Genomic DNA, 56,473 nt, shown 5'->3' with positions numbered 1-56,473 from the left:
CAGTATTCGGCTCTGGGTACGCGCACATTGGTGGAGTTATTGAACTCTGAAGAAGAAGTTCAGCAAGCGCGCGTCGAGAAAAGTAACACTCAGTATGACCTTTATCGGTTACACGTTGACTGTCTTTATACCGTAGGGCAAATCCGTAACGCGTTTGACCTGGAGGGGCGCGCCATTCAGGGCGTCGAAGTGCTGCCATGATAGAAACCGATCAGCAAACATCTGCGCCACAAGGACAGAAACAACCTATTCAAGGTGATCCAACTGAGCCTCGAGAATACAAGCTGTGGCTGAGCGCCATTGTAACCGTGGCAAAATTCTACCGGCTTGAGTTTTCTGAGGAAAATGCCCGTATTGCTTCCGACAGGGGAGGGGATGAGCCGGTAGAAAATGTGGTGCGCAGTATGGCCCGTCAGGCTGGCCTGGTCGCAAAATTCTGTGATTTTGAACCGGATATGCTGAGTCCCTGGCGGTTGCCGATTGTGGTGCAACTTCGCGACGGTCAAATCGGTGTAATCGAAACCACGGATAATAAAGGTTTGTTATCAGTATCTTTCAGCGGCGATCGAGGTGCTGCATCGCAGGTTAAGGCGGAGATACTGGTCCGCCATGTGACTTCCGCGGTCATTTTACGCCCTGCGCATAATGTGGCGGATGCGCGGGTTGATGACTACGTAAAACCACAACAAAAGCACTGGTTCCGCTCCATCATCCTGCGAGATCTCAGGCCTTATGGCCATGTGATGATCGCCACTGTCGTTGCAAATATTCTCGCCCTCGCCGGCATCTTATTTTCAAAGCAGGTCTATGATCGGGTAATTCCCGCAGAGTCATTGCCGACGCTCTATGTACTGTTCAGTGGTGTCATGATTGCGGTGCTGTTTGATTTTTTCATGCGTATTAATCGCATTCGGGTGACCGATCTACTAGGCAAGCGCGCAGACATTCGCGTATCTGACCTCGTATATGGGCACGCGGTTCGCTTGCGTAACAGTGCACGTCCGAAGTCGACTGGCGCATTTATATCCCAGATCCGCGAGCTGGAACGTGTGCGGGAAATGGTAACTTCCAGCACCATTCTGGCCCTGGCAGATCTACCATTCTTTTTTCTCTTCCTGTTTGTTATGTGGTACATCGCCGGACCCTTGGCTCTGGTACCGCTGGGTGCGCTTGCTGCACTGATTATCCCGGGACTGCTTGCCCAGCAAAAACTGGCGCGATTAGCCGGGGAGTCCATCCGCGAGTCCTCGCTGCGCAATGCGATGCTGGTGGAAACAATACAAGGTATGGAAGATATCAAGACACTTCAGGCAGAACAGCGCTTCCAGCAGCAATGGAATCACTACAACGCCGTTACTGCGGAGTCCAATTTGCGTCTTCGTGGCCTGATCGGTCGGCTTGTAACCTGGACACACAACGTGCAGTCATCGGTATTCGCACTGATTGTATTGTTTGGCGCCCCGATGGTGATGGCTGGGGATATGACAACTGGTGCATTGGTGGCTGCCTCCATTCTTGGTTCCCGAATGATGGCGCCAATGTCGCAGATCACGCAGGTTCTGAGTCGCTGGCAGCAGGCTAAATATGCTCTAAAGGGGTTGGATCAGATAATGCAGCTGCCTGTTGATCACCCCGAGGGACGACGCCGGGTACATCTGTCCTCCATTGATGGTAACTACCAGCTCCGACAAACCGCGTTCAAGTACGCTGGATGCGATGGATCGCCCGCGCTGCAGGTGGAATCCCTGGACATCCGCGCAGGGGAAAAGATTGCAGTACTCGGCCGTAATGGTGCGGGCAAGTCAACGTTGCTGCAGGCCCTGTCTGGATTTATGGAGGCTAGTGAGGGAGAGATCACCCTGGACGGGGTGAGTATGGAGCATATCGATCCCGCGGATACACGCCGGGACATCGGCTTACTCACCCAGAATGCCAATCTCTTTCACGGTACCTTACGTGAAAACGTAACGTTGGGCGCGCCCGGTGCTACCGATCGGGAAATTATTGCCGCGTTGGATATGTCTGGTGCGATGGAATTTGTACGCAAGCTACCGAAAGGTATGGATCACCTGATATTGGAAGGCGGCCTGGGATTGTCCGGTGGTCAGCGACAATCACTGATGCTGGCTCGTCTATTTATCCGCAACCCCCAGATCATTCTGCTGGACGAGCCGACCGCATCCCTGGATGACCTCACAGAAAAACGATTTATCGGAAAGCTAAAGCGCTGGGCGACAGGGAGAACACTGATCGTAGCCACCCATCGCAGCAGTACTCTGCAGCTGGCGGACCGTATTCTGGTGGTTGAGAACGGAAAGCTGATTCTGGATGAACCCAAGAACATAGCGCTAGAGAAACTGGCGCAAGCCAGCTCCAGGGCCAACACGGGTACTAGCGAGAGTGCGGGCGAGAGTGCGGGCGAGAGTGTCGGTCAGGCAGCGGCGTCCGCGCGGGATGTCAGTAAAGATGAACGGGTGAACTAATGGCAGATTCACAGCAGCATCGGAATAATCTCTTGGCCCTTCAGGAATCGGCCATCTCTCGGAGAGCGCGTGCACCGAAAGTCGCGGCTAACGTGGCTATTCTGGAAGCAGATTTTCACAATGCTGGAGCCTACTACAGTGAGGACTCGGACGACAGTGAGCTGACCAAGTCGAGACGTGTTATCTGGATTTTCTTCATGCTGCTGGTGTGCTTTATCGCCTGGTCTTACTTCGCCAAGGTAGATGAGGTTTCAAAGGGGGCTGGAAAGGTTGTTCCCACTTCGCGCGCACAGATTATTCAATCTCTTGAAGGTGGTATTTTGGCGCGTCTCAATGTGTCAGAAGGGGATATTGTTGAGCGCGGGCAGATCATCGCCCAACTGGATCCCACTAAAATACGCTCCAATGTGGAAGAGAGCGAAGCGCGGTATCGGGCGGCGTTAGCCAGTGTCGCGCGTTTGAGTGCAGAAGTGAACGGCACCGCTCTTGAGTTTCCCACGACACTTGATAAATACGAAGAGCTGCTGGCAAAAGAACGCAAGCTGTACCAGACCCGTCGTAAGGGCCTGCAGGATTCTCTAAGCAGTCTTGAAGAAGCGAGGGAGCTGGTACAAAGAGAGCTATCAATTACCCGATCTCTTGTGAACTCCGGAGCGGCGAGTAATGTCGAAGTACTACGTCTCAGTCGTCAGAAGTCCGAGCTGGATCTGAAAATCAAGGATGTACGCTCCGAGTATATGGTGCGCGCACGTGAAGAGCTTGCCTCCGTGAGCTCGGAAGTAGAAGCGCTGCGCTCGGTCATTGAGGGGCGTGCGGATTCCCTGACAAGGCTTACTCTGAAATCACCGGTACGCGGTATTGTCAAGGATATTGAAATAACGACGATCGGTGGTGTGCTGCCGCCCAATGGCCGTTTGATGGAGATAGTCCCTCTGGATGATCGTCTGCTGATTGAAGCAAAAATTTCCCCGAGAGACATTGCATTTATTCACCCTGGACAAGAAGCCAAAGTAAAAATTACTGCGTATGAATATTCGGTCTATGGAGGGCTGGATGGCAAGGTCACAACAATTTCACCTGACACCATCCAGGATGAAACTCAACCTGGTGAGTACTTCTATCACGTGATGATTTTGACGGAATCTGATGCCCTCATCAATCGTGCAGGTAAACAGTTTCCCATTGTGCCAGGGATGGTAGCTACCGTGGATGTTCGCACTGGTTCGAAAACCGTATTTGACTATCTGGTAAAACCTTTTAATCAGGCCGGTGAGGCTTTGCGCGAACGTTAAGTAATATTTTGGTTGGCCATCGATCAGGTCCTTTGCGTTGTCCTTTGGGCTGGTGGAATATTTGACGCAGTCCTTATCGAGGCTTCTCTATAATTGTGATTTGTAAAACGGCCTTGCTTAGTAAAAAGGAATAATCGATGGCTAGAAAAATTTATGATGTAGAAATACCACTCGGGACCTACTCTGATCGTGAAGGTCGGCAAAAAACGCGCTGGCAAAATGTTGGCGCGGTAATGGAAGGAGATAAGGGGCCCTATCTTTTGCTAGATCGCTGGTTCAACCCTGCCGGGATGCCCAATCCAGACGATCGTACCAGCGTAATTCTCTCGCTCATAGAACCAAAGCGCTGAAGCTTCACTGTTTATAGGTGGCTCATTTCATGACGGCCAATTTTGATGCTCTCGCTGTCGCTCAATCTGGTGCATTGCGCTTGGCAGCACTTACCGGAAAGGATGGTCGACTCCGGTACCGTTACGACTCAGAGTCAGATAGAGATCGGACTGGTTATAACGTACTTCGCCATGCTGGAACGATCTGGGCAATGCTGGATGTTTACTGTACGACTCGGGATTCGGCGTTACTCACCTCGGCAGAACGAGCCACTGCGTTTCTGCTTGACGAGTATCTTCGATTTTACAAGGATGCGCGGGGAGCATGCATCTGTGAAGACAATAAGATAAAGCTCGGCGGAAATGCACTGTCTGCGCTTGCACTACTAGAAGTCCATAGGCTGACAGGTGACAATTTTTTGTTCGCTGTTGCAGAAAGGCTCTGTCATTTTATGCTTGATCAGAGGCGTGAGCATGGAGACTTCGTACACAAGCGATATTATAAATCGGGAAAAATTTCGGATTTCACTTCTGAGTACTACGTGGGAGAAGCATTACTGGCATTAATTTCCTGTTATGAATTGACGGGAAATGCTGAAATTTTGAATGAGGTGAAGTCGGTTGAAGCGGAATTGGCGAAACAGGATTATGGGGTAAAGGAGCATTCTCACTGGATGCTCTATTCATTGGAGAAGCTTCAGCGCCATGATGACTCCCCGCACATTTATCATCATGCCGCCAAAATTGCTCACGAGATCATTTTCGACCCCAAGTATATTCATTGGGGCCGAAGTACTCCTACCGCCTGTCGCTCTGAAGGTTTACTCGCCTTTCTGCGAATGGATCACGAAAGCAACCATGATGGCGAACTTGTTCGAGCAGCGAGAGAAAGAGTCGAGGCGAACCTAGTTGAGCAAATGAACTTCTTTCTGGAAGATGGCAGCTTCGTTCGGGGTGGTGGTGATCGCAGGGATAGGGAAGTTAGAATCGACTATATACAGCATAATATTTCGTCTTTCTTGCACTACGCGAGAATGGCGCCAGCAGAAAAGCTTGGTTGTAAGGTTGAGGTTGATTCTGCCAGTGGTGGCTACTCGAGTAATAAGTATGTGTTAACTATTTGTGGTGATACCAATCCAGGAGATAGCTATCAAGAGCGCCAAGCACTTAAGGGAAAAAGTAATATTCTTGCCGATCATGGGCACGCATATAGCTTCACAAATTTCAGAAGAATGCTCGCGGATTCAAATTATTGTGTCTTGAACCTGGAAGTTAGCATGACCCAGCAAAGAGAGTCATGTTTGTCTGGGATTAAGCCCTACTTAGATTGGACTGATCCCGATGAAACGATAACCGTGCTGAGCGATCTTTCGGTGGATGCGGTATGCCTATCGAATAACCATACGATGGATTTCGGCGAATATGGCCTCGTAGACACGCTGGAATACCTTGATCGAGCGGGAATCGGTCGCTTTGGCGCCGGAAGAAGCCCGGAAGAGGCATTGGCAGTACAACATATATACCCGGACGACGACTCGCAGTTGGAACACATCATATTCGTTGGTGGTTTCGAGTACAGGGCTAATCATGTTGAATGGGGCTATTACGCAACTGCCGAAAATCCGGGTGTCAATTGCTGGTCAAGCCAGAAAGCATTTGATCAGATAAGTTCACTTAGAGCGCAATATCCCAAGGCATTCATCGTGGCATTTCCTCATTGGGGGAGTAACTATGCCCATGTAAAAGACAAGCAGCGACGGATAGCCGAGAAAATTGTAGAGGCTGGCGCCAATTTGATTTTGGGGCATGGATCCCATGCATTGCAGGAGGTTTCCCGGTGTCGCGATGTTTGGGTTTGTTACAGTCTTGGAAACTTTGTTTTCAATTCTCCGGGGCGTTTCTCGCGAAGTGATGTGCTGCCCTATGGGCTAATTTCACAGCTTTGCGTGCCAAAGGAGCTGGGCGAAAGCGTGCAACTCAAGTTATACCCAATACAATCGAACAATCTCAAGACGAATTATTTGCCGGACTTTGTTGAGGAGAGCGAGTTTCGGTCAGTGATCGAGTACCTATTGGCCGCCTCCCGCGAACAGGAATTGGCTGATATATCTTTTTCGAAAGACCAATACGGATATTTTTGTGCGATCGATTTAACCTGAATTAATTGATCGCTATGAAGTGCATGTGAATTAAACGTATTTAATTGAAAATTGATGCTTTTTTTAAATTAGTTTGTATCGGATATCGAATAGTCGAAGCGTATTCCGGAAGGTGAATGCATATGACGGAGCTAGTAAGAAACGAATTTCCAGCGGGTGACTATCTTTCACAAGCACAACTGTTCCGTAAGTACTTCAAGAGCAAGGGTTGTTCTGTAAAGCGAATTGGCCGTCTTCTCGAGGTTGAGTATAACGGTAGGGTCTGCCACATGCTTGAGACAGAAACCACGAATACCTCTCTTCTCGCTTACAGGATGCTCAAAGACAAGCGTGTAGCAAGGTCGTTGTTTGAGCGAATTCGTGTAAATACCGCGGTTGGTGCGGCATTCAGTTCGCAAGACCGTTCTGCCGCGCTAGAAAAGGTAAAGGAGCTGGGACTTGCGGTAATAAAGCCGGCTGATGGAAATAAGGGGCGTGGTGTATCCGTCGGGGTAACCACTGAAAATTTTGATGATGCCTGGCGATCTGCCCTGGCGGCTACGCATTCACAGATCTTGGTGGAGCAGTGTTTTGAAAATGGTGTCGAGGCCAGATACTGCGTGATCGATGGAGAGTGTGTCGCGGTGCATTCTAGGATGCCTCCGTCTGTGACAGGTGATGGCGTAAGCTCTATACAGGAGCTTAATGACAGGCGCAACGAATTGCTGTTGAAGCTGAATCCCAGCAGGCGCAACACTGAAGCAATAATCGATGAACACCGAAAGAATCTACTAGCTGGTCTGGGTTTTAGTCTCGATAGTGTGCCGGCTTTTGGTGAGAAGGTTATATTGGACTGGAAGGCTGGTATTTCTACCGGTGGTGATGCTCAGAATATCACGAGTCAAGTACACCCTGAAATGATTCGGATCGCTGAATCGATCGCGCTTGCCATTCCGGGATTGGACATTTGCGGCGTAGATATTCTCGCAAGAGATCATGCGATTAAACCCTCAGACGAAAATTACATTGTATTGGAGGCTAACACGCGTCCAGGTCTTAGTGGTCATCAGTACCCTGACTTTGGAGAGCCGATTGACGTAAGCAAACTGGTTGTGGAGTCGGTGATGCGTCGCATGCGTATCGGATAGATCATGCGTATCGGATAAATATAGCCGCTTTGATTATCTAGGCAACATAAGTGATTTTTATCCGGATTGTTTTAAAATGCTGTGAAATTGGTTTGTGTTGGCGATTATTGGAGGTCTCTTCGATTGATTAGATGTTGGGCGGCGAAGTTTTTCATTACGGGACCGATCCTTACGCTACTTTCGTTAGCATCCTATGCCGATACTGCATCCGGCGCGGCGACTGAATGGTTAGAAAACTATGATGCGGCTAAGCACTATTATCCTGGAGAGCGCTGGCAGCAGCTGCGCGATCCAGGTTTGGCCGGGTGGAATGGTGCACACCTTGCAGAGATCCGGAATATACACAAACAAATAGGTACCGATGCCGCCTTGATTGTACATCGCGGTATCATTATCTACAGCTTCGGTGAAATAAGCAGTAAATATCAGTTGTATTCCATTAGAAAAAGTCTAATGAGTCTCTTGATTGGTACTGAAGTTGACGCCGGCCGACTGAGAATTACTCAAACTATTGAGGACCTGGGAATAGAAGATAAACCAGCGCTGACTGCTTCAGAGAGGTCGGCATCGGTTGAACATTTACTGACTTCGCGTTCCGGTGTGTATCACCCCGCCGCTTTTGAGACCCCTAGGATGCGTGAGAGGCGGCCTAAGCGTAGCTCTGCAAAGCCAGGCGAAAGATGGTATTACAATAATTGGGACTTTAATGCGCTGGTGACAGTATTCAATCGGAGTAGTCCGCAAGATTTTTTTGAGGCTTTTGAAGCTAGAGTTGCTGATTCTTTAGGTATGGAATACTTTTCGGTAAAAGATACTGAATACCGTTATGAACTCGAAAAGTCTCAGCACCCCGCGTATCTTTTCAAGATGTCAGCTCTCGATTTGGCTCGAATAGGGTTGCTTTATTTGAGAGGCGGTGATTGGCTTGAAGATACCGTTGTATCTAAGCGTTGGATCATAGACAGTACTCGCGTATCTCATGCTTGGAATAATAGCGATCCTCGCTTTGGATATGGTTATATGTGGCACGTGAAAGATTATGGTTACTATGCTGCGGGGAATGGTGGCCAACGAATTTACGTATTTCCGGATTACGATCTAGTGCTCGTTCATCTGGTGGACAGATCTTCAGGAAAAAGAGTGGATGGCAAACAGTTGCGCCGCATCAATGGTTTGCTTCTTCGGGCACATCCGGATAGGTCATGCACTGAAATTTCTGTGTGTAGAAAGGTCCAATAAAATTTCAGTAGGTCGGGTGCAAGTATTATGGCATTTCGACAGGCTCTTCTTTATTCACCAATAAGAGAGGTTTGATCTGTTCGAGCTTTGGTGGTTCGATAAGTCCCATCAAGAGGTGCACCCGATTTGTGTTGTCGGGGTCTAAATTGGTTGCCCTGTGCTCTACGTCCACCCTGACCAGCCATGCTGAGCCGTCAGCCGGCAAGTGTACGCGCTCTATGCTTCCATCTTTTCTGCGCCACTCAAAATAGGATTCTGGGTTGGTGTTGATTGGAATGTGTAATCTCCAGGCCTCTTTCTTCTCATCCACGTGAAATGGCATTTCTTTACCGTTACTTTTCAGTTGCATTATTCTCGCACGGTAAGGTTGTAGGTTCTTGCTTTTTAGCGATTGTAAAACTTCATTGAGATATCCATTGCAAATTTTGGTTTTTTCTTTTCCGCGCTTGTTGTTTTTGTCATTCGATGATATGCGCCTGACACCGTCATTTAGTGACCCGTCTCTGCTGGTTACTGCCCAGCCGATATATTCAATGTTGTTATCCCGATAAGGTGTCGATGGTTCATTGGAAATGTTATCGTTAAATTGTTGTTGTAATTTTTTTATATCAACATGTAAATCCTTTACTTTTGCAAACATTATTTCATTTGTTTCGCTTTCAATGTATGGGAGATTTTTACCTTCACTCTTCGATATTTTTTGTTCATTTTCTAGAAGGTACTTCCTGTAGGCCACAAATCCAGACAGGTAGTGCTCCACATCGTCAATGCGTACCCGAAAGGCGTGGTGGCGAATATAAAAGCTGCCGACAATTTTTTCCGGGTTTTTAAAGTACATGGCATACTCGGGCCAGAAGTAGCCGTTGAGTAGATACATGGCCCGCGTGTGTAGTGCTCGGTAGAATTTTGGTAGGTCCAGCTGATTCAGAAGATAGGAAAATGCCTTTTCTTGGCGCAGACGGCTGACCATCCGCTCTGCGGCCATCATCAACTCCAGCAGAGTAGGGAAGGTGGTGATACGTTCAATGATGAAATCCAGATGGCCCACCACATTCTGAATGCCAAACTGGTAATAGCGCGCCGAAGGTCTGTACAGAGTCAGCTCGTTGACACAGTAGCTCAGCCAGTGGTCGTGCGCTTGCCAATGGTTGTTGGTAATAAAGTACTCGAAGGCTTTCTCAACAATGTTTAGCCAACGCTCATCCTTTGTCAGTCCGTACAGCCGCATCAGGCCGAACGCGGCTTCGCCATCGTAATAGATGATCCGGAACTCCTCTTTCAGAGTGAGCTCCGGGTACTGCAGGACGTGTACAAATTTTCCACTCGCCTGATCCTGCATAAAGCGGATGCCGAGCGCCAGTTGCTCCATCAACCCATCGTATTTGTTGCTGCCGGTGAGCTCGCAATATTTCACCAGTGCCAACAGACAGACGGCGTTACCTCCGAGTTTTATTTCACCGTTGGCCTCCACCAGGAAAGCGGCTTCCTCGCCGGAGGGGAGTTGCACCTTTTTGATCAGCTTTTCTGTGAGGTGTGCGAGTGCCCGATCGATAGCGCGTTTGGTGGGTTCGTCACGGGTCACTTCCCAGCCTTCGGCCATGGCGTAGGTGGAGCTTGCGTGGCGCAGGGTGTTGTAGGTGCCAATGGCGCGGTCGAAACAGCAGTGCCAGCCGTACTCGAAACGCCCATTCTTCAGTACTTGAGAAGCCAGGTAGCGGCTGCTGGTGTCTACCAGGTGGAAGGCTGTCGGCTCATCCAGTGCCTCGATGACACGACGTCCTGCATTTCGCCCGGGTCCGTAGAGTAGCTGTGGATTCGTTTTTCTATCGAGGAAAATGCCTTTTGTGTGCAGTACCTCCACCGTGGCTTCTTCCGTAAAATTTAGTGGTGTATTGGGGCCGAATCGACGGTCGGTGTAACTGCGAAACTGACTCTCATTGACCACAACATGGGCAACAGTGCTGCCACCATAGAGCATGGCGTTGCCATTCAATTCCTGTTCGAGGAAGGCGACTTTCCGTTGGCTGTCGAGGGCGAGTCCGTAGCGGAAGTATCCGCGCTTGGTATTTTTGAATCGCTCGAGCAACGCTGCCCAGTTCATGGGCTCGCTGTCGGTGACCCAGTCGATCCGCAACCACTGGCCTTGTATTTTTGCGCCGGTCAGTAATTTTCGGGACTGATTAGCAAGTTTCAGCCACAGGGCGCGCAGGTCTTGTCCACTCGCGTGGCATACCTTTGCACGCTGTTTACCGTCGCTGACGGAAAAAAACAGAGTATAGGGCGGCGTCAGGTTTTGCAGTTCCCGTTCCACCATGGGACGCGCGCGCGAAAATAGATCAGACAGCGGGTTGGAGTTGGCCATGGCGCTAGAGCTTTCCTGTCGGTCATTATTGTGACGTGCAGGGAAGGCGGGGATGTGGCGTGAAAACGCTGGAAAACGAGGTATCGACGCACTTCCCTGGCAGGCGATTCCGTACCAAAGAGTATAGATCTGTGATGGGGTTATGGTGGGCTAGCAGCGGGGGAATCTGCGCCATGGGTGGCCCGTGAAGAGCCACCCGTGAACACTGACTTGGGTGTTAGGCCGGAGTGATACCCGGTCTATTTACAGTTCTGCCGCCAGGCGTGATCCCTGGTCAATCGCGCGTTTGGCGTCCAGCTCTGCCGCCTCGAAGGCGCCACCGATCAAGTGACTGGATTGACCGCGTGCCTGAAGCTGGTCGTGGAGAGCGCGCAGTGGCTCCTGACCGGCACAGATGATCACATTGTCCACTTCCAGCAGCTTCTGCTCGTCGCCCAGGCGGATGTGCAGGCCCTGGTCGTCGATCTTCTCGTAGGTCACTCCCGCCAGGTTCTGGACCTTGCGGTGCTTCAGGCTGGTGCGGTGAATCCAGCCGGTGGTTTTGCCGAGACCAGCGCCCACTTTGGAGGCTTTACGCTGTAGCAGGAATATCTGGCGCGGGCTGGTGACCGCCTGTTGCGGCTTGAGTCCCGCGCGGTGTTCCAGGGCAATATCAACCCCCCACTCATCGAAGAACTCCTGCTTGCTACTGGCGATCAATTCGCTGGCGTGGTCATCGCTGTGGGTGAGGTACTCGGCTACGTCGAAGCCAATGCCTCCAGCACCGATGATGGCCACGGTTTTACCAACGGGTTTCTTGTGTTTCAGCACATCCAGGTAGGTGAGTACCTTGGCGTGCTCGATACCCTCGATGGGCGGGGTGCGCGGAGAAATTCCGGTAGCAATGATTACCTCATCGAAATCCGCGAGGTTCTCTTCTGTCGCTGTGGTATTCAGGCGTACTTCCACGCCAGTGAGTTCCAGCTTGCGCTTGAAGTAGCGCAGGGTCTCTTCAAACTCTGCCTTGCCCGGAATTTGCTTGGCGATATTGAACTGGCCGCCCACCTTGTCGCCGGCTTCAAACAGGGTCACCTGATGGCCGCGTTCTGCGGCGACGGTAGAGGCGGCGAGGCCGGCGGGGCCAGCACCGACAACTGCAATTTTCTTGGTCGCTGATACCGGCAGGTAGTTCAGTTCCGTCTCATGACAGGCGCGCGGGTTCACCAGACAGGAAGTGAGTTTGAGCTCGAAGGTGTGGTCCAGGCACGCCTGGTTACAGCCGATACAGGTATTGATTTCATCTGCGCGGTTTTCTGCGGCCTTGTTGACGAACTCCGCATCTGCCAGAAACGGGCGCGCCATGGACACCATGTCGGCCTTGCCTGCCGCCAGTACGTCTTCGCCCACCTGGGGCATATTGATACGGTTACTGGTAATGACCGGCACGCTCAGGTGCTGTTTGACCTTGGCGGTGATATCCGCAAACGCCGCGCGTGGGACACTGGTGGCGATGGTGGGCACCCGTGCTTCGTGCCAGCCGATACCGGTATTGATGATGGTGGCGCCGGCCTTTTCGATCGCCTGGCCGAGGGCGACAACTTCGTCAAAGTCGCTACCGCCCTCTACCAGGTCCAGCATCGACAGGCGATAAATGATGATGAAGTCCTCGCCCACCGCTTCGCGGATGCGGCGCACGATTTCAATTGGCAGGCGGGTGCGGTTTTCAAAACTGCCGCCCCAGCGGTCTTCCCGGTGGTTGGTACGGGAGACAATGAACTGGTTGATGAAATAACCCTCGGAGCCCATGACCTCGACACCGTCGTAACCGGCCTCGCGGGCCAGGGTGGCGCAGCGCACATAGTCATCGATCTGTTGCTCGACTTCCGCGTCGCTCAGCTCTTTTGGAGTAAACGGGTTGATGGGCGCCTGAATGGCCGAGGGGGCGACCAGAGCTGGGTTATAGGCGTAGCGACCAGCGTGCAGTATCTGCATGCAGATCTTACCGCCCTCCTTGTGCACCGCATCCGTAATTGCACGGTGCTCCAGAGCTTCTTCTGCAGTAGTCATCTTCGACGACCCCTGAAAAACCCCGCCTTCCTCGTTCGGCGCAATACCACCGGTGACGATCAGGCCCACGCCACCTTTGGCACGCTCGCCGTAAAACGCGGCCAAACGGTCAAAACCGCCAGGATGCTCTTCCAGATTGGTGTGCATGGAGCCCATCAGAACGCGGTTCTTGAGGGTGGTAAAGCCCAGATCCAGTGGGGCCAGGAGGTTGGGGTAGGCGTGTGTCATGGTGGTCATTCTCTTTCTGTCCGACTCTTGTGTGCCGACGGGGCCTGATAATGCGTCTTGTATGCAATCTCATATGCAAAAAGTTGCATATCGTTGTCCAAGGATAGCAATTGCCCGAAGGAACCTGCAGTGACCAATTCGACCGATTCCTCTGGCTTTCAGTGCGCCGGAGCTGACGAGAAGGTGGCGATACCCTTACCCGGTAGCGGCCCCGTTACAAAGCCCGCTTCAACCAAACAAGTTGAGCACTTGCTCCCGCAACCACCGATTGGCCCCTTCCTCATCCTGGCTGCGGTGCCACAGCAGGTGCCAGTCCATCTGGGGAATCTGAAAGGGTAGTTCGAAACACTTCGCCGGGTACTGTCGTGCCAGACTTACCGGTACCGTCAGCGCCAGATCCGTCTTCAGCACCACCAGTGGCGCCACCCGGTAATGCTGCACCCGCAACTTCACCTTGCGCCGGCGTCCCAGCTTGTTAAGGGCCATATCCGCGATACCCGGGCCGCTGCGACGGCTGGAGACATGGATATGCTCCAGCTCCAGATACTGCTCCAGTGTCAGGCTGGTTTCCCCGGCCAGGGGGTGGTCCGGGCGCAACATACACTGGTAGCGGTCCGCCGAGAGGCGGTGCTGGTTCAGCTGGGTGGCGGAAACCATCGGCACATCCAGCGCAAAATCCAGGCTGTTGGCCGCCAGCTCCTTCACCAGCTGATCCCGCGGCACATAGTAAGACTCCACACTGATCCCCGGCGCCACCTGCTGTAAATGCTCCAGCAACCGCGGTAATACCAGTGTCTCCGCCATATCGTTCATGGAAACCCGCAGGGTCTTCTGCGCGCTGGCGGGTTCAAACCGGTGGTGCTCCGTCACACTGCTCCCCAGTAACGCCAACGCCTGCTGCACCTTGGGCATGATGCCTTCGGTCAGGGGCGTGGGGCTCATACCGTTGGGTGTGCGGATAAACAGCTGATCGTCCATAGCCCGGCGCAAGCGGGCCAGGGCATTGCTCACCGCGGGTTGGGTGATGTGCAGGCGCTCGGCAGCGCGGGTCAGGTTGCGGGTGTTGTAGATGGCATCGAGTACCGGGAAGAGATTCATGTCGATCTGTTGTAACTGCACGGTCACGTCGCTCCTGATCCGGGTCCCCCCGATTGGTATCACTGCTGTGAATGTTTGGATATTTACATAATAAACTTTGATGATCCACACGGAATCGCTAGCTTTATCTCCCAGCAAAGGGCGCGAGTGAATAACCCGCGACGTAATTCGAAACCTTTCCGGCATCGTTTACTGTGCCGTCAACGGGAGAGAGGCCGTGCCAGAAATATTCGTTGTGCGCCACGGGCAGGCGTCATTTGGCAGTGACAACTACGACCAGCTGTCAGAGCTCGGCTGGCAGCAGGCACGCTGGTTAGGGGAGCACTGGGCGCAGGAGGCGGCGCAGTTCGACCATATCGTCAGCGGCGATCTGCAGCGCCATCGGGAAACCGCCCAGGGTATTCGCGAAGGCCTGGGACTGGATCGCCACCGTGTGGAAGAGCTGCCGCAGCTGAATGAATTTGACTTCAAGCGGGTGATGACCGCCTACGGTGAAAAAAATCCGCAGGCAGCCCCGCAAACCGGCGCCACACGAGCGGATTATTACCGGTTTCTGAAAATGGCCATGCACGCCTGGTCCGCGGGCGAAATTGCTGGCGCGGAAAGTTGGCAGCAGTTCGAGCAGCGCATTGAAGAAGTGTTGGGCGTACTGGCCGCCGGTGCCAAGGGTGGAAAAACCCTGGTGGTGAGTTCCGGTGGCGCCATTGCCATGATGGTGCGGCAGATACTGGGGGCGCCGTCCCACAGCGTGACGCAGCTGAACATGCAGATAAAAAACACCGCAGTCAGTCATTTCTTTGCCGGCCGCAGCGGTGTCAGTCTGCACAGCTTCAATCACGTTCCGCACCTGGATAATACCAAGCGCCGCGAATTCATTACCTACAGTTAACGCAAGATAATAAAACGGGAAAGCAACATGAATTTTGAATATTCCCCGAAGGTACAGGACCTGCTCTCACGCCTGAAACAGTTTATGGCGGAAGAGGTCATTCCTGTCGAGCAGACCTACTACGAGCAGCTCGAACAGGATCGCTGGGGCGAGCCGCCGATCATGGAAACCCTCAAGCGCAAGGCCAAGGATGCCGGCCTGTGGAATCTGTTTTTGCCGGACACCAAATGGGGCGCCGGCCTCTCCAATCTCGAATACGCACCGCTGGCCGAAGAGATGGGGCGAGTCGGCTTTTCTTCCGAGGTCTTCAATTGTAGCGCGCCGGATACCGGCAATATGGAAGTGTTGACCCAGTACGGGTCACCGGAGCAACAAGAGCGCTGGTTGAAGCCTCTGCTGGAAGGCGAGATCCGCTCTGCCTTCGCCATGACCGAGCCCAAAGTGGCCTCCAGCGATGCCACCAATATTGAAACCGAAATCGTGCGCGATGGTGATGACTACGTTATCAACGGCCACAAGTTTTATATCAGTGGTGCCCTAAACAAGCGCTGCGAAATCCTGATCGTGATGGGCAAGACGGCACCGGACAGTGAAGACCGCTACCGCCAGCAATCTCAGATTCTGGTACCGATGAACACGCCGGGAGTAAAGGTCGTCCGCCCAATGACCGTATTTGGTTATGACGACGCGCCGGAAGGCCACGCGGAAATTATTTTCGACAATGTCCGGGTACCGAAAGACAACCTGATTCTCGGCGAGGGTCGCGGATTTGAAATTGCCCAGGGCCGCCTCGGCCCGGGTCGCATCCACCACTGTATGCGCCTGATTGGCCAAGCCCAGCGCGCGCTGGAAATGATGTCGGCGCGGGCGGAAAATCGGGTGGTCTTTGGCCGCCCGATGATCAAACAGGGCTCCGTGCGCGAGGACATCGCCAGGTCCGCCTGTGAAATCGAGCAGGCACGTCTGCTGACGCTCAAGGCCGCGGACCAGATGGATCGCCATGGTAATAAAGCCGCGCGAGACCTGATTGCGATGATCAAAATTGTCGCACCGCAAATGGCGTGTAATGTCATCGACCGCGCCATCCAGATTCACGGTGCCGCCGGCCTCGGCCAGGATTTCCACCTGGCCCGCGCCTACAGTTACGCGCGCACTATCCGTCTCGCGGATGGCCCGGACCAGGTGCATATGATGCAACTGGGGCGCAACCTGGCGGCGGCCTACGCTGCGGAGGAGGGCTGAATGTCGGCAGTAGATAGTCCCTCTCATGTAAACCTGCTGGATACAGAAAAACTCTCCCGCTACCTGAATGGCAAAGTGGCCGGGTTTGACGGCGAGGTACGCGCGAGCAAATTCTCCGGTGGCCAGTCCAACCCCACTTTCAAAGTGGAAACCAGCGCGGGCACTTACGTGCTGCGCCGCCAGCCGCCGGGAAAATTGCTGAAGTCTGCACACGCGGTAGACCGGGAATATCGTGTGATGCAGGCACTGGCCGGCAGCGATGTACCGGTACCCAAAGTGCTGCACCTGTGCGAAGACCGCGAAGTGATCGGCTCCATGTTCTATTTGATGGAGTATTGCGAGGGGCGGATTTTCTGGGATGCAGCGCTACCGGAATTGAATAACGGTGAGCGGAGTGCCTTTTACGAAGAAATGAACCGGGTACTGGCCGCATTGCACAGTGTGGATCTGGACGCGGCCGGGCTTACCGATTACGGGCGCCCGGGCAACTATTTCGAACGCCAGTTCGAGCGCTGGCAGGGACAGTATCGGGCTTCGGAGCTGCAGGCGATCACGGCCATGGATCAGTTGATCTTGTGGTTGGGTGAGAATCTGCCGGAAGACGATGGCCGCGTATCCCTGGTGCACGGTGATTACCGTCTCGACAACATCATGTTTCACCCGACAGAGTCGCGTGCGATCGCGGTGTTGGATTGGGAGCTTTCCACCCTGGGGCATCCATTTGCAGATCTCGCTTACCAGTGCATGCAGCTGCGTATGCCCGCAGATAGCGGCAATATTTCCGGATTGATGGGAGTAGATCGCCGCAGCCTGGGAATCCCGAGTGAGCAGGAATACGTGGCGCGCTACTGCGAGCGGATGGGAATAGACCGTATTGATAATTGGGCGTTCTATCTCGCGTTCAGCTTTTTCCGCCTCGCCGCCATTATCCAGGGCGTCGCCAAGCGCGCCCATGATGGCAATGCATCCAGTAAAGATGCGGCCAAACTCGGGGCCTTTGTGGGGCCACTGGCGATGTTGGCCCTGGATGTCATCGAAAAAGAATCGAATTAAACGTCTACATAAACATCCACATAAATATCGACATAAACAACGATATAAATAACGACATAAACAGCGACAAAAACGACTGTTGGGAGAACACTATGGCGACCAATCTTTTTGATCTGAGTGGAAAAATTGCCCTGGTTACCGGGGCCAGCCGCGGAATCGGTGAGGCCATTGCCAGGTTGCTGGCGGAGCAGGGGGCCCATGTTCTGGTTTCCAGTCGCAAAATTGAGGGCTGCCAGGCCGTAGCCGATGCCATCAATGAGGCCGGAGGCAAGGCCGAAGCCTTGCCCTGTCATATCGGCAATATGGAAGATATTACGCAGGTGTTCAGCCATATCCGCGATCAGTACGGCAAGCTGGATATCCTGGTGAACAACGCCGCGACCAATCCCTATTTCGGACACATCCTGGACACGGATCTCGGTGCCTTTGAAAAAACCGTAGCGGTAAACATCCGTGGCTATTTCTTTATGTCGGTGGAAGCGGGCAAGCTGATGCGGGAAAACGGCGGAGGTTGCATCGTCAATACCGCCTCCATTAATGCACTGCAGCCGGGTGTGGGGCAGGGTATCTATTCCATTACCAAGGCAGCAGTGGTCAACATGACCAAGGCGTTTGCCAAGGAGTGCGCCCAATTCAATATCCGCGTCAATGCGCTGTTGCCCGGTCTGACCAAAACCAAATTTGCCGGTGCGCTCTTTTCCCACGAGGAAATCTACAAAACCGCGGTCAGCCATATTCCCATGCACCGCCACGCGGAGCCGGAAGAAATGGCCGGTACCGTGTTGTATCTGGTTTCCGATGCCGGTAGCTACACCAACGGCGAATGCGTGGTGGTAGATGGCGGCCTGACTTCCTGCGGGGGGCTGTGATCATGGTGGAATCTAACAAAGACCCGATGCTGGATTTCACTGGCAAAGTCGCTTTGGTCACCGGTGCCGCAAGTGGCTTCGGTGCGCTGATTTCCGAAGAACTGGGCCGCCGCGGTGCGCGCCTGGTACTGGGCGATATCAACGAAGCGGGCCTCGAGCCAGTTGTGGACAAACTGACGGCACTGGGCGTGGAAGTGCAGGCCGTGGCCTGTGATGTGTCCTCGGAAACCGACTGTGCCGCCATGGTGGCACTGGCTCGGGAGAATTTTGGTGGGCTGGATATCGCCATCAACAACGCCGGCATCGCGCCGCCGTTGCAATATTTCGAAGAGGTGGATGAAGAAACCTTTGATCTGCAACACCGGGTGAATGTGAAAGGTGTTTTCTTCGGTATGAAGCACCAGCTGAAAATGATGCGCACCCAGGGCAGTGGTGTGATCCTCAATGTCAGTTCCATGGCCGGCCTCGGCGGTGCGCCCAAGGCCTCGTCATACTCTGCCGCCAAGCACTCGGTGGTTGGTCTGACCCGCACTGCAGCAGTGGAGTATGCCCGTCACAACGTGCGTGTTAACGCCATCTGTCCTTTTTACACCCTGACACCGATGGTCGCGGATATGCAGGCGCCGGAAGGTGCCACAGTGGAACAGGTACATTCCATCTTTGCCGCAGGTTGCCCGATGAAACGCTTGGGTAAACCGGAAGAAGTGGTCAGTGCCATGTTGATGCTGTGCTCTCCGGCGCTGACTTATGTTACCGGACAGGCACTGGCAGTAGACGGTGGTGTGTCCGCATTCTGATTTTGAATGGAAGAATAAATTTAACGATTTGCGATAGGGAGCTCCCATGCCAACCATTATTTCCCCCAGCGATTACGCGCGTGCCATCGGCAGTGAAACCCAGGCTACCGACTGGTTCCAGATTGACCAGGAACGTATTAACGCCTTTGCCGACTGCACCCTGGACCACCAGTTTATCCACGTGGACCCGGAAGCTGCAGCCAAGTCGCCCTTTGGTAGCACCATCGCCCACGGTTTCCTGTCCCTGTCCATGTTGTCCTACTTCGCCGAGCAACTGGAAGTGGTGCTGGAAGGGGTAAAAATGGGCGTGAACTATGGTCTGGACAAGGTGCGCTTTATCAACCCGGTAAAGGTGGATCAGCGTGTGCGGGCCCGCGCCAAAGTACTGGATATTCTCGAAAAAAATCCGGGCCAGTTCCAGTTGAAACTGGAGGTCACCGTGGAGATTGAAGGCCAGGAAAAGCCGGCGCTGATCGCCGAGTGGCTGGTGATGCAATTTGTATAAGTAGTATTCCAATCAAAATTTCGCATTCAAATAACAAGCGTTAACGGAGAGAACCATGTCTATTTCATTTGACGGCAAGGTGGCGATTGTCACCGGTGCGGGTAACGGCCTCGGCCGCTCCCACGCACTGGAGCTGGCGCGTCGGGGTGCCAAAGTAGTGGTGAACGATCTCGGCGGTGCCCGTGACGGTTCCGGCGGGTCCCTGAGTGCTGCAGAAACCGTGGTGCAGGAAATTATCGCTGCCGGGGGCGAAGCCATTGCCAATGGCGCCAACGTTACCGATTACCTGCAAGTACAGGAAATGGTAAGGGAAGCGGCAGAGCGCTGGGGGCGAGTGGATATTCTGGTAAATAACGCCGGTATCCTGCGCGACAAATCTTTCGCCAAGGCACCCATGGACGATTTCAAACTGGTCGTCGATGTACACCTGATGGGCAGCGTCAACTGTACCAAGGCGGTGTGGGAAATCATGCGCGAGCAGCATTACGGTCGCATTGTCATGACTACCTCATCTTCCGGGTTGTACGGCAACTTCGGGCAGTCCAATTATGGCGCGGCCAAAACCGGCGTGGTGGGTTTTATGAATACCCTGTGTCTGGAAGGCGAAAAATACGGTATCAAGGTCAACTGCCTGTCGCCCACTGCGGCCACGCGTATGACCGAAGACGTTATTCCCGACCCGAAAGCACTGGAACTGCTGACACCGGAGTCTGTAACCGCGGGACTGATTGCACTGGTGGCAGAAGACGCGCCCAATCGTTTTATCCTTTGCGCTGGTGCCGGCGCTTACGCCAAGGCCCGCATTCTCGAAACTGAGGGCATTTATCTGCCGCCGGAACAGCAGACGGCAGAAAACGTGCTTTCCAATCTCGATGCAATTGCCGATGAGCGGGGCCAGCAAGAACTGGTGGGTGGTTTGAACCAGACCGTGAAATTTATCCAGAAGGCGGCCCAGGGTATGGGCGTCAAGCTGGACGGTTGATCGAAAGGATATTCGGGAGAATTTTTATGAAAGAAGCAGTGATTGTTTCCACCGCGCGTACACCAATCGGAAAGGCGTATCGCGGCGCATTCAATAATCTGGAAGGCGCCAGCCTCGGCGCCCACGCGGTACGCGCAGCGGTAGAGCGCGCGGGTATTGCGCCGGGTGAAGCGGACGATTGTATTTTCGGGGTAGCGTTGCAACAGGGTACTACCGGTACCAACGTTGCCCGCCAGGTCGCGCTGCGTGCGGGGCTTTCCCCCGCGGTTGCGGGTATGACCATCGATCGCCAGTGTTCTTCCGGTTTGATGGCAGTGGCGACCGCGGCCAAGCAGATCACTCAGGACGGGAGCCCAATCGCCATTGCCGGTGGCATGGAGTCTATCTCGCTGGTACAGAACCAGACGATGAACAGCTTCCGTGTGGCTGATCCGGCATTGTTGGACATGCATCCGGCGGTGTATATGCCAATGATCGATACCGCGGAGATTGTCGCAAAGCGCTATGGTATCAGCCGCGACCTGCAGGATGAGTACTCCCTGCAATCACAGATGCGAACGGCTGCGGCCCAGAAAGCTGGCTTGTTTGCCGATGAAATTATCCCGGTCACTACCCGAAAAATTGTGGTGAACAAGGAAACCGGCGAGCAATCGGAAGAAGAAGTTACTCTGTCGCTCGACGAAGGCAACCGTCCGTCAACCACCATTGACGGTCTGCGCGGCTTGAACCCGGTACGCGAAGAGGGCTTGATTACCGCAGGTAATGCCTCGCAACTTTCTGACGGCGCCGCTGCCATGGTACTGATGGACAGCAAACTGGCGGAACAGCGCAATCTCAACCCGCTGGGTATTTACCGTGGCATGGCGGTGGCCGGTTGTGAGCCGGATGAAATGGGTATTGGTCCGGTATTTGCCATTCCCAAGCTACTGCAGCGCACCGGTCTCAGTATCGACGACATTGGCTTGTGGGAGCTGAACGAAGCTTTCGCGGTACAGGTGCTTTATTGCCGCGACAAGCTTGGTATCGATAACGAAAAACTCAACGTCAACGGCGGAGCCATTTCCATTGGTCACCCTTACGGCATGAGTGGCGCGCGCATGGTGGGCCACGCCTTGCTGGAAGGTAAACGTCGGGGCGTAAAGTATGTGGTGGTCACCATGTGCGTGGGTGGCGGAATGGGCGCAGCCGGCCTGTTTGAAGTCGTTTGATCCATTGATTCGGTAACAGGAGGGCAGCGATGCAAGCTCTGGTATGTGAGGCCTTTGGCCCGGTAGAAAATCTGAAAATCCGCGATTGGCAACTGCCTGCTCTGCAGCCTCACGAGGTGCGGCTGGAAGTGCACGCCGCGGGCGTGAACTTTCCCGATGGCCTGATGGTGCAGGGCAAGTACCAGGTGAAGCCCGAGCTACCGTTTGTGGCGGGAGGCGAATGCGCCGGTATCATTCGCGAAGTGGGCGAATCGGTGAAGGGCTTCAAGGCTGGTGATCGGGTGATTGCGATGCCGGGGCTTGCGGCCTTTGCGGAACTGGTCAACGTGGATCATAAGTTGCTGATGCCGATGCCCGAGCAGCTGGACTTTCCGCAGGCGGCGGGATTCTGCATTACCTACGCCACTTCCTACTATGCGTTTAAACAGCGTGCGCAGCTGCAAGAGGGCGAAACCCTGGTGGTGCTGGGTGCAGCCGGTGGTGTCGGTGTAACCGCGATCCAACTGGGTAAACTGATGGGGGCTCGGGTTATCGCCTGTGCTTCCAGCGCTGAAAAGCTGGCTTTTTGCCGCGATGTGGGCGCCGATGAGGTAATCAATTACAGCGATGAAAACCTGAAGGACCGTATTCGCGAGTTGACGGATGGCAAGGGTGCCGATGTGATCTACGATCCGGTGGGGGGCGCCTTCACGGAAGAGGCCTATCGTTCAATAGCCTGGGGTGGTCGCTATCTGGTGATCGGTTTTGCGGCCGGGGATATCCCCAAACTGCCGTTGAACCTGCCCCTGCTGAAGGCCGGTGATATTCTCGGAATTTACTGGGGCGGCTGGGCTGCGCGGGATCCCAAGGGGAATATGCAAAACTTTGCCGAACTATTGGGATTTGTCGCGGAGGGACGCCTTCAACCGATGACCACGGAAGTCTACGCATTGAGCGAATTTTCCCGTGCCTTCTCCGCCATTGGGGAACGCAAGGCTCGGGGCAAGGTCGTACTTACCATGGATCACGCTTAAGCGGTTGTTGTTGTTGTAAACATCGGTGGAGTTTTCCCGGAAGGGAATATCCGGTAAACGAGAAAGGGGATACTGTCCGCGACAGTATCCCCTTTTTTAATCTGGTAACTAATCTGGTAACTACCTTAAAGGATTTAAGGCAAAATTCGACAGTGTTGCCGTGCTTTTGCGGTTAGATCTGCAGGTAGTTGCTCGCTGCCACTGGATCTCTGTACACGGCGCCATTGGGCGCAGAGCTCGATATAATTTCCCGCCTCGACCTCTGTTCTCAACCCGTGCCATGCATCCGTTTTCGGCGTGATCAGGCTCGGCTTGGGCCGGTATCGATCCAGTCCGGATGCCTTGTCCTGTGGAGTCAATTGCCCCGGTGCGGCACCGATATACTGGGCGGGGTGTAGCAGCACAATGGCGAGTGCTACGGCACTGAATCCGGATGCCACTTTCGACAGCAGGCGATTACCTGGCGCTGCAGAAGGCTTGATGGGTTTTATCCCTTTTAATCCGGATAGAACTTTTTCGTCCAGTGGCTTTGGCGAGTGGATTCGCCCGGCGGCCCGCCGGTACGAAGATTCCCAATGATTGCTGTTCATGCTTGTGCTACCTCAACAGAACCTTGTGCAGTCGCGGGCTTTGCCGCCGAAATCGTTGGACGCGTTTCCCGATGGCCCCAGGGTCGCACCGGCTTGGGTGCGTCTGTGGTTTGCGGCGCAACCACTGTTGTGCCAGTTTCTGTCTCTGCTGCTGCCTGTGCCGCTGCAGCCTCGGCCGCGCGGGTTGCTGCAGATTTCCAGGGTTTGCGGGCACTGCCGTTCAGCGTGAATTCTATCGCTTGTCTGCTTCCGTCGAGTGCCTGTCGGCACTGAGCCAGTGTCAGCCTTTCGATATCGGCCACTGTCGCCAGGGAAAGACCGCACTCCGTGAACAGCAAAAACACGTTGCGTTGCTGACGCGGAAGCTGCTGGATGGCACTTAGCGTATCGGAGCCTTCCAGCGCGGAACGCAGTTCAATACCCGGTTCTACTCCAGACGTGCTGGAGCCCGGACCTGAGGTCGGGGGAGCAGGGTTCCGGAGCAATTTATTGATCTGGATGTAGAGCCAGTTTTTCAGTTGGCGCCCGTGCAGTGTTGGTGGCTGCTCCAGTAGCAACCCCCAGAGTGTCTCCATAACCTGGATGCAATCACGGGGAGTCATTTGCGCACAGTAGCGAAACAGCGCGTCTTTGTAGCGCTGATAGATTTCCCGAAAGGCTTTTTGACTGCGCGTCTGACAATAGAGACTGAGTAAGTCTTCATCACTGAGACTGCACAACTTGTCCGCAAACATGGGATTTGCCTCCTTGGCCTTAATTCCCATTGTCACTTACCCGGTTGCACACCCTCCTGGAAATTCCTTTCCCGAGGTAATTCGTTGAACGAGTAAATTGTCTGTTAACGTTATTTCGCTGAATACTGCCGAGCGAATACCACTCTCTGACTCAGTGTTTACCGTGTCCGGCTTGGGAGCCCGGATGTTTTTCTGTATCGACCACTTTTTCCGCGTGGCCGGTTACCACTTTTTCCTGCCTGGTTTGATTGTCCTCAGGGGAATCCGGTACTGCCTTGGCGTGTTTTTTCCATGCCGCCAGGAATAATGTGGCGAGCCCCAACAAAATTTCATCCACAAAGGGAACCAGGTCGGGAATGAGCAGGTCAATCAAGAAGAGGGCGCAGATCCACTTGAACAGCTGTGGGTGTTTTAGCCGGCGGGCATAGTTCAGAAACCAGCCAACCAGGGCGCTGGGGAGTACGCGCTTCATAATCTCGCTTGAAAACCGCTTTCAGTACCGTGTTGGGAGTATAGTCCGCGGCGTAAAACCCGAGTGTCAGGCCGCTGGGCTTTGGGTGTGTTTTGGGCGTGAAAAGGCGCTCTCACAGTGGATGCTGTCGCTTAAATTTTGATCTGTTTTGGGGCGCTCGGCGCGGTTGTAGTCCGAAAAGTGAGCAATTATCGAGGGGTGGAGCGTGTTTTGCCCTTGAAGGGAAGAGGGAGTTGTTCTGGGCCCAATTCGGCGCGTAAATCCCTGAGTTTGACCCCAACCCCCAGCAATCGAATGGGGTCTCTGCGCTTTTCCCAACACTGTTCAAGCAGTTGTTTGAATTCACTGATGCGGGCGGCTTTACTTCCCCGCTCCTGGGTGGACTGAGTGAAATCTGCGTACTTGATTTTGATGACAGCGCTACTAATCGCATAGCGGTCTCCCAATTGCTCCAGGCGCTCGTGCAGCCGACCGTAGAGTGTTGTCATTTCTTCCAGCCATTTTTCCTTTTCGTGCAGATCCTGGGTAAAGGTGTGTTCCACACTGACACTTTTGCGGGAGCCGTCGCCACTGACGGGCCGGTTGTCGATACCCCGGCACAATTGATACAGCCGTTCGCCAAACTTTCCGTATTTTTGCACTAGCTCGATTAAGCTAAAACGCCGCAGGTCACTGCAGGTCCGGATACCCTGGCGGTGCATTTTTTCTGCGGTCACCCGCCCCACGCCATGTATCTTGTGAACCGGCAGGCGCAGGGTGAAATCTTCCACCGCGTCAGGGTTTATGACTGTCAGTCCATTGGGTTTTTGCCAGTCGCTGGCAATTTTGGCCAGGAACTTGTTCGGGGCGACCCCGGCAGAAATGGTGATCTGGAGCTCTTTCTCAACACGGGCGCGAATTTCGCGAGCGATCAGGGTTGCACTGCCATTGCAGTGGGGGCTGTCAGTGACATCGAGAAAGGCCTCGTCAAGGGATAAAGGCTCTATAAAATCGGTGTACGATAGAAAAATTTCCCGGATTTGCGCGCTGACCTCCCGATATTTTTTCATGTTACCCGGTACTACAATCAGGTCAGGGCAGAGCTTCTTTGCCTGCGCTGTGGGCATGGCCGAGCGCACGCCAAAACTGCGCGCTTCGTAGTTACAGGTGGAAATCACCCCGCGCCGGTCACTGGCGCCGCCCACGGCGATGGGCCGCCCCCGCAAGTTGGGGTCGTCCCGCATTTCTACCGAGGCGTAGAAACAATCGCAGTCGCAGTGGATGATTTTTCGCATGCTGGGATTATATCCAGTATTTTGGGTGGCCAACCACATTTGATTGGTCTCGATATAAGCCAAGGCCGGCTCCGCAACGCTGGAGGTCAATATGAGCAGAATCCCCCTGGTAGAAGTACCTTCCGATGAAGCGGTCGTCACTACATTGAGCGAAGTCCGTACCCAGCTGGGGTTTGTTCCGGCGATCTTTCGGGCTTTTGCGAATAATCCGACGCTTCTTACCCAGCTGTGGAACAGGTATCAGCACGTGATGTTGACCGGCTATTTGAGACCTCAATTAAAAGAAGGAATTGCGCTGATGGTTGCCGCTGATGAGCACAGTGATTACGGCATCCGCCTGCACAGTAATGCCCTGGAGAAATTGGGGGTAGATCCTCACGAGGTGCTGAAGATCCGCACGGATCCGGATCATGCGCACTACAATCCAAAAGATCATGCCCTGTTGGAAGTGGCTCGTCATGGCAACAGCACACCTTACGATCACGGTGACAAAGTTCTGGACGCGGCTAGAGGTGCCGGCGCGGAGGATGCCGAGATTATAGAGGCGCTGGCGGTGGCTGGATTGGCGTCGGAGATTAGTCATATCTCGGCCATTCTGAATCTTCCCGGTGACTGACGCCGAATTGCCGTGTCACTGTGACTTGATTCACTTCCGTTAGCAGCATGCCCCCTGAGCGGTTGCGATCTGCGGTATCCGACTTGCAGCCGCAGACGTAATCCATTTGAATAAATGCCATCGTAGAAAACGGTATTTCAGGCTTTCGGCTCAGGCGAGGATTGCGTGCTAACGCGGACATTACCCCCAAACTCTTTTAACCGTGCACTGCTGTGGCTGGTGTATTGCTGCGCGGCATTTTTATTGAGTCAGGCTCAGGCTTACGCTCAGGAAACCGCCAGCGGGGATCATGTCCGCGTGCGCTGGCTGGCACCGGAGCAATTTGGCCCGGCAACCGAAACCATCGGTTTCTATTTTGAAGTCGACCCCGGTTGGCATGTGTACTGGCGCAATGCGGGTGATTCCGGTGCCGCACCGCGTTTCGATTTCGTTGGTGCCAGTGGTGAGGTCGGGGAAATCCTGTGGCCGTCGCCCGTGCGCCTGCCCATCGAGCATCTCACCAACCTCGGCTACGAAGGTGACGTCGCCTACCTGTTCCAGGTAACACCCGATGCACCGCGCATGGAGCTGGTGGTGAATCTGGAATGGCTGGTGTGCAAGGTGGATTGCATACCGGGCTACGGCAATATGTCCTTGTCCCGCGCAGTTGCAGACGTTGCAGACAATGTGCAGTGGTTGCCAAAGGATCTCGCGCTGCGCGACCGGTTTGCGGCGCAGGTACCACAAACCGCAACTTCCGCCAGCTTTCCCTGGTCGGTGCAGCGGGTTACTGCGGCTGCCGAGCAGGACACGCTGCAACTGGAATTGGCCGCGGGCAGCGACGGCACAGAACCGACGCCTCCGGAAATATTCCCTCTCGATGGCGCTCTGCTGACCGCAAAGGCGCCGCAGATAGAACAATCGGGTAACACCCTTCGCTATACATTCGAGCGCGTGCCCGGGGCACCGCTCCTGCCAGCAGCGTTGCCGACCACCGGGTTTGTCGTCAGCGACGGCACACGCGCCTGGCAGCTGGACGACCTCGAAATCCAGTCCGTCGCCAGCGCACCACTGGCGGTCGACGGCGGTCAGCCTCTCTGGTTATTGATACTTGCCGCCATTGCCGGCGGCGCCATTCTGAATCTGATGCCCTGCGTATTCCCGGTGCTGTCGATCAAACTGTTCGGCCTGATGGGGCCCGGCACAGGCCCGCAGGAGCGGATGAAAGCGGGTGCGCTCTACGGTGCGGGTGTGCTGGTGACCTTTGCTTTGCTGGGCGGTTTGCTGCTGGCGCTGCGCGCCGGTGGTGCGGCCATCGGCTGGGGTTTTCAGTTGCAGTCGGCGCCGGTGGTGTTAGCGCTGATCCTGCTGTTCTGGCTGATGGCGTTGTCGTTCAGCGGGGTTTATGAATTCGGTCACCGGCTGATGAATCTCGCCGGGCACAGTCGCGGCGGCAGTTTTGCCACCGGTGTGCTGGCGGTGTTTGTCGCTGCGCCCTGTACGGGGCCGTTTATGGGCGCTGCGTTGGGTGCGGCAACCCTGTTGCCAACCCTTTCGGCCATGGCGATTTTTATCGGCTTGGGTATCGGCCTGGCTCTGCCGTTTGTGCTGTTGTGTGTTTTCCCCGCACTGCTCCGGCGCCTGCCACAGCCGGGCACCTGGATGGAAACCCTGCGCCAGTTTCTCGCTTTTCCGTTGTATGCCACGGTGATCTGGCTGCTGTGGGTACTGGGTCGCCTGGTGGGTGAGGATGGCTGGCTGCTGGGCAGTCTGGTTATGCTGGCCGTGGTGCTGGCCCTGTGGCTGGCACAACACCTGCACCGGTTTGGCAAACTGTTCGCCTGGCTATCGGTGCTGGCGGTAATTGTCCTGGGGTTGTTTGGCGCCAGATATCTGCAAGATCACCAGTCACCGCCAGAGGCCAAGGTCAGTTCCGCGGCGGGTGCTTGGCAACCCTACGACAAGACCGCCATCAACCAAGCGTTCGCGCAGGGGCAGGGCGTGTTTATTGATTTCACCGCCGCCTGGTGCATCACCTGTCAGGTGAACAAGAAGCTGGTGCTGGATACCGATGCGGCGGCTGCACTGTTTGCAAAGAATAATGTCTACCTTGTACGGGCGGATTGGACCGATCAGGATCCGGCGATCACCGCGGCGCTGGCCCAGCTTGGACGCAATTCGGTTCCGGTGTACGCCTGGTACGCGCCGGGAGAGAAAACCCCGGTGTTGTTGCCGCAGATTTTACAGCTGAGCATGATCGAGGCGCTGTTTGCCAGCAATTTAGGCTCAGACGTTGAGTAGTCCATTGACAGGTAAGTGATCGCAAACAAGAAATAACAGGAAAGAGGACGGTTTTATGAAGATGCAAAAAGTTCGAGTAAAACGGCTGTTGAATACCCTGGGCGCATTGTTGATTACCGCCCCGGCACTGGTCATGGCCGCGGCCACCCCGGGCGAAAAAGCCCCGGCTTTCTCCGAGATAGATGCGGTCGGTAAAACCCACAGCCTGGAGGATTACAAGGGCCAGTGGCTGGTGCTGGAGTGGTTCAATAAAGATTGTCCCTATGTGAAGAAACACTACGGTAGCGGCAATATGCAGGCGCTGCAGGAAAAGTACACCGGCCAGGACATTAACTGGCTGACGGTGATCTCTTCCGCGAAAGGCAAGCAGGGTTACCTGGAGCCAGCGCAGGCGGTGGCCGTGGCGGAGAGCCACAAACTGAAGGCCAGCGCGCCTTTCCTGCTGGATGTCGATGGCAGCATGGGCCGAGCTTACGGGGCTAAGACCACTCCGCATATGTTTATTATCAACCCCGAAGGGCAGGTGGTTTACGCGGGTGCGATCGACGATAACGATTCGGCCAACCCCGCGGTCATCCCCAACTCTGCCAATTACGTGGCTGCGGCACTGGATGCCTCACTGACCGGCGGTGCGGTTGAGGTGGCTTCTTCCCGCGCTTACGGTTGCAGCGTTAAGTACTGATTTTCTTAGCAAAGGGTCGCCACTTAATATTTGAGCGGTGACCTTTCTCCCTACGCACCTCCTGCGCCTTTCTTGTGCTCTATTCAAACCTCTTCTTTCTTGGATTCCGCATCTTTCCCGGAACCTGCATCGCGTTGACATTGGAATTTTGGCCTGACCAAAGATAAGATGGTTGACCAATTTCTGCGGCCGCCTTGGCCCAGCTCTCCAGCATAAATAGCGATAAGAAGACGGAAAGACCATGAAGTTTGATGTGAGCCTTGTGCGGCCGGCGCTCTCGACGTTGCTCTTAGTTTTTACACTCAGCGGTTGTGATAACAACGAAAAAGCCGGAGGTCACGAATCTGATCTGGCCAGTGAGCGCAGCGCTCCGTGGCAGGCGGATCTTGGCAATGGCCGCTATAAAAACCCGGTGTTGTACGCGGACTATTCCGACCCGGATGTGGTGGCGGTGGGGGACGATTTTTATATGACCGCGTCTAGCTTTAATGCCTCACCGGGCCTGCCGATACTGCACTCAACAGATCTGGTGAACTGGGAGCTGACCGGGTACGCGGTGGACAAAAATGTGCCGGCCGACGTATTTGCCAAGCCACAACATGGCAACGGTATCTGGGCACCAAATATCCGCTACCACAATGGAAAAGTGTGGATCTTCTTTCCCGACCCGGATTTCGGCATTTACATGATCAATACCACGGATCCCAAGCTGGGCTGGAGTGTGCCGGAACTGATCCTGCCCGGTGAGGGACTTATCGATCCTACACCGCTGTGGGACGACGATGGCCAGGCTTATCTATTGCACGGTTGGGCCAAGAGCCGCGCGGGCAAGAACAATATTCTGACGCTGCACAAGATGTCCGCGGACGCCACCGAAGTGGAGCCGGAAGGACAGGTCGTGATCAATGGCCACGAACTGGAGGGTTACCGCACTCTGGAGGGCCCGAAGTTTTACAAGCGCGGAGAATACTATTACGTGTTTGCGCCGGCCGGCGGTGTGCCGGTGGGCTGGCAGTCGGTTTTCCGTGCCAAGAATATTTACGGTCCCTACGAGGATCGCATTGTGATGGAGCAGGGCGACAGCATCACCAATGGACCGCACCAGGGTTCCTGGGTGCACACCCCGGCCGGTGAGGACTGGTTTGTGCATTTCCAGGCTCGGGGACCTTACGGACGTATCGTGCACCTGCAACCGATGCAGTGGCAAGATGGTTGGCCGGTGATCGGCGCGGACGAAGATGGCGATGGCGTGGGTAACCCGGTGGCCAGCTATCGCAAACCCGAAACGGCCAAGCCCGGCCCGGTAAAAACTCTCCCATTCGCGGATGATTTCTCGGGTGAGGAACTGTCATTGCCGTGGCAGTGGAATGCCAACTACGAGGATCACTGGTATTCCCTCAGTGCGCGCGAAGGCTATCTGCGACTGTTTGCACAACAGAATATAGCCCCGGATACCGACAATCTCTGGATGCAGCCGTCACTGCTGTTGCAGAAGCTTCCGGCACCGGAGTTTATCCTGCAGGCCACACTGGAAATTCCCGCAACTTTGGGTGAAGTGGAGGGTGGTCTGTTGATGTTTGGCGAGGACTACGCCTGGATTGGTTTCAGAAACCTGCCGGCGACGGGCGAAATCGAAATTGGCGAAGTGAGCTGCCGCGATGCCCGCAAGGGCTGTAGTGAGCACTTTCAGCCGCATACCCGGATCAGAGCTGAGAAGTTAACGCTGCGCATGACGGTGAGCCAGGGCGGGCAAACGGTGTTCAGCTATCAAAAGCCCGACGGGCGCTTCCGTGCACTCGGGGAGTTATTTCAGGCTCGTGCCGGCCGCTGGGTGGGCGCCAAGGTCGGCCTCTTCCTGCGTACCGATGACGCCAGCCAGGTGAATGCGGAAAACTTTATCGATGTCGATGAGTTCCGTTTCATTTCTCCTGCAGGCTGATTAGGGGCAGCTTCAGAGTCGCTGCAAGGTTTCCACCATGGCCCCTGTCAGGCAGCTGAGATCATCGGGCTCGATGATGTAGGGGGGCATGGTGTAAACCAGTTTGCCAAAGGGGCGCAGCCAGATTCCGCGCTCGATCAGGCTTTCCTGCAGGGTTTTGTTGTCCACTGGCTGCTTCATTTCCACAACGCCAATCGCACCCAGTACGCGCACGTCGGCAACACCGCTGGCGTCTTGCAGTGGTGCCAGTTCTCTCTTCAGTTGCTGCTCGATGTTGTTGACCTGCTGTTGCCAGTCGCGCTTCATCAACAAGTCAATGCTGGCGTTGGCCACGGCGCAGGCCATGGGATTACCCATGAACGTGGGGCCATGCATGAACACGCCCGCTTCGCCGCTACAGATACCATTCGCGACTTTGTCCGTGCACAGCGTAGCGGCAAGGGTCATGGTGCCGCCGGTGAGTGCTTTGCCGAGAGTGAGGATGTCAGGGGAAATTCCGGCGTGTTCACAGGCGAACATTTTGCCACTGCGGCCGAAGCCGGTGGCGATCTCGTCGGCGATTAACAGCAGGTCGTATTGATCGCAGAGTTCGCGTACACGAGTTAAATATTCGGGGGAATAAAAGCGCATGCCGCCGGCGCCCTGGACGATGGGTTCAAGGATGACGGCGGCCAGTTGCTGGTGATTCTGCTCGATCAATTGTTGCAGTTCGGCGGTGTCCTGTTCGCTGCACGGCTCGTTGAATTTGGGCGTTGGCGCCGGGGCGAACAGGTGTTGAGTAAGCTGGCTGGCGAACAGGTGGTGCATGCCGGTGACGGGGTCGCAGGTGGCCATGGCGCCGAAGGTGTCGCCATGGTAGCCGTTGCGCAGTGCCAGCAGTTTGTTTTTTTCCGGTTTGCCCTGGGAGTGCCAGTATTGCAGGGCCATTTTGATGGCGACTTCTACGGAGACGGAGCCGGAGTCGGCGAGGAAGACTTTTTGCAATGGTTCGGGGGTGAGGGCGACGAGCTTTTTGCACAGTTCGATGGCGGGCTCGTGGGTGAGGCCGCCGAACATGACGTGACTCATTTTTTCCATCTGGCTTTGCATGGCGGCGTTCAGTTCGGGAACTTTGTAGCCGTGCAGGGTGCTCCACCAGGAACTCATGCCGTCGATCAGTGCGCGGCTGTCTTCCAGATAAATTCTTACACCCTCGGCTCTTTCGATGGGGTAAACCGGGGGAGGGTTAATCAGGGAGGAGTAGGGGTGCCAGATGTGGTCTTTGTCGAACTGTAAATCCATCATTCGGTATTGTGCTTTGGTCTTGTTTGGTGGCGGCAAAGCACCGGGTATGGGGTTTCAGGACCGCTGTAAACCCATCCCTGGGCGCTGCGGCGCAAACGTCCTGTTTGCGACGCTCCTGAAACCCCATCCCCGGCGCTCTGCCTTCGCTTCGTACTTTTGTACTTCGTAAGCGGGTTTCTAAATCGCATTGTCGCCATTTCGGCGAAGCCGAGAATCAGGCCAATTCCCGCAGGACTTTCAACGGTGGCTGGCTAACCGCACTGCGACACGCCAGTGTCCCCGCAGTACCGACCAGCAGCGCGCCCGCGAGTGGGCCAAGCAGCCACAGTCCCGGGTGGAAGCTAAACGGCATATCGAACACTTTTTGGGTGAGCACTGTCAGTGTGGCCTCGGTACCAAAGGCCGCAAGCAGTCCCGCGGCAATACCCAGTAATCCGAATTCAATCATCAGACTGTTGATCAGCAGCTGTCGGCGGCCGCCCAGTGTGCGGATGACGGCGGCTTCCTGCAAGCGTTCGGCGATGCTGGCGCGGACGCCGGCGATCAGTACCAGGATGCCGGCGACCAGCATGAGGGCGAGTACGGATTCCACGGCGATGGCGACCTGGCCGATGGTTTCGCGGATGTTTTCGAGGATTTTATCCAGTTCGATGATGCTGACGCTGGGGAAGTTTTTTACCAGTTCGTTGACGAACAGTTTGTCTTTCGGCGGCAGGTAGAAGCTCTGGATGTAGGTGGCGGGGAAGGTGTCGAGGCTGCCGGGGGCAAACAGCATGAAGAAGTTGGGGCGCATGCTGTTCCAGTCGAGGGTGCGCAGGCTGGTGACGGTGGCTTCGGTTTCCAGCCCGCCGATGGAGAAGCGCAGGACGTCGCCAAGGTTGAGGCCTAGGCGTGCGGCGACTTCGACCTCGACGGAAACGCCTTCGTTGAGTTCTTCATTCCACCATTTGCCGGCGACGATTTTGTTGTCGGCGGGGAGGGTGTCGGTCCAGCTGAGGTTGAGCTCGCGGCGGATGGCGCCGTCTTTCTGTTCCCGTTCTTCTACTGGGGTGCCGTTTACGGCGATGAGGCGGCCGCGGACCATGGGGTAAAACTCGGTACCTTCGAGGTTTTTACCCTCAATCTTCTGTTTGACACCGTCGAGTTCGTAGGGCGCGATGTTGACGAGGAAGTGGTTGGGGGCGTTTTCCGGTAGTTGCATCTGCCATTCGTCGATCAGCGCGGTGCGCGCGTAGTACATGGCGAGCATGGCGAGCAGGCCGGTGCCGAAGGCGGCGATCAGCAGGGTATTGAAGCCGGCGCGGCGCTGCAGGCTGCCGAGGGCGATGCGCCAGCTGCCGCCGAGGGTGGCGAGGCGGCCGCGTACCAGCAGGCGATTGATCACCGCAGCGCCGGCCACCAGCAGGCCGAGGCCGGCGAGCAGGGCGAGGGTGATGGCGATGCTTCCGGAGAGCCACCAGATCAGCAGCAGCATGGACAGTGGGCCGGGGATCAGTCCCAGCCATTCGCGTTTGTCCGGGTTACTCCAGTCCTGGCGAAGGGTCTGCATGGGGTCGGTCTGGGCGAGGCGGAACAGGGGTGGCAGGGCAAAGCCAATGACACAGGCGATGCCGGTGGCGAGGCCCACCAGCAGCGGCTGCAGGCCGCTCGGGGGTGGGGTGACCGGGAAGAAGCCTTGCAGCAGGTTTACCGCCTGAGACTGGATCAGTGAGCCGATGGCGAGCCCGAGGGCTGTCGCGATCAGTGCCAGCGCGGTCATCTGGCCGATATAGATACCGAGGATTTTGTTTTTGCCGGCGCCGAGGCTTTTCATGACGGCGACGTAGTTGGCGTGGCGCAGGCCGTAGCGGCGGGCAGCGAGACCGACGGCGACACTGGCGAGTAGTACCGCCAGGCTGGCGGCCAGAAACAGGAAACTCTCGGCGCGATCCAGGGTGCGGGCAACCCGCGGCTGGCCTTCCTCGAGGTCGATGACTCGCTGGTGGTCGGTGAGCTGGGGCTTGAGCCAGTCGAAGTATTGTTTGAGCGCGGCGTCGTCGCCGGCAAACAGGTAGCGGTAGGTGACGCGGCTACCGGGCTGCAGAATGTTGGTGGCGGCCAGGTCGGACTGGTGCATCATCAGTCGCGCACCCATGGAGAAGAGGTTGGCGCCGCGGTCCGGCTCGTGGTCGAGAATGCCGGCCACGGTGAAATCGCTGTCACCCAGTTGCAGGCTGTCGCCAATCGCCAGATTCATCAGTGGCAACAGGCGGGCTTCCAGCCATACCTGGCCGGGTGCGGGTCCCTGCTGGACCTCGCGGGATTCATCGCCGGCGTTAGCGCGCATTTCCAGGTGGCCCACCAGGGGGTAACCCGCCGTCACGGCTTTTACCGAGGCAAACTGGAACTCGTCCCCGGCGGAGAGCATGGAGGCGAAGGCGGTGGTCTGCGCCTGCTTCAGGCCCAGTTCATCGGCTTTGGTCAACCATGCCTGCGGCACTTCCTTGCTGCTTTGTACCACGCGTTCTGCCGCGAGAAAGCTCTGGGACTGGATGTGCATGGCGCGGGTCAGGCGGTCTGAGAAGTGGGCGATGGCGGTTACGCAGCTCACGGCCAGCACCAGAGCGGTGGCGATCAGTGCCAGTTCGCCGCCGCGCCAGTCGCGGCTCAGCAGTTTCAGCGGCAGCATCAGGCGGATACCTCCGGCTGATTTCCGAAGTAGCTGTCGGGGATGTCTGCAGTGGTGATTTCGCCGGCGGCCATTCGCAGGTGGGCACCGCAACGTTCGGCGAGGCGGTGTTCGTGGGTCACCAGGACCAGGGTGGTGCCGGTCTCGGCATTGAGGTTGAACAACAAGTCGATGACCTTTTCGCCATTGTTGGCGTCGAGGCTGCCCGTGGGTTCGTCGGCGAACAGAATACCGTTATTTGCCCCTGAAGCGGTGTCTGAGCCCTGGTTGGCAATGCTGCAAAATGCACGAGCAATGGCGACCCGTTGCTGCTCGCCGCCAGAGAGCTGGCGCGGGTAGTGGTGCAGGCGATGACCCAGGCCAACGCGCTCAAGGAACTCTTCTGCGCGTTTGCCGGCATTGCGCTCGCCGCGCAGCTCACTGGGGAGCATGACGTTTTCCTGGGCCGTGAGGCCGGGCAGCAGCTGGAAGGTCTGGAACACGAAGCCGACGCAGCGGGCGCGCAGCGCCGCGCGCTGTTCTTCGTCCATGGCGGTGATTTCTTCACCGGCGAGCCAGATTCTGCCCTCGGTGGGGCGGTCGAGGCCCGCCAGCAGGCCGAGCAGTGTGGATTTGCCGGAGCCCGAGGCTCCGGTGATGGCAAGGCTCTGGCCTGCGGGCAGCTGCAGTGAGATGTCGTTGAGGAGTGTCAGGGGGCCCTCACTGGTGCTGACCCGGTGGTGAAGGTTTTCGGCTTTGAGCATCACTGACATGGCAAGTCCCTGTAATTCCTGCAAAATGTGCGCATTAAGAAGTGGAGAGTATGACATGGCGGCAGTTTTTTTCCGGTATCTCGCCCCCGGTTTTATCGCGCGTGGTTTGCTGTTGATCGTGTTGTTATACGCAGCGGCGCTTAAGGCGGATGAACACAGGGCGGATCAACAGAATGCGGGTGGGCAGAAGACGCTGCTGGTGCTGGGGGACAGTATCAGTGCGGCTTACGGTATTGATGAGCGCGAGGGCTGGGTTCAGCTGTTGCGCGACCGGCTGGCGGAGCAGAAGCTGGCGGTGAAGGTGGTGAATGCCAGTATCAGTGGGGAGACGTCGGCCGGTGGTTTGGCCCGTTTGCCGCGGCTGTTGAGTGAGCATGGGCCTGACTGGCTGGTGGTGGAGTTGGGTGGTAACGATGGCCTGCGGGGCTATCCGCCGCGGGCGTTGCAGCAGAATCTGGTGCGGATGGTGCAGTTGGCCCGGGAGGGCGGCGCTGAGGTGCTGTTGTTGGGGATGCAGATGCCGCCGAATTACGGCAAGGCGTATACCCGGGCGTTTGCGGCGGTGTATCCGAAGGTGGCTGAGGAGCAGGGGGTGCCGCTGGTGCCTTTCTTCCTGGAGACGGTGGCGCTGGTGGAGGGTGCGATTCAGCGGGATGGGATTCACCCTACGGCGAAGGCCCAGCCGGCGCTGCTGGATCATGTGTGGCCCTGTCTGGAGACGATATTGAAAGGCAATGTGGACACTCGGTCCGATAGCTTGTGCACTTCTTGAGCGGAAAGCGTACAATCGCCGCCTGAATTTTGGGGTCTCATCTGGTGGTGGGGCCCCGTAGATGGTTCCGGGGCGGCACTGCCACCGGGGAAGCCATTGCGGGACACGCTACGAGTTCATCCCTGAACGCTCGGCTGTGGCCATCCATGGCCACAGACGGTCCCGCAATGGCTTCCCCGGTGTCAGCGCCTTCGCATGGTAGATTTCTCTACTACCTGACCCGCGCGTAATACCTCAAGTTTTTTTCGAGATTTACCCATGTCTGATCTGGAAAACCGCCGCGAGCGGCTGGAATTCAACAAGCTGCAAAAACGTCTGCGCCGCAATGTGGGCAAGGCGATCGCTGACTTCAATATGATTGAAGAGGGCGACAAGGTGATGGTGTGCCTGTCCGGGGGCAAGGATTCCTACGCGATGCTGGAAATCCTGATGAACCTGCAGAAGACCGCTCCGGTGCACTTTGAGCTGGTGGCGGTGAATATGGATCAGAAGCAGCCGGGTTTCCCGGAGCACATTCTGCCGGAGTACCTGCAGTCCATCGGGGTGCCTTACCACATTGTGAATAAGGATACTTACAGTGTGGTGAAGGAGGTGGTGCCGGAGGGTAAGACGACGTGTGCCCTGTGCTCGCGCCTGCGCCGCGGAACCCTGTATGGTTTTGCGGAGGAGATCGGGGCGACCAAGGTGGCGCTGGGCCATCACAAGGATGATATCGTTGAGACGTTATTCCTGAATATGTTTTACGGCGGTCGCCTGAAGGCGATGCCGCCGAAATTGCGTGCGGATGATGGGCGCAATATCGTGATTCGCCCGTTGGCCTATTGCCGCGAGACGGATCTGATTGCGTTTGCGGATCACAAGCAGTTCCCGATTATTCCGTGCAATCTGTGCGGTAGTCAGGAGAACCTGCAGCGGCAGGCGATCAAGGGGATGTTGAACGAGTGGGATCGTAAGTTTCCCGGTCGCAGCGACAATATTTTTGCCGCGCTGACACGGGTGTCACCGTCACAGTTGGCTGACCGGGATCTGTACGATTTCGAGAGTCTGGAGCTGGATCGTTCTAAACCCGCGCCTGAGGTGGACGCGCGTGCGATCGAGCAGTACGTGGATTCCTGGATTCCGGAAGATGCTCGCGAGGAGAGTCCGGACGTTGAGGAGAAGGCTGCGCAGCCGATGTATATCGAGGCGCGCAATCTGTAGCCCCGTCATCCCCATCCTCGATCAGTAGCGTGTCGGTTTTCGCGCTGCTGACATCTTTGACAGCCGCCGTTTTTACTGCGGCTGTTTCGTTTTCGGCCGGGGTGTTTTCGAGCGGGTTGATCAGTTTGCAGTAGCTGTCGACAAAGTCCCGCAGCTTGGCGCTGGGGCCGTGGTGGAAGTGTTTTTTCCAGAGTTTGGCCATGCGCGGTAGGTCACCGCTCTCCACTTTCTCTACGCCGGCGGCGCGGTATACCAGCCAGGCGATGGCGGTGGCGTAGCGCAGGTTGGTGGCAAGTTCGGCGTGGGGGTGTTGCAGGAAGTCGCGCTGGCTGGCGAGTCCGCGCACTTTGGAGGCGAGCGGGGGGAAATTGATCAGATATTTATCCCAGATCTGTCGGTGGGTACTGGGCAGTATCTGGAAGATGCCCATGCCGTGGCGGCGGCCCTGCTTGAGGTGGAATCCCAGTTCGGATTCCTGGGCTGCGGTACCCAGCAGCAGGGCTTCCATCCCCGGTGACCAGGCGCGCAATTGCTTTAACGTGGGACGAATCACCAGTACCCGGAGTTCGTCTAAACAAATACCCATAATGTCTCGATATTCCCTTACTGCTTGGTATGGATACGCCGATCCGTGGCATCTTCCAATATCTGTACTCTCACCCTTGGTTTAGTTTGCCGATTGAGCAAACGCCAGCAAATGGGTAGATTTACGCGCAATAAAGACCAATAACGACGGATTCAGCCTATTCTTTGGCCAAAGAGGGCTTTATCTGCCAAATCTGACGGGGAATCCCACATGCCTGGACAATGGCTTGTCGCTCTTACTTTCATCGCCTATCTGGCACTTATTCTGGCGATTGGTGTTTACGCTTACCAGCGCACCAAGAATGCCAGTGATTATTTTCTCGGTGGCCGTTCACTGCCACCGGCGGTAGCGGCGCTGAGTGCTGGCGCTTCTGACATGAGCGGTTGGCTGCTGCTGGGGCTGCCGGGCGCGGCTTATGCGACCGGGTTGTCGTCCGGGTGGATTGCGATTGGCCTGTTCAGCGGCATTGTGCTCAGCTGGACTACCATGGCGCGGCGTTTGCGCATTTACACCTATGCGCTGGATGACGCCCTTACCGTGCCGGCCTACCTGCATCGACGGTTTAATCTGGCGCACCCCTATCTGCGCACGGTGTGCGCCATCTTCATTTTGCTGTTCTTCCTGTTCTATGTGGCGTCCGGCCTGATCGCCGGTGGCAAGCTGTTTGAGACGGTATTTGGCTGGGATTACCAGTGGGCGGTTGTTATCGGCGCCATCGCGGTGATTTCCTACACACTGTTTGGGGGCTTTCTTGCGGTTTCCTGGACGGACGTTTTCCAGGGGCTGTTGATGAGTTTGGCGCTGGTCATTGTTCCCGTGATGGTGATTTCCGATGAGGGAGGATTCAGCACCGCCTGGGCCTCCATGGAGCAGCAGCACCCGGAGCTGATGCACTGGATGTCGGACAATACTGGCAAGGCGCTCTCTGTCGCGGCCATTCTCAGTTCCCTGGCGTGGGGGCTTGGCTACTTCGGTCAGCCGCATATCCTGGCGCGCTTCAAGGCCCTGCGTCACCCGGATGATATGCCGGCCGCGGCAACGGTTGCTGCGGTCTGGTCTTTGGCGGGCTTTCTTGGCGCCATGGCGGTTGGGCTCTTTGGGCACCTGGAGCTCGCGCAGACGATTCCGGATGGTGAGCGTATTTTCATGGCGCTGGTAGAGGCGCTGTTCCACCCGCTGGTGGCGGGAATTCTGCTGGCGGCCATCCTGTCCGCCATTATGAGTACTGCGGATTCACAGTTGCTGGTGTCGTCCGCTGCCCTGGCGGAGGATATCTATCACGTTTGGTTCGGCCGCGCCGTTTCTTCCGAGAGCCTGGTGCAGGTGGGTCGCTGGGCAGTCGTGGCGTTGTCGCTGATTGCGGTAGGCGTGGCCATGGACCCGGGCTCCAAAGTGCTGGATGTGGTGGCCTATGCCTGGGCGGGATTGGGTGCCGCTTTTGGCCCGACGATTCTGATCAGCCTCTACTGGTCGCGAATGACTGGCGCCGGAGCCATCGCCGGAGTCCTGGTGGGGGGTATAACCGTTGTGATCTGGAAACAGCTGTCAGGTGGCATCTTTGATCTATACGAGCTGTTACCGGGCTTTGTGCTCTCCGCAGCTGCTATTGTTTTAGTAAGTGCTGTGACGCATTGCCCTGAGGAAATATCAACGCGCCACCGTCAGTTGCTGGGGCAAAAGCAGTAGCCTGATCACAGTGCGTGCGCAAAGTTGCGCAATTGAACGGTGGTGCCGCGGCTGGAGTAAATAGAGTGATCGAAGTACACCTCGGTGATATCACTCGGTTGCACGTAGATGTAATCGTCAACGCAGCCAACCAAAGGCTCCTGGGCGGTGGTGGTGTAGATGGCGCCATACACCGCGCCGCCGGCCCCGAATTGCTCGAAGCCTGCCGCCAGATCGGCGGCTGCCCCGTAGGAGATGTGCGCAGCACCCCTGGATTCCGTTTACCGGTCAAACGTATCTATCACACCGTTGGCCCGGTGTGGCGAGGCGGCAATCTGGGGGAACCCGAATTGCTTGCCACTTGCTACCGTCAATGCCTGGCCCTGGCCCGCCGAGAGAATGTTCATTCAATTGCGTTTCCTGCCATCAGTTGCGGTGTCTACGATTACCCCCCTGAACTTGCTGTTGAGATTGCGGTAGAACAGGTGCAGAACCACCTGGATCGCGAAGGCGGGCCCCGACACGTTATTTTCTGCTGTATGGACGAAGACATGGCAGAGCTCTACCGGATGCAGCTGGACGCCTGCGTGCGCCGCTAAGGCGTACCAATTAGCGGGTGTCGATCGCGCAGATTTTTGTCGGCTGCCCTGAAAAACGGACCGCTAATTGGCACTGCCGTAACAGTCAGCAAGCGCGCACCGCGTTTTTCCAGAAAAATTCCCGAATTAACGCAATTCATCACAGCCCTTGGCTTTGCCGGGCTGTGCACTTCTTTTAGAATTTCCCTCTTAAGGATTCACGCCAGTGGTACTCACCGGGCCACGGCGTACTGTGCGTTATGAAAGGGAAAATTCATGCAGATTTACGTTGAGAACCAGCGCGGCGACCGCTATCGGGTAAGTGCTGGTTGGTCCAGTGCACCGACCATTTTTGAAAACGATCTGTCCGCAGAGCTGCTTGCCTCATTTCCCACCACCGCGCTCGACCAGATTTTTGAGCAATTTCTGGCGAAAGCTACCCTCAGCCAATCGCTTGATCAGGCATTCTCTGGCCAGGATCTGCTGCACACCCACCAGTACCCCGGCGCGCCCGGGCATTTTAGCGACGAGCACCGGGCGGTATATCTCGCCGTCAAACAGCACCGGCTACTGATCGAAGAAGCCCCCCACGGAGAGGGTGTACTCGACGAGCGGCAGACAAACCTGCGCGGCCGTATTCGCATGGGGCTGCAGAAAATTATTGCCGAAGAGCGGGCAGAAGCCGCGCGAATTGAGGCGGTACACAGCAAGCGCACCAGTCTGGAAAAGGCCGGCGCTTATGTGGGGAAATTTGGCAGTGCACTCGGGCAGGGCGCGTGGGACTTGGCGGTGTGGACCAAGGACATTGCCGAAGTGGCAATGCTGGTGAATCCCATTCGCCAGCAGACCCAAATGCTGAGCGCCACCTACGACTATTACGTTCACGACAAAAGCTTCGAACAGTCCTCGAAAGAATATCTCGGCAAAGTTAAAAAAGAGTTGGTGGATGTTCTGGGGTTTGATCCAAGCACTATTACAGCAGAGCAGCTGCAGCAGGCTTTTGAAGTCGCGCACCTGATATACGACGACAGCGCATTGCGCAGCGATATAACCCGCTTTGCCAAAGACTACGTCAAGGCACAACACAGCCTGGAAATGACTGAATTTGCCGGTGGTGGTGTATTCGAAATCATCCTAACCATCGTCCTGGCCGCCTTCACTGGCGGTGTCGGTGGCGTTGCGGCCATGGCGAAGAATGGCCGCTTACTGGCCCGTTTCAAAGACGTTGGCGATTTGATGCTGGATTTTGCCAAATACCAGAAGCGTCGCAATGCGTTGAAGAAGGCGCGCGGAGCAAAGTCAAAAGCTGCATCATTCTCGGATCTTGAGTCGAGTGAAAATCATGAGTCCGGCAGGAATGAGGAGTTCTCACAGAAAAATGAAAATTCTCGCCCCCGTCGAAGGTCTCCACCCACTTCGTTGGCTGAAGCTGAAAGTCGTCTTAAAGAAGCAAGGGAAAGAATCGTGCGTGGTGGGTACAAACCGAAATATTCCGATGCTGAGTTGTTGGATAGAGTGAGTCGAGGAGATCTAAACGACCGTTTTTATTTGAGGTTAGTTTTCGACGACGCGGAATCTGCGAAGGGCAAAGGTATAGGGTTCCGGAGAGATACTGGACGTGCACCGTACTGGGCGACCACATTTGATATGGCCGAGGCTGCAGATTCTGATCCTGAGATATTGGCGGGGCTATTTGGGATTGAGGATTTTAATCCGAATAGAGCCTACAGCGTAGTCATTATAGATATGGATAAAATGCCCCCTAGCACGGAAAGAGAAAGTTTTATTCCAACATATGAAAATATGGCATTGTTCGGAAGTCGAGAGCTTTCGGAGGAATTGTATAATCTCGATGTTGATATGGACTCCCTGATGAATCTTGAAACTACTGAAAAGTATGAAAAGTTCATTTCGGAATATAAAAAAATTGGCGGGAATCTATATGACGGCGAGGAAGTTAGGAAGTTTTCTGAAAGAATAATCGAAAACTCTGATGAACAAAGGCTCATGATTGCTAGGAATTTAGTGGAAGTAGAGTTTGGGGCGAATTCTACTTTTTCAGGGAATGGATTGACTAGAGTTACACCAGATTCTAAATACGCTAAAAGTATAGGTCAGGAATATGGTGTTATTGAAACCTTTACATTTGAGAGGGACCCTTTGACCATAGGTGAGTTAGAGGGTAAGAAAATTGGTGCGGTAAAAGTTATACCTGCAACTTTGATTAATGGCGGATAAGATGCTAAATACTAATAGTCTACCTGAGGGTTATAGGCTGGTTTCTAAGCTTCCTAATTTGGGGTTTGATGGCCAAGAGTTATTTGTAATAGTTTCAGAGAATATACTTTATTTAATTTCAAAAAAACCAGCTTTAATTCCGGATATGGCAGATGAGCCCGGGTTTGATGTGTATCAATCAGAATATCCGTTAAGTTCTGTTTCCTGGTTTGTTGACGTGGTGGAGAATTCGATCTGGAGGTCTTCTGCAGAGGGGGGGCTTCCCGCGGGAAAATATCATGTTGTCGATAGATTTGGTGGCGAAGAATTAAAGGTGTCTCGAGATATGAACTGTGGAGCTAGATATCAGAAAGGAATTTCATGGAAAAATTTAAGTCGAAAGCCGACTGGTAGTACGTTCGGATATCAAGAAAAGCAGCTTACGGATCAAGTTCTTCGTGAAGGTGGTCTGTTGAACATCCTTCGCAGCATAAGCTGATTCTCTTGATTTGGATTTTCTGCTGTTTCTGGAGTGAGGTACTTACAGTTTTTCAGGTTAGGCACTGGGTAAATGCAGCCGTGAGCTCAAAAGAGTTAAATGGCTTTTATTCGTGCTTGTATAAACAGAACTAGAATTCAGTTGGTGCTATGAGAGACGAAAAAATCTATTTTAATCGGTATCTTGTGTTCTAGAGAATTTCCTAGACTTGAAGAAGTGTTAAGAAGGGGAAAGGTCGAATTAAGTAGCCGGGCCTTTCATAAAAGTGCACATGCGGACGGTTACTTTCTCCGGCAGTCTAGCTTTGTGACTGTTTGGTCTGGGCTGGTTCTACTGTACCATCCCAAAAGCCAATCCAATAACAACCAAGGCGAGATCAAACCATGCGTACAGCAGACCAATGGTTCAGCGAATACGGTGAGAGCCACCAGAATTCCACCAACAAGGCCATCCACTGGGTGGCGGTTCCTCTTATTTACCTCACCGTTGTCGGTCTTTTCTGGTCCATTCCACAGCCCGGGTGGATGGCGTCCTTGCCCTGGCTGAACTGGGCAATCGTTGCGCTGATCCCGACCATTCTGTTCTATATGGTGATGTCCTTCCCGCTGGCGCTGGCGCTGGGGATGGTCGCGCTCTCCCTGCTTTGCCTCGGGGCTTGCAGTTGGCTGGAGCGGGCGGGGCAGAGTGTGCTCTGGTGGTCTGTGGGGGTTTTTGTGGTGATGTGGGTGTTCCAGTTTGTTGGGCACCATATTGAGGGCAAGAAGCCTTCGTTTTTTAAAGACCTGCAGTTCCTGTTGATTGGCCCAGCCTGGGTGATCGGCTTCCTGTACCGCAAGCTGGGTATCAAGTACTGAGTTTGCCTGGCGTCTGTATCTGACAGTTTCGCCTAGTCGCTATTCCGCAGCCTTGCCGTGGCTGTGCTCAGGATTGTCCCGGGGCGGCTGCGAGCCGGATGATCCTGTCTCTCCCCTGTGTACCTTTTCACGCAGCCCCTGCACGATTTTGAAGAAAATGGGCACCAGCAGTGTGCCCGCGATACACGCCATGATGGTGCCTCCCATCACGGCCGTTCCCAGGGATACCCGGCTGGCTGCGCCGGCGCCGGAAGCGATGACCAGCGGAATGGTTCCTACCACGAAGGAGAGGGTGGTCATGATGACGGGGCGGAAGCGCAGTTTTGCTGCGGTTATTGTCGAGTCGTGCAGTGACAGTCTCTCCACTTCCCTCTGTGTTTTCCCAAATTCCACGATCAGAATTGCCGTTTTCGCCGCCAGGGCGACCAGCAGCACCAGGCCAATCTGGCCGTACAGGCTGAGGGGTTCCTTTGCGATGAGCAGTGCGGCGATGGCGCCGACGATGGCAATCGGTACCGACAGGATGATCGCAAACGGCGTCATAAAGGATTCGTAAAGGGCAGCCAGGAACAGGAAGGTAAATATCAGTGAGAGTACCAGGGCGATGGTGGATGCATTGCCGGCTTTGCGCTCTTCATAGCTGGAATCGGACCAGTCGTATTTAAAGCCGTCGGGTAGTGTTTCCCTGGCCACGCGTTCGAGCGCATCCATGGCATCGCCAGAGCTGAATCCCCCGGCGGCGTTGGGGCCGCCGCTGATCTTGGCGGCATCATAGGTGTTGTAGCGCTTGAGGGTAACGGCGCCCAGGACCGGTTTGGTACTCAGGATGGCCGGTAGCGGTATCGGTTCGCCTTTGTTGTTGGTGATATAGATTTTTTCCAGGTCGCGTTCCTGTTGCCGGAATCTGGATTCGGCCTGCACCATGACCTTGAAGGTCTTGTTGTACAGGTTGAAGTCGTTGACATAGATGGCGCCGAGCTGGGTCTGGAGGGTGAGGAAGATATCGCTGATTTTTACACCCAGGGTCTTGGCTTTTACGCGGTCGATACCCAGCCGGATCTGGGGCGAGCCGGCTTTGAATATTGAGAAGGCGCGGGCAATTTCAGGCTGTTCGGTGGCGGCTGCGGAGAAGTCCTGAACTACCTTGAACAGTTCCTGCGCACCGACGCCCTGGGTGTCTTCCAGCATGAAGGAGAATCCGGCCATGGTTCCGAGGCCGGGAATGGCGGGTGCACCGAACACCAGAATCTGCGCTTCGGGCAACTGGGCGAATTGTGCCTGGTATTTTTGTTGCAGCGCCTGCTGTGAAACATCCGGTGACTTGCGTTCGTGCCAGGGTTTGAGTTTGGCAATCACCATGCCGGCATTCGATTGCAGCATCACATTGAGCAGGCTGAAACCATTTACCGAAAGCACTTTGTCGACGGCTGGGTCTTGCATCAGGGTTTCATTAATCTGGTCGATTACGCTCTCGGTGCGCGCCAGTGCCGCCGCCTCAGGCAGTTGGACATCCACCATAAAGTACCCTTTGTCTTCATCGGGAATGAAGCTTTTGGGTACGGACTGGAATAGTAAAAAGAGGCAGGCGAACAGGCCGGCAATGATGACGAGACTGAGCAGTATATGGCGCGCGAGCCAGTCCACGATTTTAAGATAACCGCTGGCTACTTTTTCAAAGCCCCAGTTGAACCCGCGGATCACTACGTTGGGTTTGCTGTGGCCTTCCTTCAATACGGTAGAGCAGAGTGCCGGGCTCAATGTCAGTGCGTTGATCATGGAGATCAGTACGGCCACGGTAATGGTGGTGCCGAACTGCCCGAACATGCGACCAGTCATGCCCGGCAGCAGCATCGTCGGCCCGAATACCGCGAGCAGCACCATTGATGTGGCAACAATGGGGCCCGATACCTCTTGCATGGCTTTGGCCGTGGCGGCGCGCTTGTCCAGGCCTTCTTCGTGCATGATGCGCTCGACATCCTCAACGACAATGATGGCATCATCGACGACCACCCCAATGGCAAGAATCAGGCCGAACAGGGTGACCGTATTGATGGTCATTCCCATGGCGTAGAGGACGCCGAGAGTGCCGATAATGGACACGGGTACTGCGAGGGTGGGGACCAGGGCGGCGCGTACATTGCCGAGAAAAAGGTAGGTTACGATGATGACCAGAATGATCGTTGCGATCAGGGTGAAAATCGTTTCTTCGAGGGATACCGCGATAAACTCGGTGGTGTCATGACCAATGACCGCCTCAACACCTTCGGGAAAATATTGCGAAAGTTCTTCTACTTTGGCTTTTACGTTTTCGGCAACCTCCAATGCATTGGCGTCCGACAATTTGTAAATCGCCAATAGCACGCCGGGGCCATTGTTGTATTCACCATAGCCTTTGTAAATCTGGGCTCCCAGTTCCACCCGTGCAATATCCTTCACGCGGATGACGCCACCTCTTTCATCGGCGCGCAGCACGATTTCCCCGAACTCTTCTTCCGAAGTCAGACGACCTTTGGTAGTGAGTACATATTGGAACTGGGTGGAGTCGGGCGATGGTGGGGAGCCCAGTTGCCCAACGGCTGCCTGAATATTCTGTTCCTGTATTGCCCCGAGTACTTCCGGTACGGAAATCTCGAGGTTGGCCATTTTCACCGGATCCAGCCAGATCCGCATACCGTAATCCAGCGGGCCGATGATTTTGGCTTCACCGACACCGGGTACCCGCGCCAGTTCATTGAGCAAATTCAGTGAGGCGAAGTTGGACAGAAAGACGCCGTCAAATCGCTCATCCGGGGAAAACAGGTTCACCACCATCAGCATGTCGGACGAGCGCTTGCGAACCTTGATACCGCGCTTCAGCACTTCCGGAGGCAGGGATGGCTCCGCCAGTGCCACCCGGTTTTGTACATCCACCTGCGCCATGTCGTCATCGGTGTTCATGTCAAACGTCATGAACAGCGTGTAGGTGCCATCGCTGCCGGAATTGGAGGTCATGTAGACCATGCCTTCTGCACCGTTCACCTGCTCTTCAATGGGGATGGCAACGGCGTTTTTTACGGTCTCGGCATCGGCACCCGGGTAGGTGGCAACCACGGAAATTTTGGGTGCGGCAATGTCCGGGTACTGATCCACCGGCATGACGATAGCGGCAAGCGCGCCCATAAAGGTGATCAATATGGCGATCACAAAAGCAAAGCGCGGGCGGCGGATAAACAGGTGGCTGTCACTGCTCACGGTTTAACAGTCCGTGCTACTTGCCGGTGTCATAGGGGGTGTAGACATCCCCCGGCTGGTTCTGCTGCCGTATTTCCATGGTCGACCTCTGGTATTCCTGGAAGGCTTCCCGCTCCCTGCGGAGCTGTTCGCGCAGCGAGTGGGGTGCCGGGCGCAGGTTTGGTGGCGTGGGGTCTTCGAGCTGCTCGATTTTGACGGGCGTGACTTCAACGGCATCGCCCGGGCTCACTTTCTGTAGTCCTTCCACCAGTACCCTGTCGCCCACTTTGAGGCCTTTGGGTACCGCCCAGTTGGCGCCGATACGCATGCCCACTTCAATATTGGCCCGCTTGACCTTGCTGTCTTTATCCAGCAGGTAGACAAAGTGGCCCTGCTGGTCCTGGGAAACCGCCTTCTGTGGAATGACGATGCGTTCCACTTCTTCCAGAAGCTTGCCGTGCAGGGTGACATTTTCTTCGGGCAACAGCAGGCCGTCCGGATTGTGGAACAGGATGCGGGCGGCAACCGTGCCGCGGGTGGCCGCAGCCGTGGCGTCCCAGGAGAAAAATTCCCCTTTGAATGGGTACACGGTGTCGCCCGGCAGCACGATGTAAAGCTCCATGTTCGGGATGGCGCGGCCCTGTTGCTTCAGCTTTTCGATTGCGCCGTAGAACTCGTTGTAGGCTTTCTGGCCAATATGGGCGAGGACATACACCGGGTCGACTTTGACGAGTTGGGTAATCGGCACCGAGTTGGGGAGGATGAAAAAGTCACCCACCGCGTAGTTGGGGTGGCCTACGCGCCCGGAAAAGGGCGCGACGATCGAGGTGTGGGACAGGTCCTGCCTGGCCTGTTGTAGTGCGGTCTGGGCGGTGTTGAGCTGGGCTTCTGCCGCCTGCATGGCGGATTTTGCAGTGTCGAAGTCTTTTGCCGAAATGTATCCCTGTGGCCTCAGGTTTCTGGCGCGGTCAAAGTTGGCCTTCGTCTGCTCGTAAGTGGACATGGCTTCCGCGATGCTGGACTCCGCCGTGGCCACTTTGGTTTCGAAGGGGTAGGGGTCGAGCCTTACGAGTTCTTCGCCTTGCTTGAAATACTTCCCCGGTGCGATGTTCTGGTAGAGGATCCTTGAAGCGACCAGGGGGAAAATCTGCGCGGTCTCTACGGCTTCTACCACGGCGGGCACTTCAAAGCTGGGTCTGAAGCGCATGCGCTGGGCTTCAACCACCTCCACTTTTTTCGGTGGCGGTGCCGGTTTGGCAGCTTCTTTTTCCCCGCAGCCAAGCGGCAGCAGGCAGGCTGCGACAACAAGATTCCGCCAGCGAAGAAGGTTACGAAGAGTTTGGTACATCATTTCCCGCAACTTGAGTGAATAGACCTATCTTCCTTAATCCTAGAGGGCTGGGTGGCAGCTGGCGAAGGACGGGCCAATTGTTGGCGCGAAATTAATGTAGCTCGTTATATTTGATCCTTTTGAGACTGTTCTTTCCGATGGATTTACCGGTTGTAGTGCACCGGTACCTCAAGGGTTTCTTTCACCTGTTCCATCACCACATAGCTGGTGCATTCCTGTACTTCCGGCAGGGTCAGCAGTGTTTCTCCGTAAAACTTCCGGTAAGCGCTCATATCCGCCACCCGGGCCTTGATCAGGTAGTCGAAACTCCCGGACACCAGATAGCACTCCTGTACCTCTGGCAGTTCCGATACCGCACTGCGGAAGGCTTCAAAAGCGTCCTGTGCCGAGCGGTTGAGTCGAATCTGTACGAACACCACCAGCGCGGCGTCGAGGTACTCGGGGTTGATCAGGGCGGTGTAGCCCTGGATTACCCCGTCGGACTCCATTTTCTTGACCCGCTCGACACAGGGGGTGGCGGTAAGGCCGACCTGGCGAGCGAGCTCGGCGTAGCTGGTGCGACCGTTTTTTTGCAGTACGCGGAGGATATTGCGGTCGATGGTACTGAGTTCGCTGGCGCGTCTTTTCATTGGTTTAACTCACTCCGTGGTCGGTCGGCACTCGGTAATCTGCGGGCGCTGAATGCACCTGCAGATCACCGACTGGGCGGGCTTGACTTGTCCGTGGCACAAAATTTGGTCTCGAATGGCTGAAAAACGTACTCTGAGCCACATTGCTAGTGGATTCCACTAATCATATTTAAAAACATGAAGAAATCCACTTGAAATTGCTGCTTATACTGCAGGAATCCAACAAGAGAAGGGGCGCGAAAAGCTGTGCTCAATACAGTTGCGCTCAATACAGAGTATCGAGGAGAAATCGTTATGTTGATCGGTGTCCCAAAAGAGATTAAGAACCACGAGTACCGCATCGGCCTGACTCCAGCGAGCGTTCGCGAGCTGATTGGTAATGGCCATGACGTAATCGTGCAAAAAGACGGCGGTTCTGCCATTGGCTTTACCGACGAAATGTATGAGCAGGCTGGTGCCAAGATCATCGAGAGTGCCGAAGAAATCTTCGCCACCGCCGATATGATCGTAAAGGTGAAAGAGCCCCAGCCTCATGAATGCGAAATGCTGCGCCCGGGCCAGCTGCTGTACACCTACCTGCACCTGGCGCCCGATCCCAAGCAGACTGAACTGCTGGTGAAATCCGGTGCAACCTGTATCGCTTATGAAACCGTAACTGATCGCTTCGGTGGCCTGCCGCTGCTGGCGCCGATGTCTGAAGTTGCCGGCCGCATGTCTGTACAGTGTGGCGCACACCACCTGGAAAAAGCCCAAGGCGGCCTTGGCGTGCTGCTGGGCGGCGTGCCGGGCGTAGCACCGGCCAAAGTACTGATTATCGGCGGTGGTGTCGTAGGTACCCAAGCGGCCAAGATGGCGCTGGGTATGGGTGCCGACGTGACCATTCTGGATCGCTCCCTGCCGCGTCTGCGTCAGCTGGACGATATCTTCGGTGGCGCGGTACGCACCGAGTACTCCACCAACGATGCCATCGAGTCCCACGCACTGGCGGCAGACCTGGTTGTAGGTGCGGTACTGATTCCGGGCGCTGCGGCTCCGAAGCTGCTGACCCGCGACCATATCAGCCGCATGAAGAAGGGCGCTGTGGTTGTGGACGTTGCGATCGACCAGGGTGGTTGTTTCGAAACCTCCAAGGCGACCACTCACCAGGAGCCTACTTACGTTGTTGACGGTGTAGTGCACTACTGTGTAGCGAACATGCCCGGTGGTGTTGCCCGTACTTCCACTATGGCCCTGAACAACGCCACTCTGCCGTTTGCGGTAGCCCTGGCGAACAAAGGTGCCAAACAGGCTCTGCTGGACGACGCTAACCTGCTGGAAGGTCTGAACGTACACGCCGGTATGGTGACTTACAAAGCGGTTGCCGATGTACTGGGCTACGAGTACGTAGATCCCAAGCTGGCCCTGCAGAAATCTGCAGTGGAATCTGATGTAGCTGCTTAAAAGCCATTGCTTTTGAGTAGCAGAACTGAATTTTATCAGTTCTCTTCCGGGGCTACCCCAAGCCCCGCTCTGTGAGACCCGGCAGTGTCTTCTACTGCCTTTGCAGCCGCGCTTTTTAGCGCGGCTTTTTTATGGGCGACAGAAATAGGTTTGTGGGCGGTAGAAGTAGGGCTGCCAGTTAGCTTGCCGGAAAAAGCCGGCTGAGCAGCACTGGCAGTGCGGTTTCTACCCGCAGAATTCTCGGCCCAAGGTGTACCGATTCAAAACCGGCTTCCTGCAGTTTTTCCACCTCGTAGGGGATAAAGCCACCTTCGGGGCCCACTGCCAGGGTGGTTTGCTGCTGAATGTCTATCGGGCAGGCGGAGGTGGTTACCGGGTGCGCTACCAGCTTGAGGGAGTCGCGGGCGAGTTCCGGCAGTTCATCTTCGACGAAGGGTTTGAAGCGCTTGCGTAATTCAATCTGCGGCATGGCGGTGTCGACTGCTTGTTCCAGTCCCAGCAGGCACTGCTCGCGCAGTTTGTCTTCGGCGAGCCAGGGGCTTTGCCAGTAGGATTTTTCTACCCGGTAGGCGTTAATCAGATACAGTTTTTTTACCCCCAGGGCAGTGGCGTGCTGAATGGTGCGCTTGAGCATTTTCGGCCGCGGAAGCGCCAGCAGCAGGGTAAGCGGCAGCCCGGGTGGTGGACTGCGGTGCAGGCTTACCTTGAGGGTGATGTGCCGCTCGCCGCGCTCAATGACCTCGCCATCGCCAATGTCGCCGTTGATCAAGCCGACTTTCATGGTGTCGCCGACCTGGGCGCGGTGGACTTCCGCAATGTGCTGAAATCGGCGGTCTTCCAGGCGGGCAATAATGGGAGCGGGTTCGGGCGTGTTGCTCGGCAACGGCGAGTTGGAGGAAAGACTGCCCGGCGCAAAGTCTGTCGGGCTTAGCAGTATCAGGTTCATGGCAGCTTAGCGTTTGGCGCTGGCAACGGCACCCTTGCCGATGCCCTCGTAAGCGCGCACCTGTATGTGTTTGCCGGGGTGATCCGAAGCGAGGACATCGGCGATGTACTGGGCCAGCTGTTCGACGGTGGTGTCGCAATCCAGCAGTTCGCAGCGCTCTGCAGGGATGCTGAGTGCAAACTGTCCCTGGCGGGCGCTGTAGGCAAAGCGCAGTAGCTGGCCGTCTTGCGCCAGCAGGTCTTCCCGGGTGCCCAGATAAATATCGGCCCAGCGTGTCGCCCACAGGGATTCCAGTTCACGGCTGCGCTCGCCGTCTACATCAATACGAATACGGGAGCGGTGGCCGTGGGCAATGCGTTGGCAGTTGCCGTCGTGTTTTTTCAGGCCGTGGCTGTAGTGGTAAAAGGGGGTATCGATGACTTCACTGATGAAGTCGAGACTCAGCTGGTCCACGCTGGTGGGGAAAATGCCGTCCAGTTGCTGCACACACCACTTTGCAACCGACGCCGGGGTGATCTCGTCTGCGGTTACCAGCGCAAAGGCTTGGGAGGGGCCGCTGACCGTAATGGTGTCGCCATTGCCGAGCTTCCAGTCCAGTTCCACCCGGTCGCCACTCTGTTGCAGGGTCAGCCCCGGGGCGAGGGTGGGGACCAGCAGGCGGTGATCCAGCTCGGTATCCAGCCAATTGCGCAGGGTCTTTTTGACGATGCCAAAGTCACACACCATGCCCTGGTGATCCAGGGCGCCGTCCAGTGCAGCATTGGCGAGCCAGGTTTCACCAACGATACCGCGGGTCTGGTGGAGGTAACTGAAGTCCACGTTGGTGAGGCTGTCGACAAACAGGTGCATAGGTTTTCCGGCTAGAAATTGGCTGAAAAGTAAGTGAATGCCCGGATTCGGGCGCGGCACAGTATAGCTTTTTGGCGTTGTAAATTGTGGCCCTGTTACAGGGATTTTGCTGAGGGTTCTTTCCTCAAGTAAATCGAGCAGAAATTGGGGGTGGCACCTGGCGCCTGGAGTCTCTATAATCGCGCCCTCTTCGAGTGCAGCCGGCTTCTCATTTTGAGTTGCAGTGCTAATCTGATTGCTCGAAGCGTTGTGGCGGCCCTTCCGGTCTCCTCGCAATGATCAGCTGTGAACCCCGCCAGGCCCGGAAGGGAGCAACGGTAGCAGTGACATCATGTGCCGGGGGTGTGCTGGTTGGGCTGCCTCCAATCTCTTCCTTCCTCTTCTATTTTTATCGCTCTTCCGCTCTTCGTTTGTTTTCCGTTTCCATAAATTTCCGAACGCCGTCTGTTCATTTGTCGATTTTGTCTGAATTCTGAGCACTCCGTATCTGGGCTGCTTACATCGCTTTGCTTCAGTTTCGAAATTTTTGCCCAAATAAAGCGGGATACGGGGAATATTGTGCCGATGTGCCTGGGGGATCCCCTGCAGCATCTCGGCAGCGGGAAACCATGTGCTATAAATCGCGACAGTTCCTTTTTTTCTTTTTGCCCGGTTTCGGGTGCCGCTCACCAGATAATTCGAAAAATTGACCAGAGGATGTCGATGAAAAATCTAGCATGGGTAATTGCCGCCGCCACTTTGGCTCTGGCGGGCTGTGATGGTGGAAACAACCAGTCAGAGTCAGCGAAGGGCGCGGCGCCATCATCTGCCGAAGCAGTTTCCTATGGTGCGGATACCACTGCTGCCGGCACGGTGGCGCAAGCCGACAGCGCCAGCGGCACCCTCGATGCGCAAGACGCCAAGGCATTTCTCGATAGTGCGCAGGCGCGGCTGGAGAAAATTGCCGAAGAGGTGAGCCATGCCAGTTGGCTCGCATCAACCTATATCAATGTCGACTCTCAATATACAGAGGCACTGGCGGTCGAGCGCTATACCTCACTGGCGGTTGAGCTGGCCCAGCAGGCGGCAAAATTTGACGACGTCAAACTGGACCCGGAAACCCGGCGCATGCTCACCATGCTGAAGCAGGGGTTGGTATTTCCTTCGCCGAACGACCCCAAGTTGACGGCGGAGCTGGCGCAGATCGGCTCAAAAATGCAGGGAATGTATGGCGCAGGCAAGTATTGTCCGGGCCAGAAAACGGGTGATGATGAGCCGGCCGGTGATGGCGAAGAAACCTGCTACACCCTGACGGAAATGGGCCAGAAGATGGCCAACAGCCGCGATCCCAAGTTGCTGAAAGAACTGTGGGTGGGGTGGCGCAAGGTATCTCCGCCGATGAAGCCACTGTACGAACGCCAGGTCGAGATCGGCAATGCCGGGGCCAAGGAGCTGGGGTATGACAATCTCAGTGTAATGTGGCGCTCTAAATACGATATGCCTGCCGATGCCTTTGCTACGGATATGGACAACCAGTGGAGCAAGGTAAAACCCCTGTATGAAGCGCTGCACTGTCACGTGCGCGCCAAACTGAACGAGCACTACGGTGATGATGTGGCGCCGGCTTCGGGCAAAATCCCCGCGCACCTCCTCGGTAATATGTGGGCACAGGAGTGGGGCAATATTTACGATATCGTCAAAGACGACGATATGGAGGCGCCTTACGACCTCACCCAGCTGGTGGTGGATTCCGGCATGAGTGAGAAGGATATGGTGAAGGTTGGGGAAAAGTTCTTTACTTCCCTGGGCTTCAAGCCGCTGCCGAAAACCTTCTGGGAGCGTTCGCAGTTCGTGCAACCTCGCGACCGCGATGTGGTCTGCCATGCCAGTGCGTGGAACCTAGATGGTAAAGACGATATCCGCATCAAGATGTGTATCAACAAAACCGGTGAAGACCTGATCACGGTGCATCACGAGTTGGGGCACAATTTTTACCAGCGCATCTACAACGATCAGCCGTTTCTCTACAAAGAGGGAGCCAATGACGGTTTCCACGAAGCGGTTGGCGATACCATCGCGCTTTCCATCACACCGAAATACCTGAAGGAAATCGGGCTGATGGATGAAATTCCCGGTGAAGAAAAAGACCTGGGTTACCTGATGCAGCAGGCACTGGACAAGATTGCCTTCCTGCCATTTGGCCTGCTGGTGGACAAGTGGCGCTGGCAGGTATTCAACGGTGAAGTAGCGCCGGGGGATTACAACAAAGCCTGGTGGAAACTGCGGGAGGAATACCAGGGAATTCAGGCGCCGGTTGAGCGTTCCGAGGCCAACTTCGATCCGGGTGCCAAATACCATATCCCCGGCAATACCCCGTACGCGCGCTATTTCCTGGCCCGTATCCAGCAGTTCCAGTTCCATCGCGCGCTGTGTGACGCAGCCGGTGAAACAGGACCACTACACCGCTGTTCCATCTTCAAGAATCAGGCCGCCGGAAAAAAACTGCGTGACATGCTGGCGATGGGTGCGAGCAAACCCTGGCCGGATGCCATGGAAGCCCTGACCGGCCAGCGCGAACTGGATGCCTCGGCCATCGTGGATTATTTCCAGCCCCTGATGGTGTACCTGCAGGAGCAGAACAAGGATCGCGAGTGCGGCTGGTAGGTGGTACTTGATAGGTGGTACGTGGTAAGCGGCACCTGGTTAGCGACACTCGGGAAGCTGTCAGGTGCGGCCAGTTGATTGGTTTTGGCTATGGGCTGGATATGGAGGGGCAATTTTGAATTGCCCTGCGTGAGCTTATCATGACGATCAGTGGCCGTTTTATCGATGCCGTAAAACACAGCATATTTTTACGGCAGCTCTTGAAAACGTAGGATAAGGCGGCATTAAAAGTTCTGAACCCTAGCAAAAAGAGGTTGCGAATGAGCGATATTGATATCGGTATTGGTGCCAAGGACCGCGAAACGGTCGCCAAAAGTCTGAAGAAGCTGTTGGCAGATTCCTACACCCTGTATTTGCAAACGCACAACTTTCACTGGAATGTGACCGGGCGACTGTTTCGGGAACTGCACCTGATGTTTGAAGAGCAGTACACCGAGCTGGCGACCGCCGTGGACGATATTGCCGAGCGAATCCGCACCCTGGATGTTGTCGCCCCGGGTACCTACAAAGCCTTTGCTGAGCTGAGCTCCATCAAAGAGGTAGAGGACGTTCCGGCTGCTGAGGAAATGGTGCGTATCCTGACCCAGGGGCATGAAGCGGTAGTGAAAACTTGCCGCGAAGCGCTCAAGGCCGCTCAGGAAGCCGATGACGAATCCTCGGTGGCGCTGGTGTCGGACCGTATGCGGGTCCATGAGAAAACCGCCTGGATGCTGCGGGCCACTACCCAGTAATAACGTATCTGACCGCGTATAAAACCGGCCCCGTGCCGGTTTTATTTTGCCCTTAGCTTTCGTTTTATGTTGTTCCCTGTTTTTCTCCTGA

45 protein-coding genes and 1 other RNA gene (1 of these 46 only partly in view) are annotated in these 56,473 nt (G+C 55.5%); 31 read left to right on the top strand and 15 right to left on the bottom strand.

What is annotated here, in order from left to right; translation table 11 throughout:
- The 7 genes from M0G74_RS10075 to M0G74_RS10045 form a co-directional block, all read left to right on the top strand.
- Window positions 1-201: the 3' portion of a TolC family outer membrane protein gene (locus tag M0G74_RS10075; protein WP_248216452.1), read on the top strand. Its footprint begins 1,038 nt before the window's first position; 201 of the gene's 1,239 nt are visible here — the last part of the coding sequence; its start codon lies beyond the left edge, outside the window; the stop codon is at window positions 199-201.
- Window positions 202-248: 47 nt separating this feature from the next.
- Window positions 249-2,483: a type I secretion system permease/ATPase gene (locus M0G74_RS10070; protein ID WP_348983710.1), complete on the top strand. Its 2,235-nt coding sequence runs from the start codon at window positions 249-251 to the stop codon at window positions 2,481-2,483.
- Window positions 2,483-3,775: an HlyD family type I secretion periplasmic adaptor subunit gene (locus M0G74_RS10065; protein WP_248216450.1), complete on the top strand. Its 1,293-nt coding sequence runs from the start codon at window positions 2,483-2,485 to the stop codon at window positions 3,773-3,775. Before M0G74_RS10070 ends, M0G74_RS10065 begins: the two co-directional genes overlap by 1 nt.
- A 137-nt stretch (window positions 3,776-3,912) precedes the next feature.
- Entirely contained in the window at window positions 3,913-4,125 is a 213-nt protein-coding gene (locus M0G74_RS10060) for a hypothetical protein (protein WP_160154035.1), read from the top strand.
- A gap of 29 nt (window positions 4,126-4,154) precedes the next feature.
- Window positions 4,155-6,263 carry a CapA family protein gene (locus tag M0G74_RS10055; RefSeq protein ID WP_248216449.1) on the top strand — a complete coding sequence of 703 codons (2,109 nt, stop codon included), beginning with the start codon at window positions 4,155-4,157 and terminating at the stop codon, window positions 6,261-6,263.
- Between the two features lie 122 nt (window positions 6,264-6,385).
- Window positions 6,386-7,390 carry a hypothetical protein gene (locus M0G74_RS10050; protein ID WP_248216448.1) on the top strand — a complete coding sequence of 335 codons (1,005 nt, stop codon included), beginning with the start codon at window positions 6,386-6,388 and terminating at the stop codon, window positions 7,388-7,390.
- A 123-nt stretch (window positions 7,391-7,513) separates the two neighbouring features.
- Complete coding sequence (locus M0G74_RS10045; RefSeq protein WP_248216447.1) at window positions 7,514-8,629, top strand: serine hydrolase; 1,116 nt, start codon at window positions 7,514-7,516, stop codon at window positions 8,627-8,629.
- A 25-nt stretch (window positions 8,630-8,654) separates the two neighbouring features.
- Here the strand turns inward: M0G74_RS10045 and M0G74_RS10040 are convergent, their stop codons facing one another.
- The 3 genes from M0G74_RS10040 to M0G74_RS10030 all read right to left on the bottom strand — a co-directional run bounded on the left by M0G74_RS10040 (window position 8,655) and on the right by M0G74_RS10030 (window position 14,384).
- Complete coding sequence (locus M0G74_RS10040; RefSeq protein ID WP_248216446.1) at window positions 8,655-10,991, bottom strand: hypothetical protein; 2,337 nt, start codon at window positions 10,989-10,991, stop codon at window positions 8,655-8,657.
- A gap of 243 nt (window positions 10,992-11,234) precedes the next feature.
- Entirely contained in the window at window positions 11,235-13,265 is a 2,031-nt protein-coding gene (locus M0G74_RS10035) for an NADPH-dependent 2,4-dienoyl-CoA reductase (protein WP_248216705.1), read from the bottom strand.
- A 228-nt stretch (window positions 13,266-13,493) separates the two neighbouring features.
- Window positions 13,494-14,384, bottom strand: a complete 891-nt coding sequence (locus M0G74_RS10030) for a LysR family transcriptional regulator (RefSeq protein ID WP_248216445.1) — start codon at window positions 14,382-14,384, stop codon at window positions 13,494-13,496.
- Window positions 14,385-14,580: 196 nt separating this feature from the next.
- Between M0G74_RS10030 and M0G74_RS10025 the strand changes: the two genes are divergently transcribed.
- The 9 genes from M0G74_RS10025 (at window position 14,581) to M0G74_RS09985 (ending at window position 22,921) form a co-directional block, all read left to right on the top strand.
- A complete protein-coding gene (locus M0G74_RS10025) occupies window positions 14,581-15,252 on the top strand; it encodes a histidine phosphatase family protein (RefSeq protein ID WP_248216444.1) in 672 nt (223 codons plus the stop codon).
- A gap of 27 nt (window positions 15,253-15,279) precedes the next feature.
- The gene (locus tag M0G74_RS10020; protein ID WP_248216443.1) at window positions 15,280-16,494 is read left to right on the top strand and encodes an acyl-CoA dehydrogenase family protein; all 1,215 of its coding nucleotides are present in this window, start codon (window positions 15,280-15,282) and stop codon (window positions 16,492-16,494) included.
- On the top strand, window positions 16,495-17,547 hold the full coding sequence (locus M0G74_RS10015) for a phosphotransferase (RefSeq protein ID WP_248216442.1): 1,053 nt from the start codon (window positions 16,495-16,497) through the stop codon (window positions 17,545-17,547).
- A gap of 92 nt (window positions 17,548-17,639) precedes the next feature.
- Window positions 17,640-18,416 (top strand): SDR family oxidoreductase, encoded by a 777-nt coding sequence (locus tag M0G74_RS10010; RefSeq protein WP_248216441.1) that lies wholly within the window; start codon window positions 17,640-17,642, stop codon window positions 18,414-18,416.
- Window positions 18,417-18,418: 2 nt separating this feature from the next.
- Window positions 18,419-19,213 carry an SDR family oxidoreductase gene (locus tag M0G74_RS10005; RefSeq protein WP_248216440.1) on the top strand — a complete coding sequence of 265 codons (795 nt, stop codon included), beginning with the start codon at window positions 18,419-18,421 and terminating at the stop codon, window positions 19,211-19,213.
- A 46-nt stretch (window positions 19,214-19,259) separates the two neighbouring features.
- Window positions 19,260-19,718 (top strand): MaoC family dehydratase, encoded by a 459-nt coding sequence (locus tag M0G74_RS10000; protein WP_248216439.1) that lies wholly within the window; start codon window positions 19,260-19,262, stop codon window positions 19,716-19,718.
- Between the two features lie 55 nt (window positions 19,719-19,773).
- Complete coding sequence (locus tag M0G74_RS09995) at window positions 19,774-20,700, top strand: SDR family NAD(P)-dependent oxidoreductase (protein WP_248216438.1); 927 nt, start codon at window positions 19,774-19,776, stop codon at window positions 20,698-20,700.
- A gap of 26 nt (window positions 20,701-20,726) precedes the next feature.
- The gene (locus M0G74_RS09990) at window positions 20,727-21,908 is read left to right on the top strand and encodes an acetyl-CoA C-acyltransferase (protein WP_248216437.1); all 1,182 of its coding nucleotides are present in this window, start codon (window positions 20,727-20,729) and stop codon (window positions 21,906-21,908) included.
- Between the two features lie 29 nt (window positions 21,909-21,937).
- Window positions 21,938-22,921: an NADPH:quinone oxidoreductase family protein gene (locus M0G74_RS09985; protein WP_248216436.1), complete on the top strand. Its 984-nt coding sequence runs from the start codon at window positions 21,938-21,940 to the stop codon at window positions 22,919-22,921.
- A gap of 134 nt (window positions 22,922-23,055) precedes the next feature.
- Here M0G74_RS09985 and M0G74_RS09980 read toward each other — a convergent pair whose 3' ends face one another.
- From M0G74_RS09980 to dinB, 4 genes are all read right to left on the bottom strand, one after another.
- Window positions 23,056-23,511, bottom strand: coding sequence for a hypothetical protein (locus M0G74_RS09980; protein WP_248216435.1), 456 nt, complete (start codon window positions 23,509-23,511; stop codon window positions 23,056-23,058).
- A complete protein-coding gene (locus tag M0G74_RS09975; protein ID WP_248216434.1) occupies window positions 23,508-24,245 on the bottom strand; it encodes a sigma-70 family RNA polymerase sigma factor in 738 nt (245 codons plus the stop codon). Before M0G74_RS09975 ends, M0G74_RS09980 begins: the two co-directional genes overlap by 4 nt.
- Window positions 24,246-24,396: 151 nt before the next feature.
- A complete protein-coding gene (locus tag M0G74_RS09970) occupies window positions 24,397-24,717 on the bottom strand; it encodes a DUF6116 family protein (RefSeq protein ID WP_248216433.1) in 321 nt (106 codons plus the stop codon).
- Between the two features lie 188 nt (window positions 24,718-24,905).
- Window positions 24,906-25,991 (bottom strand): DNA polymerase IV, encoded by a 1,086-nt coding sequence (gene dinB / locus M0G74_RS09965; RefSeq protein WP_248216432.1) that lies wholly within the window; start codon window positions 25,989-25,991, stop codon window positions 24,906-24,908.
- 91 nt (window positions 25,992-26,082) lie between these two features.
- On the opposite strand from dinB, the gene M0G74_RS09960 reads away from it, so the two are divergent.
- The 4 genes from M0G74_RS09960 to M0G74_RS09945 all read left to right on the top strand — a co-directional run bounded on the left by M0G74_RS09960 (window position 26,083) and on the right by M0G74_RS09945 (window position 31,508).
- Entirely contained in the window at window positions 26,083-26,607 is a 525-nt protein-coding gene (locus M0G74_RS09960) for a hypothetical protein (RefSeq protein WP_248216431.1), read from the top strand.
- 243 nt (window positions 26,608-26,850) lie between these two features.
- Window positions 26,851-28,887, top strand: a complete 2,037-nt coding sequence (locus M0G74_RS09955; RefSeq protein ID WP_248216430.1) for a thioredoxin family protein — start codon at window positions 26,851-26,853, stop codon at window positions 28,885-28,887.
- 55 nt (window positions 28,888-28,942) lie between these two features.
- Window positions 28,943-29,569 (top strand): thioredoxin family protein, encoded by a 627-nt coding sequence (locus M0G74_RS09950; RefSeq protein ID WP_248216429.1) that lies wholly within the window; start codon window positions 28,943-28,945, stop codon window positions 29,567-29,569.
- Between the two features lie 241 nt (window positions 29,570-29,810).
- On the top strand, window positions 29,811-31,508 hold the full coding sequence (locus tag M0G74_RS09945) for a glycoside hydrolase 43 family protein (RefSeq protein ID WP_248216428.1): 1,698 nt from the start codon (window positions 29,811-29,813) through the stop codon (window positions 31,506-31,508).
- Between the two features lie 12 nt (window positions 31,509-31,520).
- Here the strand turns inward: M0G74_RS09945 and bioA are convergent, their stop codons facing one another.
- From bioA to M0G74_RS09930, 3 genes are all read right to left on the bottom strand, one after another.
- On the bottom strand, window positions 31,521-32,792 hold the full coding sequence (gene bioA, locus M0G74_RS09940) for an adenosylmethionine--8-amino-7-oxononanoate transaminase (RefSeq protein ID WP_248216427.1): 1,272 nt from the start codon (window positions 32,790-32,792) through the stop codon (window positions 31,521-31,523).
- 214 nt (window positions 32,793-33,006) lie between these two features.
- The gene (locus tag M0G74_RS09935) at window positions 33,007-35,460 is read right to left on the bottom strand and encodes an FtsX-like permease family protein (protein ID WP_248216426.1); all 2,454 of its coding nucleotides are present in this window, start codon (window positions 35,458-35,460) and stop codon (window positions 33,007-33,009) included.
- Window positions 35,460-36,212 (bottom strand): ATP-binding cassette domain-containing protein, encoded by a 753-nt coding sequence (locus tag M0G74_RS09930; protein WP_248216425.1) that lies wholly within the window; start codon window positions 36,210-36,212, stop codon window positions 35,460-35,462. The genes M0G74_RS09935 and M0G74_RS09930 overlap by 1 nt, the downstream gene beginning before the upstream one ends.
- Before the next feature lie 55 nt (window positions 36,213-36,267).
- On the opposite strand from M0G74_RS09930, the gene M0G74_RS09925 reads away from it, so the two are divergent.
- From M0G74_RS09925 to M0G74_RS09895, 7 genes are all read left to right on the top strand, one after another.
- Window positions 36,268-36,984 (top strand): arylesterase, encoded by a 717-nt coding sequence (locus M0G74_RS09925; RefSeq protein ID WP_248216424.1) that lies wholly within the window; start codon window positions 36,268-36,270, stop codon window positions 36,982-36,984.
- Between the two features lie 258 nt (window positions 36,985-37,242).
- Window positions 37,243-38,184 carry a tRNA 2-thiocytidine(32) synthetase TtcA gene (ttcA, locus tag M0G74_RS09920; RefSeq protein WP_248216423.1) on the top strand — a complete coding sequence of 314 codons (942 nt, stop codon included), beginning with the start codon at window positions 37,243-37,245 and terminating at the stop codon, window positions 38,182-38,184.
- 796 nt (window positions 38,185-38,980) lie between these two features.
- On the top strand, window positions 38,981-40,456 hold the full coding sequence (putP, locus tag M0G74_RS09915; RefSeq protein ID WP_248216422.1) for a sodium/proline symporter PutP: 1,476 nt from the start codon (window positions 38,981-38,983) through the stop codon (window positions 40,454-40,456).
- Between the two features lie 65 nt (window positions 40,457-40,521).
- Complete coding sequence (locus tag M0G74_RS09910) at window positions 40,522-41,034, top strand: O-acetyl-ADP-ribose deacetylase (RefSeq protein ID WP_160154009.1); 513 nt, start codon at window positions 40,522-40,524, stop codon at window positions 41,032-41,034.
- Between the two features lie 255 nt (window positions 41,035-41,289).
- Window positions 41,290-43,251, top strand: coding sequence for a hypothetical protein (locus tag M0G74_RS09905; protein ID WP_248216421.1), 1,962 nt, complete (start codon window positions 41,290-41,292; stop codon window positions 43,249-43,251).
- Window positions 43,241-43,729 (top strand): hypothetical protein, encoded by a 489-nt coding sequence (locus M0G74_RS09900; RefSeq protein WP_248216420.1) that lies wholly within the window; start codon window positions 43,241-43,243, stop codon window positions 43,727-43,729. The genes M0G74_RS09905 and M0G74_RS09900 overlap by 11 nt, the downstream gene beginning before the upstream one ends.
- 383 nt (window positions 43,730-44,112) lie before the next feature.
- Window positions 44,113-44,583 (top strand): Mpo1-like protein, encoded by a 471-nt coding sequence (locus tag M0G74_RS09895; RefSeq protein ID WP_248216419.1) that lies wholly within the window; start codon window positions 44,113-44,115, stop codon window positions 44,581-44,583.
- 39 nt (window positions 44,584-44,622) lie between these two features.
- Here M0G74_RS09895 and M0G74_RS09890 read toward each other — a convergent pair whose 3' ends face one another.
- The 3 genes from M0G74_RS09890 to M0G74_RS09880 form a co-directional block, all read right to left on the bottom strand.
- Window positions 44,623-47,814, bottom strand: coding sequence for a multidrug efflux RND transporter permease subunit (locus M0G74_RS09890; protein WP_248216418.1), 3,192 nt, complete (start codon window positions 47,812-47,814; stop codon window positions 44,623-44,625).
- Window positions 47,815-47,830: 16 nt separating this feature from the next.
- Complete coding sequence (locus M0G74_RS09885) at window positions 47,831-49,144, bottom strand: efflux RND transporter periplasmic adaptor subunit (protein ID WP_248216417.1); 1,314 nt, start codon at window positions 49,142-49,144, stop codon at window positions 47,831-47,833.
- 143 nt (window positions 49,145-49,287) lie between these two features.
- A complete protein-coding gene (locus M0G74_RS09880; protein ID WP_160154004.1) occupies window positions 49,288-49,773 on the bottom strand; it encodes an Lrp/AsnC ligand binding domain-containing protein in 486 nt (161 codons plus the stop codon).
- Window positions 49,774-50,067: 294 nt separating this feature from the next.
- Between M0G74_RS09880 and ald the strand changes: the two genes are divergently transcribed.
- The gene (gene ald, locus M0G74_RS09875; protein ID WP_160154003.1) at window positions 50,068-51,213 is read left to right on the top strand and encodes an alanine dehydrogenase; all 1,146 of its coding nucleotides are present in this window, start codon (window positions 50,068-50,070) and stop codon (window positions 51,211-51,213) included.
- Window positions 51,214-51,391: 178 nt separating this feature from the next.
- Here ald and M0G74_RS09870 read toward each other — a convergent pair whose 3' ends face one another.
- Window positions 51,392-52,159: a 16S rRNA (uracil(1498)-N(3))-methyltransferase gene (locus tag M0G74_RS09870; protein ID WP_248216416.1), complete on the bottom strand. Its 768-nt coding sequence runs from the start codon at window positions 52,157-52,159 to the stop codon at window positions 51,392-51,394.
- 6 nt (window positions 52,160-52,165) lie between these two features.
- Window positions 52,166-53,008, bottom strand: coding sequence for a 6-carboxytetrahydropterin synthase (locus M0G74_RS09865; RefSeq protein WP_248216415.1), 843 nt, complete (start codon window positions 53,006-53,008; stop codon window positions 52,166-52,168).
- 259 nt (window positions 53,009-53,267) lie between these two features.
- Here M0G74_RS09865 and ffs point away from each other — a divergent pair.
- The 3 genes from ffs to M0G74_RS09850 all read left to right on the top strand — a co-directional run bounded on the left by ffs (window position 53,268) and on the right by M0G74_RS09850 (window position 56,382).
- Window positions 53,268-53,364, top strand: an RNA gene (gene ffs / locus M0G74_RS09860) — signal recognition particle sRNA small type.
- A gap of 346 nt (window positions 53,365-53,710) precedes the next feature.
- Complete coding sequence (locus M0G74_RS09855; protein ID WP_248216414.1) at window positions 53,711-55,651, top strand: M2 family metallopeptidase; 1,941 nt, start codon at window positions 53,711-53,713, stop codon at window positions 55,649-55,651.
- A gap of 260 nt (window positions 55,652-55,911) precedes the next feature.
- Window positions 55,912-56,382, top strand: coding sequence for a Dps family protein (locus M0G74_RS09850; protein ID WP_160154000.1), 471 nt, complete (start codon window positions 55,912-55,914; stop codon window positions 56,380-56,382).
- Window positions 56,383-56,473: the final 91 nt, after the last annotated feature.

Origin of the sequence: Microbulbifer sp. CAU 1566 (assembly GCF_023156515.1) — a bacterium.
GTDB lineage: Bacteria > Pseudomonadota > Gammaproteobacteria > Pseudomonadales > Cellvibrionaceae > Microbulbifer.
The sequence above is the reverse complement of the archived record's forward strand: the minus strand, read 5'-3'. Positions and strand labels throughout refer to the sequence as shown.

Bases quoted from the DNA above. Each gene is read 5' to 3' on its own strand.
- M0G74_RS10065 (WP_248216450.1), top strand. From the start codon at position 2,483: ATGGCAGATTCACAGCAGCATCGGAATAATCTCTTGGCCCTTCAGGAA.
- M0G74_RS10060 (WP_160154035.1), top strand. From the start codon at position 3,913: ATGGCTAGAAAAATTTATGATGTAGAAATACCACTCGGGACCTACTCT.
- M0G74_RS10055 (WP_248216449.1), top strand. From the start codon at position 4,155: ATGACGGCCAATTTTGATGCTCTCGCTGTCGCTCAATCTGGTGCATTG.
- M0G74_RS10050 (WP_248216448.1), top strand. From the start codon at position 6,386: ATGACGGAGCTAGTAAGAAACGAATTTCCAGCGGGTGACTATCTTTCA.
- M0G74_RS10040 (WP_248216446.1), bottom strand. From the start codon at position 10,991: ATGGCCAACTCCAACCCGCTGTCTGATCTATTTTCGCGCGCGCGTCCC.
- M0G74_RS10035 (WP_248216705.1), bottom strand. From the start codon at position 13,265: ATGACACACGCCTACCCCAACCTCCTGGCCCCACTGGATCTGGGCTTT.
- M0G74_RS10020 (WP_248216443.1), top strand. From the start codon at position 15,280: ATGAATTTTGAATATTCCCCGAAGGTACAGGACCTGCTCTCACGCCTG.
- M0G74_RS10015 (WP_248216442.1), top strand. From the start codon at position 16,495: ATGTCGGCAGTAGATAGTCCCTCTCATGTAAACCTGCTGGATACAGAA.
- M0G74_RS10010 (WP_248216441.1), top strand. From the start codon at position 17,640: ATGGCGACCAATCTTTTTGATCTGAGTGGAAAAATTGCCCTGGTTACC.
- M0G74_RS10005 (WP_248216440.1), top strand. From the start codon at position 18,419: ATGGTGGAATCTAACAAAGACCCGATGCTGGATTTCACTGGCAAAGTC.
- M0G74_RS10000 (WP_248216439.1), top strand. From the start codon at position 19,260: ATGCCAACCATTATTTCCCCCAGCGATTACGCGCGTGCCATCGGCAGT.
- M0G74_RS09995 (WP_248216438.1), top strand. From the start codon at position 19,774: ATGTCTATTTCATTTGACGGCAAGGTGGCGATTGTCACCGGTGCGGGT.
- M0G74_RS09990 (WP_248216437.1), top strand. From the start codon at position 20,727: ATGAAAGAAGCAGTGATTGTTTCCACCGCGCGTACACCAATCGGAAAG.
- M0G74_RS09985 (WP_248216436.1), top strand. From the start codon at position 21,938: ATGCAAGCTCTGGTATGTGAGGCCTTTGGCCCGGTAGAAAATCTGAAA.
- M0G74_RS09980 (WP_248216435.1), bottom strand. From the start codon at position 23,511: ATGAACAGCAATCATTGGGAATCTTCGTACCGGCGGGCCGCCGGGCGA.
- M0G74_RS09975 (WP_248216434.1), bottom strand. From the start codon at position 24,245: ATGTTTGCGGACAAGTTGTGCAGTCTCAGTGATGAAGACTTACTCAGT.
- M0G74_RS09970 (WP_248216433.1), bottom strand. From the start codon at position 24,717: ATGAAGCGCGTACTCCCCAGCGCCCTGGTTGGCTGGTTTCTGAACTAT.
- dinB (WP_248216432.1), bottom strand. From the start codon at position 25,991: ATGCGAAAAATCATCCACTGCGACTGCGATTGTTTCTACGCCTCGGTA.
- M0G74_RS09960 (WP_248216431.1), top strand. From the start codon at position 26,083: ATGAGCAGAATCCCCCTGGTAGAAGTACCTTCCGATGAAGCGGTCGTC.
- M0G74_RS09950 (WP_248216429.1), top strand. From the start codon at position 28,943: ATGAAGATGCAAAAAGTTCGAGTAAAACGGCTGTTGAATACCCTGGGC.
- M0G74_RS09945 (WP_248216428.1), top strand. From the start codon at position 29,811: ATGAAGTTTGATGTGAGCCTTGTGCGGCCGGCGCTCTCGACGTTGCTC.
- bioA (WP_248216427.1), bottom strand. From the start codon at position 32,792: ATGATGGATTTACAGTTCGACAAAGACCACATCTGGCACCCCTACTCC.
- M0G74_RS09935 (WP_248216426.1), bottom strand. From the start codon at position 35,460: ATGCTGCCGCTGAAACTGCTGAGCCGCGACTGGCGCGGCGGCGAACTG.
- M0G74_RS09930 (WP_248216425.1), bottom strand. From the start codon at position 36,212: ATGTCAGTGATGCTCAAAGCCGAAAACCTTCACCACCGGGTCAGCACC.
- M0G74_RS09925 (WP_248216424.1), top strand. From the start codon at position 36,268: ATGGCGGCAGTTTTTTTCCGGTATCTCGCCCCCGGTTTTATCGCGCGT.
- ttcA (WP_248216423.1), top strand. From the start codon at position 37,243: ATGTCTGATCTGGAAAACCGCCGCGAGCGGCTGGAATTCAACAAGCTG.
- putP (WP_248216422.1), top strand. From the start codon at position 38,981: ATGCCTGGACAATGGCTTGTCGCTCTTACTTTCATCGCCTATCTGGCA.
- M0G74_RS09905 (WP_248216421.1), top strand. From the start codon at position 41,290: ATGCAGATTTACGTTGAGAACCAGCGCGGCGACCGCTATCGGGTAAGT.
- M0G74_RS09900 (WP_248216420.1), top strand. From the start codon at position 43,241: ATGGCGGATAAGATGCTAAATACTAATAGTCTACCTGAGGGTTATAGG.
- M0G74_RS09895 (WP_248216419.1), top strand. From the start codon at position 44,113: ATGCGTACAGCAGACCAATGGTTCAGCGAATACGGTGAGAGCCACCAG.
- M0G74_RS09885 (WP_248216417.1), bottom strand. From the start codon at position 49,144: ATGATGTACCAAACTCTTCGTAACCTTCTTCGCTGGCGGAATCTTGTT.
- M0G74_RS09880 (WP_160154004.1), bottom strand. From the start codon at position 49,773: ATGAAAAGACGCGCCAGCGAACTCAGTACCATCGACCGCAATATCCTC.
- ald (WP_160154003.1), top strand. From the start codon at position 50,068: ATGTTGATCGGTGTCCCAAAAGAGATTAAGAACCACGAGTACCGCATC.
- M0G74_RS09870 (WP_248216416.1), bottom strand. From the start codon at position 52,159: ATGAACCTGATACTGCTAAGCCCGACAGACTTTGCGCCGGGCAGTCTT.
- M0G74_RS09865 (WP_248216415.1), bottom strand. From the start codon at position 53,008: ATGCACCTGTTTGTCGACAGCCTCACCAACGTGGACTTCAGTTACCTC.
- M0G74_RS09855 (WP_248216414.1), top strand. From the start codon at position 53,711: ATGAAAAATCTAGCATGGGTAATTGCCGCCGCCACTTTGGCTCTGGCG.
- M0G74_RS09850 (WP_160154000.1), top strand. From the start codon at position 55,912: ATGAGCGATATTGATATCGGTATTGGTGCCAAGGACCGCGAAACGGTC.